Source organism: Streptomyces sp. NPDC026515 (assembly GCF_055567595.1).
Map to the genome: position 1 here is coordinate 1 of NZ_JBVHQD010000033.1, position 56343 is coordinate 56343.

Genomic DNA, 56343 nt, shown 5'->3' on the forward strand with positions numbered 1-56343 from the left:
GAAGGGCGGTCGCCTACGCGGCGAAAGGCTCCATGAGCCATCAGCCGAACGATCTTCCTCATAGGCAATAGGTGAGGCCCGGGGACACTGTCCCCTCCACAACCACGTCCGTCACAACACGGGCAGGGGGCCGGGCATTCCCGCTGCGGCGGCCGCCGATGTGGTCTTGCGTGCCATGTCTCTCGGGAGGGAGACGGTGTTCGTCCACCCGCGCGGCCACTGAGTAAAGCCGCGGCCCGGTGGTTGGTTAGTTGCTCAGTGCGTCGACGTAGAAAGGAGCGAGAGCACGGATTCGGCGTTCTGGAACGTCTTGAGCAAGGGCTTGGACGGCGAGTTCTGTGCCTGGGGTGGTGGCTCCGCCGAACAGCTTTCGCAGACGGAGCAGACCGTTGGCGGCAACGTCACCGACGCGGGTGTTGGACTGAAGCGCGCGAAAGATCTCGGCTGTCTCTTCGTGGGGAACGACGGCCATGATGCGGTAGACGCACCGGCATCCTTGTTGGACAGCCGGTCGGTTCGGTTTTTCGCCTCGGCTTCGGTGATCCGCTCATCGAGCTTGAAGGCCTTCGCGACAAGGAGGGCGGCCGGTCCGGCGACGTAGGCGTCGACCTCGCGGTTGTCCCCCGGCGTGAGGCTGCGGAGAGTCATCACGGAACGGTCGACGGCAGCGACCTCGAGACCGGGCACCTTCTTGGTGGCCCATTCATTGTGGGGCCGCAGCTCGGTACGGCGTTTGTTGTTCGGCACCGGTGCCAGCTGGTGGGGGACGAGAAGGTCGACCTCGACAGGCACGGTGGCATCGCCGATCTTCTCAGGGCGCTCCCACAGGCCGGACTGGTTTTCGCGAAGTGAGAAGCCCGCCTCGCGCATGGCCTGCTCCAGCAGGGGCTGGTCGCCGAGCTGAGGGGTCGATGCTGATGTCCCCGTCGGAGGTGTAGGCAGCGCTACGGATCTCTGCCTCCTGGGTACGCAGATAGACCGCCTGCGCTCCCACCACCGTCAACGCGTCCCGATGGTCTTTGAGCGCGGTGAGAGCGTCCAGCAGGACCTTGCGGGCCGCCACATTGAGTTCATCCAGGTCCGCACCTGCAGGTGCTTGCGACATCGCGCCCCCTTGATCGGTGGCGAGATCCTAGAACAGTCCGTGCGGTTCGTCCCGGGAAAGGAGAGAAAGACCGTCTACCCGCCACAAGCGCTCTTCCTCCATGAACTCGAGGACCTTCTCCCCTTCTGCCGGCATACGGCCCGGACCGGAGAGACAGTCCAGTACAAGCTGACTCAAACCGACCTGGAAGTAGCGGTCGTACCGCCTCGGGCGCTGCAGCACGCCGGGATCCGGAGCCTGGAGCAGCAGAACATCGGCGGCCTCTGGTACCGGGAGCAGATGGAGCTCTCTGACCACAGTGCGGATGGAATCCGGTCCGGGCGTCACGTAGAGCATGAGCTGACCGCCGACAGCGACGGGAGCGACAGGGCGGGCGGCGTAGGAGCCGGTGACCAGCACCCTGCCTCCTGCGATGAAGCCTTGTCGCTCCACCAGCTGCTCCAGGACTGGTTGCAGCCCGTTGGGCGCCAGCATGGCGTGCGGGCTGGTCTGCTTCATGAGGTCGAGGTGGCTTGCTCTGGTGCGCAGAAGCTCCTGCCAGTTGACCGAGGTGACAGTCCTGCCGTCGCGTCCGATCAGCAGCTGGTCTTCGAGGGCGTCGAGAAGACGTGACACGTACGGGAGACTCAGAAGCCGTATCTCAACCGAACGTGATCGCTTGATTTTCGCTGGTCAGGCATGGTCTAGCTCGGAGTGAGGGAGGCATGCGGCGTCTTGTTTCGGCTCCGTGATCGAGGGGTGCACGATGGCGTCGGTGCTGGGAATGCTGGAGGAGCGGGAGACAGCGGCCCGGGTGCGGGTGGAAGGACTGCGGGAGGAAGTCGCGCGGCTGGCTGGGGCGTTGGAGGCCGCGGAGATCGAGCTGGACCGGCGGGTGATCGCACGGGAGGAACTGGTCGAGGCCCTGGCAGCCTCGGCTGCCGAGACCACCGCCGTGACCGGGGCGGAGGCGGAAACCGCGCCCGCGCCGGTGCCGGGTTCGATTGTGCCGCCTTGGCGTGAAGGCTTGCCGGTGACGGTGCTGGCGCCGGACTACCAGCGGATTCTGGGCGTGTTCGACGAGCGGCAGCCTGCGGGCCAGGGACCGCTCAAGGCCAGGGAGATCACGGCTCGGCTGGGCTTGGAGACGACGTCGGCGAAGGTCGAGGGGGTGCGCTCGAAGGCCAGGCGTCTGGCGGAGCGCGGGTGGCTCCTCCTGGAGACGTCGGGGGCGTTCAGCGTCGGCCGGCGGCCCGTGGCCGCGTCAGACGCCGGCTCATCCGCGTGACCATCGACCACCGGATCATCGCCTCGCTGCTGGCCGGCAGCGTCTCGTAGTCCCGGGCCAGCCGGCGCGAATGCATCAGCCACGCGAACGTGCGCTCTGCCACCCACCGCCTGGGCAGCACCACGAACCCTGTCATGTCGTCGGTTCGCTTGACGATCTCCAAGGTCAGGGCGAGTTTGTCCCGGCACCAGTCGACGAGGGAGCCGGTGTAGCCGCCGTCGGCCCACATGAGAGTGATGTCGCGGTGCAGGCGGCGCAGCCGCTGCAGCAGGCCCGTGGCGGCGTCCCGGTCGCCGATGTTCGCGGCGGTGACCGCGACGACCAGCAGCAGGCCGAGGCAGTCGGTCACGATATGCCGCTTGCGGCCGCCCACTTTCTTCCCGCCGTCGTAGCCGCGTGAGACGGACGGCACCGAGGCCGCGGCCTTCACCGACTGCGCGTCGATGATCCCGGCCGTCGGCTCGGCCTCACGGCCCTCCCGCTCACGCACCCGACCGCGCAGCCGGTCGTGGAACTCCGTGATGAGCCCGTGCTCGCGCCAACGGCGGAAGAAGGCGTAAACCCGGCCCCAGCCGGGGAAGTCCGCGGGCATCGCCCGCCACGAGATCCCGCCCGCGACCAGGTAGCGGATCGCGTCCAGCAGTTGGCGGTGGCAGTAGCCCTCGGGCTGCCCGCCCCGGCCCTTCAGCCAGGCCGGCACCGGCAGCAAGGGCCGGACGGCCGCCCACTCCGCGTCCGTCATGTCCGAGGGATACCGGCGTTCCCGGTCAGGATGGTCGGCCGCGTTGCCGTACACGTGCGCGAGGCAATCACACGATGGAGCAGCCGAGTTGAACTGAACGGGTTCGGACGCGTACAACAACGACACCAGGGCCTCCCGGCACTGCTCGGTCAGATTCGCATCCCCGAGCTACCGAGAGGCCCTGTCTTCATGCGCGCACAACGGGAAGATCACCCCGACGGGAAACCTGTTCGACACGCACGTTCCATGATCGGTTGAGATACGGCTTCTAAGTGAGCAGGGCAGGCTGTCTGCGCCAGGTAGTACGGGATAACGTCGCGCTGTTGGGCAGGACGGACCCTGCGGCGGGTGAGCCTCCTGGTCATCAGGGCGATGACGCCCAGGGGATCAACGACTCGTTCCGTGGGCCCTGGCTCAGACACCGGCCGCAAAGTAGCGGGGGTGGGTATGCGTTGCTCACGTGCGCTGTGACGCTGTCTTCCGGCGGCGCAGCATCATGGTGAGGGGCAGGATCGCACCACCGAGGAGCAGCCCTGCCGCGCCTACGTAGAGGGCCGTGGAACTACCGCTGTCAGCCACGGCCTGCGCGCGGGCTGGTCGGCCTTGGCCGGACTGGTGGGGGAAGGTGATGCGGGCTCTGTAGGTTTCCTCGTACAGGCCGCTCGTGAGGTGGAGTGTCGCTTTCCAGGGGCCGTTGGCGACTTGGTCAGTCACCAGGACTGTGACGGGTTCTGACTGGCCGGGTGCAAGGGTGGTGCCAAGCGCTACGGGGTAGGGGCCGGCGCTGATGCTCCCTTGTACCTTGGTCAGGTGGAGGGTGCCGTCAAGGTCCAGGGCGCGGCCGCCGGTGTTGTGGACCTGTGCCTTGACGATCGCGTGGCCTGCCGGGTCACGTTCGGCGGTCATTGTGTCGACGCTGAATCTGGTCGGTGGTGGATTGTGGCCGCCGACGGAGAGATACAGCCGGATGCCGGCGCGGTTGACCAGGGTGACACCGGGGCCGTGGCCTCCGGACATCTGTGCCCAGACGACGCCGTATCTCTCGCCGGGGGCCGCGTCCCTGGGCACGTGGATGGTCACGGACGTGCGGGCTGTGGAGTGGGGCGGCACCGTGAGCCGCGGTCTGTCCAGCGAAGTCCAGGAGGTCAGTTCGTTCCGGTGTCTTCCGAACGTTCCGATGAACGACCCGTGCTTGATCTTCGCGGAGCTGGGATACAGCGTCACGCGCGCCGGTTCGGCGGAGGTATTCGCCACCTCCACGCGTCGGCGGATGGTGGTGCCGGGGCGCAGGTTGTCGATGACGTACTGCCGTGCGCGTGTGTCGTTGACCAAGTCTGCGGGAACATCGAGAAGCCGCACGGAGAAGCTGCCGTAGCCGTCGGCGCCCCCCGCCGCCACGGCACGGGGGGCCGCGATCGCGGACGGAGGGCCGCTGATGGCCCCGGCCAGCGCCAGCAGGCACAGCACTCCAGCCGGAATGTACTTGTGCACCAGAAGAATCCTCGGCTCGTGCTACGTCACGCCACGGAATGCGTGATGGTCGAGGTGTAGGTACCCGCGAGCGCGTTCGCGGGTACCGTGATCGAGATCGTCGGGTTCCAGCTGGCCGAGTTGCTACCCGCGACCTGGGTGGCGACCTGCACGGGGCCCGGCGGGTACAGGGGGCGCAGGTCGCTCGGGGTCACGGTGGCGGTCCCGATCACGCTCGCCTGGGGAGCGTGATACGTGCTGGAGTTCGGTGCGGAGACCGAGATGGTCGTGTTGTTGGGACCGATGAAGTCCACGGCCTGTGCCGTGACGGTCCAGCCGGCGGTGCCGCTGCGCTGGTCCGTCACAGTGACGTTGCCCAGCTGGTTGGTGACCGTCTGCGGGCTGGAGCTCACACTGGTTGAACCCAGGTCGACCGGTCCCGCCGGCACCGTGATGCCAAGTCCGCCGCCGGTCACTTCCAGCGTCACCGGAGTGTCTTCGGCGGAGGCTGACGTGGGGCAGGCCAGAACTGCCAGGGTGGACAGCATCACCGACAAGGGAACGCTACGACGCATTCTCTTCTTCCTCTCAGAGGGAGACGCACCAGCGCCTCGCTTCATGATCACTGGCATGGTGACGGCATGCGCCGCCACCCCGAAGCGGTCCCCGATCCGACACGATCACAGCTAACCGACCGGATCAATAGGCACACCGCAGCCCGCGCACCCTCGAATCAGTGCCCGAGGCACGGCAGTTTCGACCAGGCGTTGACTTGACCCCCCAAAGCGAGCCGTCCGTTCCTGATCCGCGCATGCCAAGCGGCCTCTCGGTCCTTGCGTCGCGTCTCGAGCGGGCGGTTTCACCGCTTGCGGTTGGTCGCGGGCAGGGAGGGAAGCTGATTCGTCTCGTTCTGGCTTCGGAATGATCGCGTCTCTAGACTGAACTCGGCTGCAATGGCGAACGGCTGTTCTCAGTGGGAGCGTTCATGAACAGGCCGGGCATCGACTTCAGAGCTGTGTTCGCGGCAGTCCCCAGCCCGTGCCTGGTGCTGACCACGGACTTGGTGATCGTCGAGGCGAACCCGGCGTATCTGGAGGCCACCGGGCGGATGCGCGCGGACCTGATCGGCCAGTATCTGTTCGACGCGTTCCCCGACAATCCCGGTGATCCTCACGCGGACGGGACGCGTAACCTTGGTGCTTCCCTGAGCCGGGTTCTGGCCACCGGGGAGCGGGACACGATGGCGGTGCAGAAGTACGACATCCCGGTGGCAGGTCCGCCGGGGGCGTTCGAGGAACGCTACTGGAGCCCGGTCAATTTGCCTGTCCTGGATGCCGATGGGCAGGTTGTGCTGGTGCTCCACCGAGTGGAGGAGATCACTGCGTTCGTCCGCGCCCGCGATGCAGCGGGCAGCTCGGGCCATACCGAGGAGCTGGAAGCCGAGCTCTACACGCGCGCCCAGGAACTGCAGCGACTCAACGAGCAGTTGAGGTCCGCCCGCGACGAGCAGAGCCGACTGCATGAGCAGGCTGAGCGGCGCCATGCCTGGGAGCAGGCGCACGCGGAGATCACCACGGCACTGCTGCAGGGACAGGATCCGGATCAGGTGCTGCGTCTGGTCGCCGAGCGGGCCTGCCGGGTAGCGCAAGCGGACGTCGCCGCGCTCGCGCTGCCCCTTCCCGGCGGATCCGAGCTCACGGTGAGCGAGCTGACCGGACCTCACTCGGCTGGTCTGGCTGGCGTGCGGCTGTCCGTCGAGGGCTCGCTGTGCGGCCGGGTCTACCGTGAAGGGGCGCCCCTGATCAGTGACAACATGGCCGCCGGTCTGCCCGGAGGCGTACCCGGCGAGACCGGGCAGGTCCAGATGGGTCCGGTGATGATCGCACCGCTGGCCGAGGGCCGCCTCACCACAGGCGCTCTCTTCGTGGCCCGCGCACAGGGCGGCCCACATTTCGACCAGGACGAGCTTTCCATGCTGACCCTGTTCGCGGGTCAGGCTGCTCTCGCCCTGCAACTCGCCGCTCAGCGGACCGATCAGGAAGAGATGCACCGGATCGCGGACCGCGAACGCATCGGCGCCGAGTTGCGCGGCCGCACCATCAAAGAGATCTTCTCCATCACCATGACACTCAACGGTCTGGCCACCGCGCTTCGGGCCGATCACCAGACAGCGGTGATGGACGTAACCTCGCGCCTGGACGCGGTAATCGGCGACATCAAGTCCACCGTCTTCAGCACGCCCCCGGCACCACGCAGCCCGCGAGCCCGCAGGTGAAAGAGGACGGCAGCTGATCGTGCCGGAGCCGTCATGGTTGGGGGAGACGCAGCCACTCCGACCGTCGAGGAAGACGTCCGCTCGGGTCTCACCAGGGTTCAGGGCAGAGGAGCAGGCACAGAGGGGACGTCAGCCCCCCGACCACGAATGCCGCCAGCGATCCACGCGGACGTCCAGTTCCCGGGCGACCGTCTGCGACATCGGCCGTCCCAGCGGCCAGTCCACGACCTCCGCCGCCACAGTATGCAGCTTGATGTTCAGCGACTGGGACACCTCCAGCAGCATCCCCCAGCCGTCGGGGGGCGGCACCTGCCACACCGCAGCCAGCACGCCGAGTGCCTGATCTATCACCGCGTGCGAGGCGACCGCCTGCTGCATCTGCGCGTTCTCCTCGCTGAGCCGGGCGATCTTGTCAGCCGCGGCCTGATCAGCGGGAGAGAAGCGATCACCCACAGACGCCATGAATTCTCCTGGAAGTCGGGGGCAGCACTAACTCCATCGTGCCCCGGTTCCTCGCCCCCATGGCACACCATCCCCGGCCGGCCCGCTCAGGCCCTCCGCCGCTTGGATCTTAGCCGCGGTCCTCTTCGCGGGCATCTCATAGACCTGCGTCTCATTACCGATGCCCTCGCCACGCGAGGCCTTCGCCTTGGCTTGCAGGCGGCGCACACCGGCCGGGAGTGGCGCAGGCGCCCAGGCGGGTGATGCACGGGCGGGCGGGCGCGGCAAGTGGAACCTTGGGTTGAAAGGCCAAGTGGCACGAGCGGTAGCGGTACGAGGAGCGGCGAGATGGCAGCGAAGGTTGATCACGCGGTGCTCTTCGCTGCCACGCCCAGCCCGTATCTGGTGCTGGGCCCGGATCTGATGATCGTGGAAGTCAACCGCGCCTACGCGGAGGCGACGGGGCGTACGCGGGAGGACCTGGTGGGCCAGCACATCTTCCAGGTGTTCCCCGACAACCCCGATGATCCGGATGCTGACGGAGTATGGAACCTGAACGCCTCGCTGCACCGGGTACTGGCCACGCGCAGGGGCGACACGATGGCGCTGCAGAAGTACGACATTCCTGTCCCTCACCGGCCCGGGGTGTTCGAGGAACGCTGGTGGTCCCCGGTGAACACGCCGGTTCTGGGGCCGGACGGGCGGGTGGTGTGGATCATCCACCGGGTGGAGGACGTCACCGCGTTCGTCAAAGCCCACCAGGCCGCTCACCCCACCGGGATCCGCGTCGGTGAAAGCCTGGAAACGACCCAGTCGCTGGAGGCGGAGCTGTATGCGCGAGCGCGGGAGCTGCAGCGGCTGAACGAGGAGCTGCGTCAGGCCCACACCCGGGAACGCGAGGTCGCCGTCACGCTGCAGGAGGCCATGCTGCACGCACCCGACCTGGCCCACCACCGCGATGTCGTGGTGCGCTACCTGCCGGCGGTCGGCTCGCTGAACGTGTCCGGCGACTGGTACGACGTCGTTGACATCCCCCCAGACCGGCTGGCGCTGGCCGTCGGCGATGTCATCGGCCACGGCCTTGAGGCCGCCGCGGTCACTGGCGAGCCGGGCAGGGCCGGCTGCCATCAGGGCCGGGGGACTTGCACCCACAGGCTGCGGGTCCGAAACCGTACCCCCGCAGCGAGGAACCACAGGATCGAGAACATGCGCGGGTACTCGCCCCGGACAGACGGAGGGCGAGGAGGTACGGCGGCTCATGAACAGGCATCCCCACCATCCCTGACAAGCACCGGCTGGAACTGCCGCCGACCGTGGGCAACGAGCAGCTGGACCGGCTCCAGGAGAGCCTGCATCAGGTTGCACGCGCCCACGGCCGGATGCGCTCCCTGCTGGATGCGGTGCTGACCATCAGCAGCTCCCTGGACCTTGATGTGGTGCTGCACACCATCGTGGACTCGGCCCGCAAACTCATCGACGCCCGCTACGCCGCCATCGGAGTGCTGGACGAGGCCGGCGAGTTCACCGAACTGATCACCTCCGGGGATACGGCATCGAGGCCGCCACCCTCATGAGTCAGATCAGCAACGTCCTGCGCGTGATCGCCTTCGACGAGCAGGAACCCCCCAGCCGGATCCTCAGCCGTCTCGACGACGTCCTGCGCCGTCTCCCACGGCGGCCCCATGGCCACCGTACTGGCCGCCCGCCTGAGCCCCCGGCCGATGACGGCAGCCGCCCGATGCGGTGGGCCAGCGCCGGGTACCTGCCACCCCTTGTAGCCACCGGCAATCACCAGGCCCGCTACCTGCACACCGGCTCCGTCGGCCATCCCCTCGGGGTCGACACCGCCCTGCCCCGCCCCGACCACCAGCACACGCTCCCGCCTGGGTCGACCCTGCTGCTGCACACCGACGGCCTCATCGAGAGCCGCGACCACGGCCTCGACGACGGCATGAACCGGACCCAACGGATCGCCGCCCGCCATGCGACGCAGCCGCTCGACGAACTGTGCAACGCCCTGCTTTCCGAGCCCGACGGCACCTTCTACGACGACGTGGCCCTGCTGGCCGCCCGCCTCGCCGGCTGAGAAACCGCTCCGCATCTGAGTAACGAGTGGTGTGCATCGTGAAGTTGCAGGTCATGGGTCTGGTGTGCGCGGGGCACGAGATGCTCGTGCTGGTCGTGGACGGATGACTTCAGTGAAGATCATCGGCTCTGAACTGCTGATGGCCGAGTGCGAGGACCGCGATCGCCGCCGGGCCGAACGCCGCATCCGGGCCGCGCACTTCCCCGGGAGAAGTCCCAGAGGTTACCTGGGGTTGGAGTTCAACGACTGGCGTATGCCCTGGTGGGAACGTTCTGACGCGTCGGTGACGTGCTGGGCGAGGGCAGCTTGAGGGCCAGGCGGAAACCTCGTGGCTGCGCGAGATCGAGCCTGCTTGGATCACTGTATGAGCAACGAAGACGTGCGGCAGATCGGGATCCTGTTGTTCCCCGATGTCGAGGAGTTGGATGCGGTCGGCCCCTGGGAGGTCCTGGCCTACTGGACGCGGGTCTTCCCCGAGGACAAGTGGGCGGCGTTCTGCTTCTCCGCCGACGGCAAGCCCGTGAGCTGCTCGAAGGGACTCACGGTCGGATCGCACTACTCGATGGACGACCTGCCCGCGCTGGACGTCCTGCTGCATCCCGGCGGCCGGGGAACCCGGCCTCAGCTCAACGACAGCCAGCACCTGGAGTGGGTACGCCGCCAGCGCCGGTCGGTTCCGCTCATGACGAGCGTGTGCACCGGCTCGCTGGTCTTCGCCGCAGCCGGCCTGCTGACCGGGCGTCCGGCCACCACCCATTGGGGCGCCTTGGACCGACTCAAGGAACTCGACCCGACCATCGACGTGCGGGCCGACGAGAGGTTCGTCGATGACGGTGACGTGGTCACCTCCGCAGGGGTCTCGGCCGGCATCGACATGGCTCTCCACCTCGTCGCCCGGCTGTCCTCTCCGGAACGCGCGCGCCAGGTGCGCCGCGGTATTCAGTACGATCCGCAGCCACCGGTGTGACCTGACCCCGTTCAGCCCGCGGTAGGGCCGGAGAATGCTTCGGTCGTGAGCTCCTGGAGTTCGGCGAGCGGGACGTCGCGGAGATGCTGCGTGAGCCCCCACCGATGACCGAAGGGGTCGAGCAGCTGGCCTTCTCGCTCGCCCCAGAAGGTGTCGCTCAACGGGCGAATCACGGTGGCCCCGGCATCGACGGCCCGCTGCCAGGTGCCATCGACATCGTCGACATGCAGGTAGATGGCACCGTAGGTGCCACCGAAGTGCTGCGGCCCGAAAGACTCCATCTCGGGGAACTCGTCGGCCAGCATCAGGGTGAGCGTCCCGATGCGGACCTGGACGTGGATCAGCCGGCCGCCGGGTACCACCAGCCTGGTGAGCTCCGTGGCTCCGAAGGCTTGTTGGTACCAGGCGGATGCCTCGTCCGTGCCGCGAGCGGTCAGGTGCAGGGTGTGGGAGTTGAACGACATCGGTGCTTCCTTTCTGAGATCTGGGCGCGGCCGGTTCGAGCACGGCATCAAAGCGCGCCGACGGCCCGACCAGTCGATCGACGGCCTTGCAGCGGGAGTTGTCAGGCTCGAGGCCGACGCGCGCCTCAGCTGCCCCATGACTGCAGCTTGTCCGGGTTTCGAATCGCCCAGATACGTCGGATGTGGGACTCGTCGATGTCGAACGCGTACACGGTAAGCACCTCACTGCCGTTCACCGCGACGAGGCCCGGTTGGCCATTGACGGTCCGCTCAAGGAGGTCGAGTCGGCCCGCGAGACCCGCCAGGTGTACCAGCAACTCCGCAACCCGAAGGTGGCCCTGGACCGGCACCGGCGAGGCCATCGCGCGACCACCACCGTCGGCGATGGCGACGACCGACGGGTCGAGGAGTCGTACCAGGGCATCAACGTCCTTGGCCTGCCACGCCTGCCGGAACTCACCGACGATGGCAGAACGCCGCCGCGCCCGTGCACCGCGGGTACGGGCAGCAGCCACTCGTCGACGACCCGACGAGGCGAGCTCGCGGCAGGCACCCGGCGTGCGGCCGACGATCTCTGCGACCTCGTGGAACGGCACCCGGAACACATCGTGCAGCATGAAGGCGACACGCTCGGCCGGCGTCATCGAGTCGAGCACGACCAGGAACGCCATCTCAACGGACTCGTCCAACGTGATGTCGTCGGCGGGATCTCTCGCCGTCGATCCGTGGGAGAGCGCGCTCCACTCGGCCCGCGCCGGCAGTGGCTCTGGAATCCACTCGCCAACGTACCGCTCGCGGCGCATCCGCGCCGAACGGAGCTGGTCCATGCAGATCCGGCTCACGACAGTGGTCAGCCAGGCTGCGGGATTCGCGATAGCGGCCCGGCGCTCGACAGGTTGCGCGAACCAACGGGTGTACGCCTCCTGGACGGCATCCTCCGCCTCGGTCAGCGAGCCGAGCAGCCGGTAGGCGATATTGGCGAGGTTGCGCCGCTCCGCCGTGGGCGGCTCGTCTGCAAGGCGCGCCGGAGCGTCTTCGTTTCCGCCTGTGATGTCCATTCGGTCAGTGCCTTTCGCTCGCCACGTATGAATCCTCCTGCGAGATACGACGGATCAGGACCCGCAAACGTCAGCGGGCGACCACGGCGGCCCGTCTCCTGACGATCGAGGCCACTACCGCGTCGGTGTGGGCGTTGGCACAGCGGTCGACCACAGCGGCGACCGCGTGCCCATGGTTCGCTCCGATTCGCGACAGGAGAACGCATCATGACCAAGATCGGCATCATCATCGGCAGTACGCGTCCGGGACGGCTCGGCACGCAGGTCGCCGGGTGGGTCCACGAAGTCGCTGCGCGAAGGTCCGACGCCGAGTTCGAGCTCGTCGATCTCGCCGAGTTCCGGCTTCCGCTCTTCGACCAGCCGGTTCCACCCGCCATGGGCGGAACCGGAGGCCCCGAGGCGCAAGCCTGGGTGCGCACGATCGATAGGCTCGACGGATTCGTGTTCGTCACGCCGGAGTACAACACCCAGCTCCCCGGCGCACTCAAGAACGCCATCGACTTCGTCTACGCCGGCTGGGCGAACAAGGCCGCCGGGATCGTCGCTTACGGCGTCGTGGGCGGCGCCGGGTCCGCGGCCCAGTTGCGGCAGATCTGCGGTCTGCTCGGGCTCGCGGACGTGCCGTCCCAGGTCTCCCTTCACCTGGCCACGGACTTCGAGAACTTCACAGTGTTCACTCCGAGTGAGTCCAGGGCGCGTTCGCTGGAGGAACTGCTCGACCGTGTCGTCGCCTGGACCGCGGCACTCGAGCCCGTGCGAAGTGCCCACGCGGCGTCCATCGCCTGAGCTGCCTCCCCTGAGGGACAACCGATTGAGACCAGAAAGGAGAGGATCGATCATGCCTCATCTCACCGTCCACGCTCTCGAGCCTCAGATCACCGGGCACGAGAACGACCTCATCGCCCGACTCACGGACGCGGTCACCTCCGTCTACGGAGAGTGGGCTCGCAACCTCGTGGTCGTACAGCTCGCGGGACTCGCGGTCGGCCGCTGGGCCGTCGGCGGGGTCGCGGGCCATGAGTTAGCGCCGACCGTGACGCTCGCCATCCGAGAAAAGGCGCTCACGCGGGCCGACGGGCCGCAGATCGCGGCCCGGCTCGTCGCCGCAGTGACAGACGCAGTCGCCATGGCGCTCGGCGAGCAACATCGCGGCAGGATCGTCGTCGACATGGTCGCCACACGCGACGATCGCACCGCCGTCGGCTGCCGTCTCGTGAGTGAGGCGGTGATGAGTGAACCGGACGAACTGAGGGACCGCGTCGAAATCGAGGCGCTCCGCGCGGAGTTCACGGACGCGGCGATGATGAATGACCACGATCGACTTGCCTCACTCTTCATGCCAGATGGCGTTGTCCGAATTCCGGACGCCGGCATCGAAGCCGCCGGACGCGACGGCATTCGGGGTCTCGGGCAGCAACGTGAGGCCAGCTTCGAGGTCTTCGCCCAGACGACCCACCCCGGGGTCATCTCGCTCTCAGGAGACACCGCGACCGGCCGCGCCTATCTCTCCGAAGTCATCCGGATTCGTGGTGGCGCCTCGCACCTCAATCACGCGATCTACCACGATCGCTACCAGCGCACCCCAGACGGCTGGCGCTTCGCTGAACGCGCGTATGAGATTCGTTATCTGGACTCGACGCCACTCGCCGGGAGTCCTGGTGGATCCGTCGCGGATCACGGATAGTCGCATTCCGCGCAGGACTCGTCACCGAGAGGTTGAGCGGCGAGGACCGGCTCCAGGTCCACTCGTCGGGATCGGCTGCGCCGTGGGTTACGTCCTCTGGCGACTTCCGATCACCCGAAATGCCACGGCAGGGCAGTTGCAGCAACTACCACCGCCACCGGGAGACCTGGCCGGAGGTATCACGGCGGCGCTCGCCCCTATCTTGATCTTGGACAGTCGCCACCTGCGGCGACCGTGCAGGCACCGACACCGACGCCGCTCCCTACCGCACTCGGGACGCGGTCCCGACCACCTCCGGGTCACCGACCCCGGCGACGACCCCGGCGACGATTCCGGCCAGTCCCGGCTGACGGCAGATCACGGAGTCCCGGCCGCACTGAAGCAGACGGCGACACTGGCGGGGTAGAGCTGCCCTGACCGAGCCATCCGGGACCGTGGATCCCGGAGTTCACGTGATCCACGGAAGTGAAGCAGTCTCTCGGCTACTGAACTTGAAAGCGCAATGTCGGTTGCTGGGATCAGGTGGTCACCGTTTGCGCTTGGGGCTCCACTCGTAAGCTCCTGGTGCCGTCTCGATGACTTCGCGGGGCCAGGTCAGTCGGACGTGTTCCAGGCGCCCGCGATGCTCGGCGATCCAGTCTTCCTGGGGGCGGGTTCCCAGGGCTGCCGTAAGGCGGTCCGGGTCGCTGACCTGGACCGACAGCCAGCCGTCTTCGTGCACGTGGATGTCGAGGCTCAGGCCGCGGACCCCGCCGATGCTGACCGTTTTGCCTGGTCCCAGGTCGGACAGCTCCTGCTCCCAGGAGTCCAGGTCATGCTGGAAGAGGTAAAGGTCGAGCCGGGCATCGACGAAACTCGCAGAGACGAGCACGCCCGCGTGCAGAATGTCGTGGCCGGTCAGCACGCCCGGCTGGGACCGTCCTGTGACGCGCACAATACAGCGGTTCCCATCCGGATCGGCAAGGTGGATCAGATCGATCGGAGCAGGTTCCGTCATTGAGTTACTCGCTTTCGTGCGCCGGCGTGGACTGCATCGTTTCCTATCGCCGGACGAACGAAACAGTCAGGCCCAGGCTTGGGAGTCACGTGTCCAGGGGCGGTGTGCAGCAGGGTCTCGGCGATCCGAGCTGGTACTGCCCCGGCGCACGATCTGCTGCAGCTTCTGCCCCTCCTGGTCGGTCAGTCCGCGCACCCGCACAGGCTCGGCCACTCACGCCTCCAGCGGTCGGAACGGACGTCACCGCCCATCCAACTGCCCCAATCGCCAACCCTTCCCGGTCAGAGCACTAGCGAGTACGGGTCTGGCCCGTCACCCCCACTGAAATCGGGTGACGGGCCATACAGGGGAAGGCGGCCAGAGGACGGCGGCCGGCTGCACGCCGAGGACAGGCGCACCGCCGGCCGCCAGGTACCGGTCCGGGGCGGCCGGCACCCGCTTGCGCGGTCAGTGCCGGTGGCCGCTGCGGTGGTAGCCCTACGAGACCTCGTCGATGAAGCGGCCGTGGTCGTTGCGCAGGGTCGCGGTGTCGGAGGGACGAGCAGGATCGCACAGGCTGCTTGCCGGTTCGGGCCGGCCCCTGAACCCGCGAGCAGTGGCCGCGCTCGTGAGACTGAGCGGCCGGTCACTGCCTCTCGCTCAAGATCGCTCGCGCGGAGGGCGCCGGGCGGCATGTTCACCAGGCGCCGACGGGTGACTCCTCGACGAGCGGGCCGAACGCACCAGATGCCTGCCGGGGACTTGATCTCGAGGGCCGGATCAGGGGCAGAACGTTCATGGGACAGCCAAGGCAGTCACGAGACTGGTGGCCAACCGCTCGAACGTCTCCCGGTCGGTCTCGGTGAACACGTTCAAGGCGTCGACGATGATGCATTCGACGGTCACGTTTGCCTGCTTGAGTGCCTCTTGACCCGCTTCTGTCAGGTGGTTTTCGATGATCCGGCCGCGCCCTGTGGTACGCGTCACCAATCCCAGCGATTCGAGTCTGTGCAGCAACGATCCCAGGGTCTGAGGCGCATGGAACGAAGCCCTGGCCAGCTCGGATGCCGAGGCTCCCGGCATGCGGTACATCTCGCGCAGCACAGACCACAGGCCGAGGTTGAGGTCGATTGGCTTCAGTGCTTCATCGGCCCGCATCGTGAACAGGTGCATGGCCCGCTTCAACGTGAGACCGAACTCCACCGGCTGGGGCAGCTTATTGATCATTCCCCTGTCATCATCATCCACATTTGACACTATAGCAGCCAGCTTCTATATTGAAGGTGGCTTCAATGCTGCCGGAACCACGGGACAGGGCGGTGTACTCCTGCGTGCTGCCGGCCGCCTCACCCTGCTGCGGCCCCTCGCAAGACTGCGCATGCGAGCCCGCACTGTCGCTTGCAACGCGGCTCGACCTGCGCCGGCAGAGGTTTTCCGCGTCCGCCCGAGAATCGTCCCCCCCTTTTTTGCCTTCTCGACGGACATATTTCCGCAACGAGAAAATTGCGAACTTGGAAAGGTGTACTCGATGAGCGGATCCAGTCCGCCGCGCCCGGCACGGGTGATCGTACTGGCAGACGACTCACTGACCGAGGAAGGTGTCACTGCCCATCTGACGGCTGATGCCGGCGTGGACGTGCTCACACCAGATACGATAGAGCGTCCGGATATTCTGCTCATCATCGCCACAGAGATCACGGACAAAATGTTCACCCGAGTGGGGTGCTACGCCCGGCAATCGGCTGGTCAGCTTCCCCGACTAGTGCTGGTCGCAAACAGTCCCACTCCGAGTCAGCTCTCCCGCGCCGTCGAACTCGGTCTTGCCGCTTTCGTACCTCGACAACAGGTCAGGCTTGCGGACATCGCGACCGTGGTCAACGCGGTAGCCCAAGGTGGAGCTTCGATGCCGCAGCCCCTGGTGGGCCGTCTGCTCGAACAAATCCGGGATCGGCAGGGGGTGGACCAAGAGACCGACGAAGACGTCACGCCCACCACTCTTACGGTTCGGGAAGCCGCAGTACTTCGACAGCTCGCATCCGGATTCAATACCTCGGAAATTGCGGCAGCGCTGCACTATTCGGAAAGGACCGTCAAATACATTATCCATCAGGTGATAACGAGATGCGATCTACGCAACAGGGTGCATGCCGTGGCCTACGCCATACAGAACGGTCTCCTGTGATGAGAACATGACGTCCACCCAGCCGGCACCAACTCGTGCGACTTCATGCGAACAAGGCGTACGACATCGTCCGCAAGAGGCGGCTGACCGGCTCCGTCGCCTCGGCCACCGCCACGAACGGAAACCGGGCAGCTAACTCTCCACCGTTATCAGGCCGCGAATCCGATGTTCGTGACGTACTCGTACTGGCCCCACTGGGAGCCGAGGTCGGCGACCTGGTCGATCCAGGCACTGTCGAGTTCCTGGTCGTCGGCGGCGGCCCACGCGGCCACGATCCGGTCCCAGTGCCGGACGTTCAACGTCCGGAATTCCACGGGCCGCTGGCGCGGCCGAGAGACCTGTGACTGGTTGAGCGGGTGGAACTCCACACGGGTGCCGCGTCCGTCGCGGTTGAGCCGGGCGAGCAGGTGGCGTGCGACGTTCGCCCGCCGCACGGTGCGGTAAGCCCGCTCGATTCGCTCCAGGTTCTGCCGGGAGGGCTGGCGGGTGCCGACGAGCCAGGCCCGGATGGTGCGGTCTGTGACGGTGAGGCCGGCGGCCCGGGCAGCCTTGCGGGCGTGGTCGGTGCGGGTGAGGTAGTGCAGGCGGGCGAGCAGTCCCCGGCGTGCGGTGACCGGGGTGGCGATGTACCCCGCGAGGGCATCGAGTTGGCGCGCGACGGCTTCGTGTCCCTTGATGCCTCGTGCGCCGTACTTGCCGAAGTCGATGTTGCGCTCAGGCATGTCAGGCCTCTTCCGGAGTCATGGGGGCGGCGTCGCCGACGGTGTAGACATCCTTGACCTTCACCTCGGTCACACCGCGCCCTTCAGGGAAGATAGCGCGCCAGTCGCCGATGATGTGGAGTTCGTCGGTGCCCATGGCTCGGACGACCATGAGGCCTTCGTCGTAGGCGCGGTGCGCCTTCCACCACAGGTTCGCGAACGCCTGGGAGCGGATCAAGTGCATCCAGTCGGTGCGGTACAGCTCACGGTTGTAGTTCGACTCCCCCATGGTCGAGATCAGCTTGGAGTACATGGCCTTGATGTACTCCAGGGTCACTTCGTCGTCGGCGGCGATGGCCCGGTCACGGGCGTCTTTCAGCGTGACCCGGAACTTTTCCAGCAGGCCCTCGGTGGCCCCTGACGTCCACGATTCGTGGATTACAGGCGGGTCGCACAATCCGTACTTCGGGCCCGAGATCCGCAGCAGCAGGCGCAGGGTCGGTTCGGTCACCCACAGCGGGCCGGGCTCGTCCCTGCTGCCGATCGGGTTGGGCAGCACCTCGTCGTGGTTCCAGTCGGACGGCGTGACCAGGTGGATGCCGGCGCGGCGCCGGTCGTGCCGACCGTCGGTGGAGTGCTCCAGTTGTCCGAGCGGCAGGTGTGTCTTGAGCGCCGACAGATATGCGCCGTTGACGTCGAGCGCGGTCACCTCGTGGGCGCCGGCCGGGAGTTCGGGGCGGGTCCACTTCGGGCGGGCCTCCCACACCTGGTCCGCGCCCCGCGCCGACTGCTTTCGCAGCACGTCCGGCAGCCACGGGTGCGCGACCACGTCGTAGCGGCCGCCCTTGCGGGACTGGTCGAGCAGGGCCATCGCGTCCGGGATCGCGCGCTTCACCAGGGCCGCCGTCGCCGCCGTGAAGTCCCCGCCGTGCTCGGCGAGCGCGGCCGCGACCGCCGACGAGATACGTGCCGCGAGCGGATCTGGAGCGTCGGCGGGTCCCACCCGACGCCCGACCGCGACGACCTTCATACCGCGCGGTTCCTGGCGGGCCCTGCCGGTACGGCCCCCACCGGGCTCTACAACTGCCGGAACGGCCACAGGCCCGGGCGGCGTCTGCACGGTGGTGGGCGCGGACGGCGGCACGGTGGTGCACTCGGTGGGGTCCAGGTGTTGAGGAAACCCCTCGATCTGGTGGCGAGCCGGCTGCCCGCACAGCACACACGGCTGCGGCACCGCGAGCACGTCCGAGCCCACGTCCAGAGCCGCCACCGGCTCGGTATCCGCGGTCAGCGCAGCTCCGGACTCGCTGGCAGGGCTCTGCCCGGCTGCTTCGGCAGCCAGCTTGGCCGCGGCTCCCTCAAGAAAGTACGCGTACTTCACCCTCGTATCGCCACTCGGATCCCGCCCCGCCTCCCAACCCCCCACGGTGGAAGGACTCACCCCCAAGGCTTGAGCAAGCTGAGCACGCGAGAGGCTCAGCTCCTCACGCAGGGCGCGCCGTTGTCCTGCCGGCGGCAAGGCCACCTCTTTTCCCGCACCGGCAAGAAGCGCGTCGATCGCATCGAAGTCCGTCATCACACGCCTCCCCCGGCAGCCGCAGAACGTCGGATGCCGGCCTGACGGCTCATGGCGCGGCGGCGTGGGGTCGGCAGCGCCTCGGTAGCCTGGCTGGGTCCCGCCATAAGGTCCAGGACGTCGATGCCGTAATGCGCGGCGACCGCCTCGCAATCCGCGAGAGTCCACGCCGCGGCGCCACGCTGCCGACGACTCACCTGAGCCTGACTCACCCCCAGCACAGCACCGAGCACGGACTGCGACTCACCCGTCGCAAACAAAAGCGCGGCCACCGCCGACCTGACCCGCTCCTCAACACCCACTCCCATAACACGGAATCTATCACGCATAACCCATCTACTATTCTTATTTCGCATTTCTGATGCGGAACAAGCCCTCATAGTCACCCTCGCCCGAACCCGCACAGACGGCCAGGCGCAGCCCGAGAGAGCCGACGTGCGGCACGAGCGCCGCGCCTGGTCCCGGTCGGAGGGCGCGGTGCTGCCGTGAAACCGCCCTCAGTGACCCTCAAGGCCGCCGATTCCCCCTCGGAATGCACCCGCGGGACAATTCGGGACTGGACTCCTGTTTGACCGGGGACGGTGCCGGCTCCGCCTCAGGACTCCCCCGAGGGCCCCTGGGCGGCGTCATCGAGCAGTCGGCCTCATCCTCGAATGGAACCCGGCCAATGACATCCGACCAATGCCGGTCGACGGCTGTCGCCAGCTCCTGGTGAGGATTCAGACAACCCGTGAAGTCGAGACTCAGAAGCGGACGCGTGCGACCGCGGTGGTTGGTGTGCTCGCAGGCGTTCTGAGCGTGGGTCTGGCCGGTTCGGCCTCCGCGTCATCGGTGCCCGTCTGGCGGCTGGAAGTGTGCTCCTGCGGCACCTACCAGACCAACGTGTACTGGGGCAACGGCGGTTTCATGGGAGTCCCGCCCGGGCAGTGCGGAACCCGATGGTTCCAGCGACGTGAAGTCACCTTCGGTCGAGTCGAAGCAGACGTGGTCGAAGCCGGGCAACCCAGTGATCTGGGACTTGAACCGGTGTATCAGTGGTCAGGTCTCGCCGGAAGCGGCCGGGTCACGTCCACTGGAGTGGTGTATCGACGGCCACTCGGTGATCTCGTTTTGAGGCTATGCGGTGAGTTCGGTGGGCAGGTCGGTCTTGTCGGTTTCTGACTCGATCGGGTGGAGGCGGGCCTTGGCGAGGAGTTCGCGGCCCATGTAGCGGCGGGCTTCGGTCCATTCGTCGTTCTGCTCGGCCAGGACCGCGCCGACCAGGCGGATCAGGGCGGTGCGGTCGGGGAAGATGCCGACCACGTCGGTGCGGCGGCGGATCTCCTTGTTCAGTCGTTCCTGTGGATTGTTCGACCAGATCTGCCGCCAGATCTCACGCGGGAAGGCGGTGAAGGCCAGCAGGTCGTGCTGGGCGGCGTCCAAGTGGGCTGCTGCCTTGGGGAACTTGGCCTCCAGTGCGTCCAGCACGTGCCGCATCTGGGCTTGGACGGCGTCGGTGTCGGGCTGTTCGAAGACCGTGCGCAGCAGGGTGGCCACCCACGGCTGGGCCGATTTCGGGACCTGGCTCAGCAAATTTCGGGCGTAATGCGTGCGGCATCGCTGCCAGGAGGCGCCGGGAAGGACCGCGCCGATCGCGTTCACCAGGCCCGTGTGGGCGTCGGAGATGACCAGTTGGACGCCGGACAGGCCGCGGGCGGTCAGCGAGCGCAGGAAGGCGAGCCAGCCGGCGCCGTCCTCGGCGGTGGCGACGTCGATGCCGAGGATCTCACGGTGTCCGTCGGCGTTGACGCCGACCGCGACCAGGGCGTGGACGTTGATGATGCGGCCGCCCTCGCGGACCTTCTGGGTCAGCGCGTCGACCCAGACGAAGGCGTACGGCCCGGCGTCCAACGGCCGGTTGCGGAACGCGGTGACCTGCTCGTCCAGGTGCTTGGCCATCGCGCTGACCTGGGACTTCGACAGCTGGGTGACCCCGAGGGACTCGGCGAGTTTCTCGACCCTGCGGGTGGAGACGCCCAGCAGGTAGGCGGTGGCCACCACCGAGATGAGGGCCTGCTCGGCCCGCCGGCGCCGTTCGAGGAGCCAGTGTGGGAAGTAACTGCCCTGGCGCAGCTTGGGGACGGCGAGCTCGACGGTGCCGGCCCTCGTGTCCCACTCGCGTGGGCGGTAGCCGTTGCGGTAGTTGACGCGTTCGTCGCTGACCTGCCCGTACTCTGCGTTGCAGAGGGCGTCGGCCTCCGCGGACATGAGCGCGTCGGCGAACGTCTTGACCATCGCGCGCAGCAGATCGGGACTCGCCGCGGCGAGATTGTCCTCCGCGAGGGCGTGCAGGGGCAGACTGTCTGGTGCGGTCATCGTGCTGATCTCCTTCGAGGCTTCGACACTTCGAAGATCAGCCGGTGGCCGTTCGTCTATGCGGGCCTCATCCCGATGCCGGAGCAAACCCCCGGATCAGGTCGAACCCGTACACCACTTCCCTGGACGCAACCAGCGGCCGTGCCGGGGTGTCCGGGGGCACACACCGTCCAGGCGTAGCGGGGGGAGCGTGCGAGGACCGTCTGCCATGAGCCATGGCGTTCAGTCAGGTCACGCCAGGGAATCCCGGCTTTGAAAACGGACCCTAGTACTGGCCCTGTTCCAGCTGCGGCTTCTCCCACTCGCGGTCCGTGTCTCCTTGCACGACGGCCTCCTGGTACTCACGAGCCCTGTCCTCCTGCTGGATCTCCTCCTCCTGCTTCTTCTGCAGGAAGTCCGCTGTCAGGTACAGCTCTCGCACACGGGCGTCATGGTAGGCGTCGGAGATGCAGATGTGCTTGGACGCGCCGAGCCTCGCGATGGTCTGCCTGCTCTTGCAGAGCCGGTCGACGTGCGAGGCGAGACGGTGCGGTTTCATGGTCCGCACGGCGTGGTCCGCCTCGGCGTTGTATGCCCTGAGCACCAACTTCGAGAAGTTCCGAGCCGTCTTGCGCGCTTCGTGCTCCGGCCCGTTGACCGTCCAGTCTTGTGCGGATGACACGGCAAGGCCGGCGCGGGCCAGGTCCTCGATCTCGATTCGCAGGGAGTCCAGGCGCGTACGGTAGGCGGCGGCGTCCTCCAGTTGATACCGGAAGGCGTAGATCCCGAGCTGTTCCCACGTCGCCTGCGCTTCCTCGCGCGTACGGCGCAAGGCGTCGACAACCCCAACCGCGTCCAGACCCTGCGTGCTGGCGATCCAGGCCCGCAGCTGATCGATCCCGTCGGCTTGCGAGCGCCACCGCCCGCCGAACAGACCGAGACGGGCGGCGGGAACAGCCGACCGTCCGAGGCCCCATCCTCTTGTGGTTGACAACCTGGCCTCTCTCACGCGGTTCGGCGGTGATCCTGGGGACTACGTAGCTGCCGTCCGAGCCCAGACTCCCCAACACCGGCTATCGGGGCAGCCGTTGAGCTTCCGCGCGGATCAACCCACCCATCACACAGGGGAATCCGGCCCAAATTCGGCAGCCGCCCCCGACCCTAAACACCGCCCACGACAACAGCCACCAACCACATCCAACCCTGCCCCCCAGGGCACACAACCATGACCAAACAGACAGACAGCCACCCTGAAGACATCGCACGGAGTCAAGGCGTCAGGGACCTGCGGTCAGAGAGGAGGGACACACGCGGGGAGCACGCGCGTGCCAATCCCCATGTTCGCGTCGCCGACGGTGGTGGGTGCTTGCACCCGGAGAAGCATTGATCGCGGCGAATGACCAGAGACAGCCGACATTGTTGAGTCGGTCGTTCTCGTCCGCCCGGCGTCCAATCCTCCAGGCCCTCGGCCTTCGCGAGTGTGCGCGTCCCCCACTTGCCCCGCCCGTTCGCGTGCCGTCTCGATGAGGGTCAGGTTCTGGGTGTCGTCGTTGATCACCTTCGTAGAGAACACCGGCGATCCGTGCGTGCGCCGTACTCAACCCCGTGGCTCCGCTCCGCCATGACCAGCACCTAGGTCCGAGGAACACTCCGCCGGAAGGTCCGCGAAAAACTCACGGGTGCGGTGCGGCACCGCGGCACCCCGCGGTGTCCGTGGTGCTGGGCCTCGGCGGGCGAACGTGACCCAGCCAAGGCGCATCGGATCACACGTCAGGCTGTGGTCTGCCGATTGTGATGCCTGATGAGCGCGTCCAGCATCGTGTTGAACTCCTCGGGCGGCATCTTGTGGATGAGGAAGTGCGCCGCTTGCAACCCGTCGTTGTAGGGGAACTTCTTCGGTTGCTGTCCCGGGGACCGGTCGTCCCTGGCTGCATCGTCGGCGCGCGGTTCAGGAAGCGTGGTGGTCCGGTCCGGCTGTGGCCGGTTGTCCTGCGCGGGCAGCCCCGTGCCGGGATTATCACGGCGTGATACATACCCTGCCTCCGCGCTGTCACCGGTTGATGGGTCAGCCGCTTTCTGAGGCTCCGGTGTCTCGCGGACGGGCGTGCGGCGGTCGGCGGCGGCACGCTCGTCCGCCTTCGCCCTTTGTTCTTCGGGGGAGAGCTTGCCGAGGTTGCGTACGTGCTCGACTGTCCGCTCGCCAGTGACGAGGTCTTTCTGAAGTTCTGGTGACAGCTTCAGCAGAGACAGCTTGCTGGAGATGGTGTTCTGTGGAATGCCCAGTCGCCGGGCAGCTTTGGTCTGGGTCCCGTAGTACGTCACCAGTTGCTGGAGCGCGTGGGCCTCCTCCAGTTCGGTCATGTCGTCGCGGTGGTAGTTCGCGATGAACGCGGCCTCGAGGAGGGATTGGTCGGTGCTGACGCGGGCGTTGTCGACGCGGACGGGGATGGTGGCCAGGCCTACGCGGCGGGCGGCTTCGAGGCGCCGGTGACCGTCTACCACGATGTAATGGGCGTCGTCGTCCAGGTCGTCGGTGCGGTCGGGCCGGTCACGAAGGTAGGCGTCGGTCGTCGCGACGACGATGGGGAGGATGACACCGACTTCACGGACGGACGCCACGGTGTCGTCCAGGCTGCGCAGGTGGTTGCGCGGGTTGTCGGGGTTGTCGCTGATCTGCGTGACCGGCAGGTCGGTGACGGCTGTGGCGGCCGTGTCGCCGTCCCCGATGGCATGGCCGATGACATCCCGCCGGGAGCTGCGAGCGCCTGCGGCCGCACCGAACGCGGTTCCACGGCCGAGCTGGTCTGCTTTGCTCACAGGGTTGCCTCCATTGCGATCATCCGCATGGTGTTGGCCTGCTTCGAGTGCGGCGCGTACGAGAGGAGCGGTCGTTTGACGCGGACTGCTTCGCGCTGTTCCTTCAGGTCGTCCAGGACAGCCAGGACACGCTGGTCTTCCAGGCTGGCCCACTGGTCCAGGGACGAGGTGGCGACGAAGCCGCGCCGTGCGTCGTACTGGTTGACCACCAGGCCGAGGTAGTCGATGTCCAGGCCGAGGTCCTTGCGGAGGTCCTCGATCTGGTCGACGAGCATGCGGTAGGCAGTCGCTGAACTGTCTTCGGCCTGGACGGGAATCAGGACGCCGGAGCGAGCCGGCCGTTCGTTGCGACGCCGGCGCGCGTAGTACAGGGCTGCGTCCATGGCGAGACCGAGGCTGGGAGGGCAGTCGATGATGATGACATCGTAGTCGTCCTCGATCGGCCGCAGCGCCCGTTCCAGGGCCACTTCCTTCTGGAAGCCTCGGGACTGGGCGGCGGTCAGGGCGAGTCGGGAGTCGAGGACGAACCCGTCGAACGCGCCGGGCAGGACGTCCAGTCGACGTCCGAACCGTGGGTCGACCACGGTGACGATCAGGTCGCGCAGGTCGCCCTCTGCCTCACCGATCATGTGGGAGACGAGGCTTTCCCGGCCTGGTTCGATCTGCGCGATCCCGAGCTGGTCGGACAGGTGGCTCTGGGGGTCGTAGTCGACGACCAGGACCCGTCGTCCGCCGACCGCCACCCGGTCGAGCCGGTCCTGGACGTCGGTCTTGGTCTTCCCCATGCGCTTGAGGTCGCCGTAGGCGAGGGAGTCGATGAACCGGGTGAGTGCTTCCCGGCCGACATCAGGGTCTTCGGCGTAGGCCTCGCCCAGTCCGAGGGACACCGTGGTCTTGCCGACGCCGCCCTTCTGGTTGGCGTTGATGATCCGCACCGGATCGGCGCTCTGCGCAGCGTTCTCCGGAGAGGGATGTTCGTCCAGCCAGAGCCGGATGCTCTGCGCGAGACCCTGCGTGTAGGAGACCGAGCGGTCGCCGCAGGTGCTCCTGAAGTCGTCGTACAGGCCGGGCGGGAGCCACGGGGAGAACGACTTCGCACCCGCCGTGTCGATCTCAGGCGAGGGGCGGCTGCTGGTCCGCCAGGCGATGATGCCGGCTTCGACGGCATCTTGGATGTCCAGGCCGAGTTCGGCACATCGGATCTTCAGTTCGCGTTGGAGCGCCGGGGGGAGCTTGGACGCCACCTTTTCCCGGTCTCCCTCAGGGTATGGAGAGGCCACGACGTCACCTTACTGACTCCTGCTGCTTCTATGACACCCGGTTCACGTGATCTGACATGGTTTCACCCCACAAGCGAGCACTGAACTATCACGCCGTGATAATCCGTGACTGGAGTCTCCGGTCCGGCGTGGATTATCACGGCGTGATAATCCGGCAAGGATCAAAGGCCGTAGCCCAGCCGCTGCTGGAACTATGGGTTGGCTCCCCCCGCGACCCTTCGGCCCGGGCCCAAGGCAGCCGGTCTACGGCTCCTACGGCCAGACGGGCCGCGGCCATCGGTGGAACCGAACGGAATCGCTGCGGGGAGCATGACGAATGGGGCATGTCGACTTTTCCGGGTCTCCAGTCCGGCGCGAAGCACGGGGCGTTGCCGTGGACGCGAAGGGCACGTTGACGTAAGCGTTGTGGAACTGCGGCGTGAGCTGTATGCCGCGCAGGACGTCGGGGCAGCCCAACAGCTGCGGTTCGCGATGGAACGGGCAAGGCTGACGTTGGATGTAGAGTTCCGCCGCGGCAGTGGCGGCAAGATGAAGCCCGAGGTCGGCTTTCCCGGTGGCAAGGCCGGTGCGGCGGCGGGCGGCGAGTTGGAGGCCACGCATCGTCAGCGTGACGCCGAGCCTGCCGGTTTATGACGAGACCCTGGGCGGCAACTGCCGAGATCCACCGTCCGTATTGTCCGTCCGCGGAGCGGAATGCCGGCGCGACCGTCGTACGGTCCACCGGTCCTGAGCGTCAGAACAGTCCACGGGTGCTGAAGCACCGGGCGGGGCGGCCGGTTCTCGAAGCGGGTCGACGGCGCCGTGGGAGCGGTGAGATGGACGTGCGGCACCTTGTGCGGGTCGGCACCGGAAATCCGAGAGTTCCGGCCCCGGCATTCGATCGGGTCCCAGCCACATCCCCTCCTCAGCGGTGTTGTGGACCGACGGGCCGAGGTGTGCCGGCCAGATCCTCGTGAAGGTTTTCCGTCGGAGAACTCAGAGGACATGGCGCTGTTGTGGCTGGAGGAGCCCGTCCCTTGTGGACGGTGGTCTGGTGCAGTGCGGTACGCCGTCGACGTACACGCGCAGACCGTCCAACCCCTTGCCGGTCAGAGTGAAGGAGCCGCCCGAGCCGAAGTCGCGCGTCACGCTCCGGCGGACGCCATAGTTGTCCGACGGCAGTCCCGGGGCGGGGCACCCGTGCCCCAGTTCTGGTCGATGGCCGAGTCGCAGTCGGTCCTCTTCGGCGTGCCCGTAAACGCGGCGTTCAGGAAGACTGGCGGTTGTAGACCGGCGACGTGCAGGAGATCGCGGCGGACGCCGGGACGGGAAAGGCGACGAGCACGCCGCTGGCGGTGGCACCAAGAGCGACGGCCGTCGCGCACCGGAGCCGGGTACGCGTCTTCATCAGGCGAGATAGCCCCAAGGCCTCACGCCCGGCTCTCGACGAAGGCCGTCACGGCGCACGGGCGTGGTCGTGGCGTGAAGTTCGTGGCGTGCAGAGGAAAGCTCCCGCCACCCCGGAATTGCCGTCGGGGCGCGGCAGCGACATGGCCGGACCGTACAAGATCGCCCACGGTGACGGCATCGGCTCCAGGTCGCTGAAACGCGGTACCGCCGCCGTACGACCATTCGCCCGCCTCGGCTGTCTTGGGCACACCCGGACGAAGATCCGGGTCCAGATCGTGCGGGAGAGACATGCACATCCGTACGGCCGCGGCCGCCACCGCGGGCACCCTTGCAGTGCTCGCCCTGCCCGCCCCCGCCGCGCCGACGGACACCCGCAAAGCCGACTCCTCCTTCTCCAAGTCCGACAGCTACACCCGGCCGACGTCGACAACGATGAAGCGCACGTTCACGTGCTCCCTGCACACTGACGGTACCGACTACGCCAACCTCACCAACGCCGGCACCTGGCACCTGGAGGCCGAGGCCGTCTCCAACGACCAGGACTTCTGACTCCCTGGGCACCGGCCGGAGCGTCAAGGTCAAGCGCATCGCCGAGCTCACCGCCGGCGAGTCCCGAGCCCGTGGCCAAAGGACACACCCTCACCGTGACCGGGACCCTGACCCGCGCCCACTGGAACACCAACGCCTACGTCGGCTTCGGCGTCCAGCACGTCGCCCCGCAGTTCAAGAAGGCCGGCTCGACGTCGTGCAGCACCGTCAAGACGGTGACCACCACCAACTCCGGCAAGCTGAAGATGACCGTCACCGCCAACTCGGCCGGCACCTGGCGATGGAGCTTCGTCGGCACCAGCACCGCAGGTGCCGTCACCGCGCCCGGCGACAGCGTCGCCCTCAAGTGGCCGACGCCGGACCGGCTCCCGAATCCTTGCGGCAGCCGGGACCCGACACCGTCGTCTCCTCACCCCGGGCCACCAGCGGTGACCAGATCGTGGATGCAGGTCTGCTGTCATGCGGCGAATCCGATGTCGATGACGTACTGCGACGGCCGCCTCGCCAGCAGCGGCTTCCGGTGCCAACCGGTATACCGACATCACGTCGTCGAGGTCGGCAAACGGTCCGGTTCAGGAAATCCGTCAGAGGTACACCCAGCCTGTGGACAGCGTGCCCCCATCGCCGGTGTCGGTGAGGTTGTAGATGTCTATGGCCTGAACATCCTCAGGCAAATCACGGGACAGTGCCTCGCCCGGGTGGATGTCGGTCAAGAGGCCGGTGTGGGTGGTCGAGTACAAGATGTCCACCTTGATTCCGGTAACGCCCTGCTCAGTGGATCCGTACACCCAGATCCAGCTGGACGCTCCGTCGCCCGGCTCGTTGTCGACGCAGACCTGCGTTCCGCGGAACGCGGTGCACCGCTGCGCGGCGGAAGCCGGATGAATGGCGGCTGCGCCTGCTAGAGCAACGCTGGCCGCGACGACAGACAGTCGCTCGGCAAGTCGCATGTGTCTCACGGCTGTCGGCCTCCAGGCACCTCGGGGCGCCGCTCGCTTGCGGGATGCGGGAGATCTCGTGTTCGGGATCAACAGGAACTGCCGTATACGGTGCTGACGACCTTTCAGGAGCGTCAGAGTGCGATCAGGCGCCCGGGGGGGGCAGACAGTACGTCTGCCCTGGTGTCTCCCCTTTCAGCAGTCGTGTATGGATCCGGGGCCGGAGCAGCCGGGACGATCCGGGCGATACCTCGGTACGCGCCCCAGGCGGCTACCTTCTGCGGGGTTCGCAGGAGACCGCGCGGGTGACCGCGGTCGACATGGCGTTCTCGCCCTGGACGTTGGGATGGGCCGGGGCGACGGGAGGCGCGGTGACCAAGGGCTCGATCCAGCGGACTCCCTCGGGGCGGCACATGTCGTGTCCGATGGTCGGCGTGTACGTGTCCACGTACCGCGCGCCGCCGCGGTGGGCCACGTGGGCCAGCATCGCGTTGAGTTTCTTCTCGGTGTCGCGCAGGTACGCGAAGTCTCCTGCGGCCAGTGGCACGGTGCTGCTGGTGCAACCCACGCCGTCCTCCGGGAAGAGGTCCGGATACCCGACCACCATTACCCGGGCGTGTGGGGCTCGTCGGTGGATGCCGCGGAGTACCGCAGCGACCTTGGGTCCGGTCTGGTTGATGCGGACGGCGAGCTGGTCGGTGCCGTCTGCGGTGAAGTACGTGCGGCAGGGTGCACCCGCCGGGTTCGACGAGGTGAGGCCGGCGCAGGTGGCCAGGTCGCTGCTGAAGCCGATGTCGTTGCCGCCGATGGTCACGCTCACCACGTCCGCGGTGCGGGTGACCGCGGTGAGTTGCGGAGACAAGCTGCCCTGGGGGCGCGCCATGTCTGCGGTCGTCGCACCGGAACAGCTGACGTCGGTCAGCCGCCAGTGTCTCTGCCGGGCCGTCAGCGACGGATAGTTGTGGTCCGACCGAGCGCACGTGGGGTCCACCTGTTCGACGACCCCAGGGGCCGACGCGTACGAGTCGCCCAGGGCGGTGTAGCTCACGGTTCGGGCGCCACCGCCAGCCGCTTCCACCTGGCCCACGCCGGCCAGGCTCAGGGCCAGTGCCCCGGATCCTGCCGCCACGGCCATCGCCATACGGCGGCGCGTGAGCCGCCTCGACACCATCTGCACTTCTACCCCTTGTTCAGACACCGGCACCGAGGTCGCGGGCCGGAAACGATCCGTCGGGCGTGCGGTCGGACCGACTCGCCGACGGGCGCACTGCTGATACACGCCACCGAGCCTCGAATTGGTTCACCGCACAAGGAGGTCCGACGGAGCGCGCCGGGCTCCTGGACCCGCTCGGCTTCGCCGTGCCGCCGTCGCCCGGCGTGCCTCGTCTCCGGCTCGCGCGTCGCGGGAATGCCGAGTCCGCCTTCGGTGCTCAGCCCTCGGGAGTGCGCTGTCGCTCTCTCGCGGCACTGGCGCGGGCGTCGCCCCTCGACCGACTGGTGACGGCGCGGGCATCACCCATCGGACCCATCACACACTTGACAATGCCGGACGGGGGAATGCCCGTCGCCGTGGCAGTGCAAGGGAAAGTCCGCTTCCCGTGCACCGTCGGCGTCCGTGTGCGGCTGTATGCGGTCAGCTGACCTGTGTGCGGTTGAGACGCCGTCTGTGGTGTGCTGCCCTGTGTACGTGTCCCAGGCGGACTCCTGGTAAGCCACCGCCATCAACACCTCGCGGGGTACGTGGAATTCGGCGGCGGCCGAGGTGAAGTCCCCTTCCAAGGTGGTGGGGGTCGCACCGGTGTCACCGCTCGCCTGGGCGGTCACGGGTGCGGCCGTCGTCTCCGCGACGGCCAAGACGGCGCCTGCGGCCGACAGGGCCGTTCGACCACGTCGCGACGCTGAGCCGCAGGCGGAATCTCTGGTGGTCATGGAAGGAAGCCCCGATTGTGGTGAGAGATCAACTGGGCGGCTGGGGTGGCCGGTTCACTCGCTCCGCGTTCGGGGGCCGCGTCCGCGCCTTGGTCGGGGTTGGCTGATCCTCTTCCGGGCGAACGGGAGGCAACTCAAACGTGATTTGAGGGCTCACAGGAACCCTGACCGTAGACACAGGTCGATCGAACCGCCGTCGGACGGTCGTGACGGTGGAAGCGGGGCCTGCGGCAACGCGTCCGGCCCGGACGCACCGGGACGGCGCGAGCGGCCGGCTGCCGCATCTCCCTCGCAGCTCGCCCCTTTACAGACGTTGCGCCTAATTTGCACCGCCTATCAATTATCCGGTCAGAAATCAGTAACAAAGCCGTAACGAGAAACGGAATTCTTCGCACTATGATCTAGGAACGCTGGGCCACCGACCCTAGTCATAAAAGTCCCGGGAGACACTGCGTAGGAGCTGTGAACCAGCCTCCTCATGCTCAGTTCTCAGCGGTCAGCAGGTTGGCAACTGTTCCATCCTGTCGCTTAGGAGGAAATCCGCCGTGGGTAATGATTTCACCGTGCACACCGAGAATCTGGACAGGCTCGCGAAGTCTTTCCACTCCGGAGCGGTCGATCTGCATGCGACGGGAAGTCGCTTCAATTCCGGTGTCTCCGCGGGAAGTTCCCCGTTCGGCAACGGGCAGGCCGCCGCGTCGGCGACCGAGGCATACGCTGCCGCGAGAGCGCAGATGGCCGAGTCGTGCCGACGGCTCGCCGCCCTTTCGGGACAGACACGCGACATGCTGAGGGTCGGCTCCACGCTGTACGCGTCGGTGGAGGACTCCAACGCCAGAGCGGCACGCAGCTTTTCGCCCGGGGACTGAATGTGAGTGTGGACATCAATGGAGCCATCGCCGAGTGGCTCACCAATGTCCTGCGGGAGATAGGCGATCCGGACGGGCTTCGCGAACACGCCGAGGAGCTCCAGAAGCAGGCGGACCACGTCCGCGCCGTGCACGCCCAGCTCGCCGCCGAGGTGGGGTCCTCCTCGTGGTCGGGAGCCGACTACGACTCTTTCTCGTCCGCGTGGCATGAGCACGCTAAATTGGCCGAGGACACGGCCAACAGCCTGCAGGCGACGGCGAATCAGGTGGACGATCACGCGGATCGCACCTGGGAGATCGTCAAGGAAGTCATCGGCATCGCCCTCGAGATCCTCGAGATACTCGCCATCGGTCTGCTTCTGAGTTGGCTCATGGCGGGTATCGCGAACCTCATCTGGGCCCGTATAGCACCGTTGATCGAACGGATCGTCGAGCTTCTGGCACGGTTCCGGGCGATGCTTGGCGACTTCGCCGAGTGGGCCAAGGAGGTGGGCAGCACCGCCGGGAAGGTCGGCGAGAAGATCGGCACGATGATCGGCCGGGGAGCCGAGAAGTTCATCACCGAATTGCCCGACTACACGCTCGCCTATGCGAAGTTCTATCTGGCCGAGGCCATAACGCCGGCGTTGAGCGGCCGCGATGTCGCCTGGGCTGACAACGCGTGGCAGACCGCGTTGTTCTTCGGTATGGACATCGGCAACAACCTGATCGAGTCCGGGCTGGAATCCATATTCGGAAAAGCATTCAGGGGTGCTGTCGACGAGGCGTCGGTGACGGGCAGGAGCGCGAGGGCAGAGGGCGCAGAGGGCTCGGTGTCCGTGGACGGCGCCGCTGCCAGAACTGAGGGTGGCGCCTCCCCGGATCCGGTCCACGTCGACCGTGACGTCCGGGGTGACGCCGGAAGCGAGACCTCTTCCGTCGCAGAGTCGGATCACGCTGCGGCCCGGTCCGTCCGCGGCGATGCGGGATCGGCGGACACGCATGGGGCCTCCGGCGATCGCACGGCCGGTGGCGACCTGGAAGCGGGACTTCGTGATGTGCGCCTGGAGTCGGAGCCTGTCGTCGGCGAACAAGGTGTGCCCGCTTGGGCCGAAGCGGAGGGCTCTGCCGGGTCGACCTCTCGTCTCGCCGACAGCGCCGCTGTGCGCAAGACTGCCGCACCGAGTCTGCGGGAGGCTCCCGGCTCGGGGGAGAACAGAGTCCGTTCGGCGTCCCGCTCCAGCCGGCCGCAGGAGTTTTCGATGTCCAGCGACGGCGACTCCGTCAGGTCGGTCCGCATGGTCCGGCCGGGTGACGAACCGCTGCCGTACCGGGGTGGGCCTGAGATCGCCCGCCCCGTCGGGCCCGGTGGCGCCTCGAAGGTGTCGCTTCCCGAGGGGTCCGCCGTGAAGACGGCACCCTCCGAACCACCTCTCGGTGCAGCGGCCCACGACGCCGATGCGCCCACGGCGGACGCTGCCCGAAGCGCCCGGCCGGAACACGCCTCGGACGGGCCCATCCCCCAACGGCCCCAGGGCGAGACACCTCACGCCGCGGAGCCCCACCCCGGCGATCCGGCCCACGAGGCCGTGCCCGAAGCAGATCCCGCCCGGGTCGCCCGGCCGGAAGGCACGTCTGAAACACCCCGCCCCGGAACGCCGGTCGCGGAGGCACCGCCCCCCGAAGCACCCCTCGGCGCTCCAGCCCGCGAGGCCATAGCCGAAACAGGCCCGGCCCGGGCCCTCCGGCCTGAGGGCACCGCCCGGGAGACTCCCGTCCCGGAGCCCCGGGTCAAGGTCGACCCGGCCGCAGAAGTCCGCCCCGGGGCGGCTTCCCACGATGCCGATGCGCTCACGGCGGACGCCGCCCGAGGTGCCCGGCCGGAGCACGCCCCCGAAGGCCCCCTCCCGGAGCGGCCCCAGGTGGAGACGCCTCACTCGGCGGAGACACGCCCCGGCTCGCCGGTCCACGACACCGTGCCGGAGACGGGGCCTGCCCCGGCCGTACGCCCGGAAGCGGCGCCTGCTCCGGCCGTACGAGCGGAAGCGCCGCACGCCGAAGCACCCGTCCGGGAGGGACTTCCGGGCGCGCACTCGCCTGATCCCGCGTCCCCGTCCCTGCCCAGGACGACCGAGTCCCCTGCCGCCGTGCACGGGACGCCGGTCGATGGCACCTCGTTTCCGGACGTGGAGGCGGACGCTTTGCGTATGGGGGACATCCTGTCTCCGCGCAGCAGTATCAGGACGGACGAGTTCAGAGTCCCCGACTCCTCGAAGCTGCCGGACACGCACAAGCCGTTCGAGCCGAAGACCCTGGCCGACTCCGTGCTCGCGGGAGCGAAGGAAGGCTTCAACATCCTCATCGGAAATCTCCAGACCAACGCGGTGATCAATTACATCCACCACGCCGATCAGCACGTGAGCGGGGAGCAGTTCGGTCTTCAGGTCCTCGGTGGGTTCCTCGGAGGCTTCCGGCAGTCCTTGTACCACTCGCTGCCGGTGGGCGAACGGTTCGGCTATCGCAGTGAACAGCCCGGACAGGCTTCGATCATGCACTGGCTGTTCTCGTCGCAACCGGTGTCCTGGGCCTACTACTCGATGTATTTGACCGCCAAGGAAGCCATCATCAACGGCGCCTCGGGGCAGACCACGCCGACGGAACTCACTCGTCCGAACGGCCAGTAGGGATCGGGTGGGGCGGCTCCGGGCAGGCGGAAGCGCGGGTGGGCTGCTTCATCGGCCGCCCACCCACACCGGTGGTGCCTCACTTCACCGACCCCGCCATGACTCCCTGCACGAAGTGCCGCTGGAAGGCGAAGAACACCACCAACGGAACCACCAGCGACACGAACGCGCCGGGTGCCAGGACGTCGATGTTGCTGCCGAACTGCCGTATCTGTGACTGGAGTTGCACGGTCAGCGGCTGGGAGGAGCTGTCCGCGAAGAGAAGGGCCACCAGCATGTCGTTCCACACCCACAGGAACTGGAAGATGGCGAGGCTGGCGATGGCCGGGCGGCCCACCGGCAGGACCAGCTGGACGAAGATGCGCCACTCGGTGCCGCCGTCCATGCGGGCCGCCTCCAGCATCTCCTTCGGCATCTCGGCGAAGTAGTTGCGCAGGAGGAACACCGCGAACGGCAGGCCGTAGGCGACGTGGAACAGCACGACGCCGGGGATGGTGCCGAACAGGCCCAGTTCGCCGAAGAGCTTCGCGACCGGCAGGAGGCCGATCTGGACGGGGACCACCAGAAGGGCGACGACGACGAGGAAGATGCCGTCGCGGCCGGGGAAGTCGAGCCAGGCGAAGGCGTAACCGGCAAGGGCCGCGATGACCACGACCAGGAACGTCGCCGGTACCGAGATGAGCACCGTGTTCCACAGCGACTGCATCATGCCGGAGTTCTTCAGCAGCGCCGTGTAGTTGTCGACGGACAGCTGGCCGGGGCTGGCGAGGGCGGTCCACCAGCCGCCCTTGGCCGTGTCCTGGGCCGAGCGCAGCGACGACACCAGGAGTCCCGCGAGTGGGGTGAGCCAGACCAGGCCGGTCACCACGAGGAAGGCCTGGACCAGGCTGTTGCCCAGGCCGCGCCGGATCGCGTTCATCGCTGGCTCCTTCGGAAGCGGCGGACGTTGAAGGCCATGGCCGGGATGACCAGGAGCAGCAGGAGCACACCCAGTGCGCTGCCGAGGCCCTGGTTGTTGCCGCCGCCGAACGACACCAGCCACATCTGCGTGGCGAGGACGGTCGCGTCCTCCTGCACCGGGCCGGGCGCGATGATGTAGACGAGGTCGAAGACCTTCATCACGTTGATGACGAGGGTCACGAAGACGACGGTGAGGACGGGGGCCAGCAGGGGCACGGTGATGCGCCGGAAGATCTGCCACTCGTTGGCCCCGTCCATGCGTGCCGCCTCCAGGGCGTCTCGTGGCAGGGCCGCGAGTCCGGCGCCTATGAGGACCATGGCGAAGCCGGTCCAGATCCACAGGTAGGCGCCGATGATGGCCGGGGTGACGAGGGCCGGGCCGAGCCAGGACACGCCCTGGTAGGGCTGGGCGAAGTTGGAGGCGGGCAGTTTCACCGCGTAGGTGCCGGATTTGAGGCCGGTGAAGCTGTAGGAGCCGTCCGCGGCGGTGGTCGTGCTCGCGGCGGTCCGCCCGTCGGTGTCGACGGCCTCGACGCGCATGCCGGGCAGTCCGTTCTCCTTGCGGTCGACGACGCCCTGCTTGCCTCCGCCGCCGGGGGTGAAGTCGAGGTACACGACTCCGGTGACCTCGCCGGCCGCGGCCGTGCGCTGGGCGGCGGGGTAGGCGGGCCGTGCGCCGCCGGGGATGTCGGCGGGGGCGATGCCGACCATCCCGAAGTCCACGGCCGTGCCCGCCGACACGCGGTCGCTGGTGAGGTAGGAGCCGTCGGGGCTCGCGGTCAGGCCGTGTCCGTCGCGGGCCCTCGCGGTGGGGTAGGCGGAGGTGTGCTTGAAGGCGTCGTGGACGCTGACGACGGCCGCGTTGAGCACGCCCTTGGACGGGTCCTCGTCGTAGGCGAGCCGGAAGATGATGCCGGCGGCCAGGAACGAGACGGCCATGGGCATGAACAGCAGCAGCTTGAACGCGGTCGCCCAGCGGACCTTCTCCACCAGGACGGCCAGGACTAGGCCGAGGCCGGTCAGCAGGGTGGGCGCGACCACGACCCAGATGGCCGTGTTCCGTACGGCCTTGAGGGTGGCCGGGTCGCGGAACATCTCGGTGTAGTTGTCGGCGCCGACGAAGCGGGTGCCCGAAGCGTCGAAGAAGCTGCGGCCGACGGAAAAGAGCACGGGGTAGACGACGAGGGCGCCGAGCAGGAGCAGCGCGGGGAAAACGAACAGGACGGCGCCGAGGCGTGCCCGCCGCCGCGAGCGGCGGGCACGTTCGGCGGGTCCGGTGGACGGTGGGCTCACCGTCTCCTCGACCAGGGTGGATGTCATGGTCCGTCAGCCCTTGTAGGCCTTGGCCGCGGCGGCTTCCAGCTTGGCCGCGGTGCCCTTGGCGTCGGAGGGGTCGCGCAGGAAGTCCTGGAGGAGCTTCCACTCGCCGGCACCCTTGGTGCCGCCGAAGGCGGCGGGGGCCTGGTCGGACATGTCGAAGCGGACGGAGTCACCGGCGTCGACGAGGGACTTGGCGGTGGCGCGGGTGACGTCGTCGCTGTAGGAGCTGAGAGGGAGGTTCTTGTTCGGGGACAGGTAGCCGCCCGCCTTGGCCCAGACGGCCGACGCCTCGGGGGTGGCCAGGTACTCGAGGAGCTTCATGCCGGCCTTGGCGTTCTTGCCGTCCTTGAGGACGACGGCGGCGTCGCCGCCGCTGACGACCGGGGCGGTGCCGCCGTCGACCGCGGGGAAGGGGAAGAAGTCGGCATCCTTGCCGATGGTCTTCTTGAACTGGTCGTGGGCGACGCCGGCGACGAAGTCGCCCTCGTAGACCATGCCGGCGTCGGGCTTGGGGCCGAAGACCTTCTCCACCGAGCTCGGGAAGTCGGTGTTGAGAGCCTCCTTCTCGCCGCCGGCGACGAGCTCCTTGTCCTTGAAGAGCTTGCCGAGGGTGTCGAGGGCCTTGACCACGGAGGCGTCGGTCCACTTGAGCTGGTGGGTGGCGAGGGCGTCGTACTTCTCTGGGCCGGCCTGGGAGAGGTAGATGTTCTCGAACCAGTCGGTGAGAGTCCAGCCGTCCTGTCCGGCGACCGAGAAGGCCGACAGGCCGGAGTCGGAGATCGTGTGACCGACCTTGAGCATGTCGTCGTACGAGGTCGGAGGCTTGACGCCCGCCTGCTGGAAGGCATCGGGGCTGTACCAGACCGTCGACTTGTGGGCGGCCTTGAAGTAGAGGCCGTAGAGGGTGCCGTCGACGCTGCCGTACTTCTTCCACACGGGGGCGTAGCCGGAGTCGACGGACTTCTGGGTGGTGGCCGACAGGGGGGTGAGCCAGCCCTGCTTCGCGAACTGCTGGAGGACGCCGACCTGCGGGACCATGACGACGTCGGGCGCGTTGCCGCCTTCGATCTTGCTGCCGACGACGGTGGAGACGTTGTCGCCGGTGGACACGAACTGCGTCTTGGCGCCGGTCTTGGCGCTGAACGCGTCGAGCACCTTCTGGAAGTTCTCCTGCTCGGTGCCGGACCAGACACCGGCCACAGTGACGGTCTGGCCGCTGAGCCCCTTGTCACCGCCGCCCGCGGAGACGGGGTCGCTGTTGCCGCAGGCGGTCGCGCCGAGCGCGAGGATGAGGGCGGTACAGCCTGTGAGCAGGGTCGTACGTCGTCGCATCATCGTTGATGTCCCTTCGAGTGCTGGTAACTGCCGAATGTTCAGAGGTCGTTGATCCACCAGGCGGCGGTCGATCCGGGGAGGACGCCGGTCGGACAGGGGCCGCTGGCGAGAAGAGGGGTGCCGGGGATCGGTGCGGGCACGGGTGCGGTGCCGAAGTTGACGGCGCAGACGAGGCCGTCGCCGCGGACGAAGGCGAGGACGCCTGGGTCGGTGTCCAGCCAGCGCAGTGAGCCTTCGCCCAGCTGCGGCAGGGTGGCCCGCAGTTGGAGGCCGTCGCGGTAGAGGTGCCAGAAGGAGCGGGTGTCGGCGAGGGCCCGGTCGGTGGCGTACTGGGCGAAGTAGTCGGGCTGTGGCAGCCAGGGTCGGGCGCTTTCGGTTCCGGAGGTGAAGCCGAAGGGGGAGGCCTGGCCGGACCAGGGCAGTGGGACTCGGCAGCCGTCGCGGACGCGGTCCCGGCTGCCGGTGCGCCGGAAGATCGGGTCGGTGAGCACGTCGTCGGGCAGATCGATGACTTCGGGGAGGCCGAGCTCCTCGCCCTGGTAGATGTACGCGGCGCCGGGCAGCGCGAGCATGAGCAGGGCGGCGGCGCGGGCGCGGGCGGGGCCGAGGCCGCTGCCCTCCGGTGTGGGTTCGCCGTAGCGGGTGACGGTGCGGACCTGGTCGTGGTTGTTGAGGACCCAGGTGACCGTGGAGCCGGTGCCGGCGATGTCCTGCATGGCGTCGGAGATGACCTTGTGGAAGGCGTCGTCGCTCCATGGCGCGCTGAGCAGGTCGAAGAAGAACGCCTGGTGGAGTTCGTCGCCGCGGACGTAGCGGGCGTGCTCGCGGGCGGTGGGAACGGAGACCTCGCCGACCAGGAGGCGTTCGGAGCCGTCGCGGGCGGTGTACTCCTCGCAGACCGCTCGCCAGTGGCGCCACACGTCGTGCACCTCGGGCTGGTTCCAGGCGAGGGGGTTGACCGAGTCGCGGGTGCGGGCGTCGGCTTCGGGGTCCGGGGAGTCGGGCAGCTCGGGGTGCTTGAAGAGGCCGGCGGCGACGTCGATGCGGAAGCCGTCGACGCCCCGGTCGAGCCAGAAGCGGAGCACGCGGTCGAACTCGGCGCCGGTCTCGGGGTTGCGCCAGTTCCAGTCGGGCTGGTCCGGCGTGAACATGTGCAGGTACCACTGGCCGGGGCGGCCGTCCGCCTCGGTGATGCGGGTCCAGGCCGGGCCGCCGAACATGGCGTGCCAGTTGTTGGGCGGTTCGGAGCCGTCGGGACCGCGGCCGTCGGCGAAGTGGAAGCGGGCGCGGGCCGGGCTGCCGGACCGCGCGGCGAGGGCCTCTTTGAACCACGGGTGCTCGGAGGAGCAGTGGTTGGGGACGATGTCGAGGAGGACCCGGATACCGAGCCGTCCGGCCGCGGCCATCAGCCGGTCGAATTCCGCGAGGTCGCCGAAGGTCGGGTCGACGTCGCAGTAGTCGGCGACGTCGTAGCCGTGGTCATGCTGCGGCGAGGGGTAGAAGGGGCTCAGCCAGATCCCGTCGACGCCGAGCTTCTTCAGGTACGGCAGGCCGGCCCGGACTCCGGCGAGGTCGCCGATGCCGTCTCCGGTGCTGTCGAGGAAGCTGCGGACGTACACCTGATAGATGACTGCGTCGCGCCACCAGCGGTGCATGTTCAACCCAGTGCCTGTCTCTATGTGCTCAGTGGTTATGCATGCATGTTAAGTAGGCGTGTCCGAAGCGTGTCAATGGAAAGTGCACGAACTACGGAACAGCGGCTCTTTTTATGCTGATATTTCAGACCGCAGGCGGCGAGTCGAGACCGTGGCGTTACCTAACAAGTAACTAAAAGAAGAGAGTCAGTGCCCTGAGATGGCGGCGAGTTCCTTCGCCAGCCGCCGGACGGCCGCGTCGGACGACTCGTGTCCGGTCATCGCGTCGTGCACCACCGCCTGCACCACGAGGCTGACCTGCTCGTAGCGCGGGCTCTTGGGGCGCGGAGCGGCACTGAGCACGCTCGCGCGCAGGGTGGGCAGATAGGGGAACCGCTCCACCAGGTCCGGGTCCGTGTAGAGCGCGGCCCGGACCGGCGGCAGCGCGCCGAGCGTGAGCACCTGGCGCTGGACCCGCTCACTGGTCAGGTACGCGATCAGCCGGGCGGCCGATTCCGGGTGCCGGGCATGGGTGTTGACCGCGAGATCGGAGCCGCCGAGCACGCTGGTTCCCGGTCCCTCGGGACCGGGCAGCCGTACGGCGCCGACCTTTCCGGCCACCGGAGAACCCGGCGCCGACGCGACGGCGTACACATAGGACCAGTTGCGCAGGAAGAGCAGCCGGCCGTCCTGGAAGGCCTGCTTGGACTCCTCTTCCTTGTAGGAGAGAGCCGCCTTGGGTATCCACCCCTCGCGCACGCCGCGTGCGAGGAAGTCGATGCCCTCGCGGGCCGCCGAAGAGTTCACCGTGACCCGGTCACCCTCGTCGCCCAGGATGGTGCCGCCCGCCGAGTACACCGCCTCGGCGGCGTTCACCGTCAGGCCCTCGTAGGGGAGGAACTGGCCGGCGTAGCCGTCCAGGCCGTACTTCGGGGCGATGGTCTTCGCGTCGTGCTCCAGCTCCGCCCAGGTCGTCGGCGGCGGCACACCCTCCTTGGCGAGGATGTCCTTGCGGTACAGCAGCAGCCCGGCGTTGGTGACGTAGGGAACGGCGTACAGCCGCCCACCGTACTCGCCCGTCTCCACGACCGGCTTGAGGAACGATGTGAGCGGGAAGCGGTTCTCGGCCAGCGGGCGTATCCATCCCGCGGCCGCGAACTCGGAGGTCCAGTTGACGTCGATGTTCAGGACGTCGAACCGGCTCCGGCCGCCGCCACGCAGATCGGTGACCATCTGGGCGTGCGTCTCGTCCGCCGAGTCCGGCAGCTCGACGAGCGTGACCCGCTCCCCGGGATGCGTACGGTTCCAGCCGTCGAGCACCGTGCCCAGATACCCGGTGAGGTCCCCCGCGGTGGCCAGCGTCAGCGGGCCGCGGCCGCCACCGGCGCCATCCCTGTCCCCCTCGTTCGAGGAGACGCATCCGGTCAGCACCACGCCGAGAACGAGGAGGCACCTACCCGCGGCCCTGATCCACCGCATAGGTTCCTCCCTGGACATGTTCCCGCCTGCGGCATCGCCACAGCCGAAGGCCATGTATACCCGTTAGGTATGGGCGATACTAGGGCCCGGGAACACATTACGAGGACAGGGAGAGTGCGGTAGTGCGTCAGCCTCTCCTTGCCCTTCTTGCCCGCGGCCCTGCCCACGGATACGAGCTGAAGCAGGGCCTTGAGCAACTGCTGGGCTCCGCGTACCCTCAGCCGAACGTCGGCCAGATCTACGTGACCCTCGGACGCCTCGAGAAGCAGGGACTCATCGAGGGCGAGGACATCGAACAGTCGAGCCGGCCCAACAAGAAGGTCTACCGCCTCACCGAGTCCGGGCAGGAAGAGCTGCGTGCCTGGTTCGAGCGGCCCGAGGACGAGCCGAGGGTGCGGGACGATTTCTTCATGAAGTTGGCGCTGGCCCCGGGGACCGGTCTCGCCGACCGGATCGCCCTCATCAACAAACAACGGCGCCAGTACCTCAACTCCATGCGCAACCTGTCCAAGCTGGCCGCCGTCGAAGACCGCGACAACCGCGTCGCCCACCTCCTGATCGAGGGCGCGATGCTGCACCTCCAGGCCGACCTCGACTGGCTGGAACGGTGCCAGGAAGAGCTGGAGGAGCTGGAGTGAGCGACAGCCCCGCTCCCGTGCTGCGCGCAGAGAACCTGATACGGACGCACTACGGCGAGAGCGGCCCGGCCCATGCCGTCCGCGGCGTCGACCTGAGCGTCCGCCGCGGCGAGTTCGTCGCCGTCACCGGCCCGTCCGGGGCGGGGAAGTCCACCCTGCTGCACCTGCTCGGCGGACTCCAGCAGCCCGACAGCGGCTCCCTCTGGCTGGACGGTGAGTGCACCGACACCTGGCGGGAGGCCCGCTGGGCGGTCGAGCGCCGCAAGCGTATCGGCATCGTCTTCCAGTTCTTCAACCTCGTCTCCAACCTCTCGGTCGCCGACAACGTGGAACTCCCCGCCCTCCTCGCCGGCGTCTCCCCCAAGCGGGCCCGAGCCGAACGAGAGGAACTGCTCGCCGAGTTGGGTATCGCAGGCAAGGAACGCAGCCTGCCGGGTGAGCTGTCCGGCGGCGAACAGCAACGTGTCGCGCTGGCCCGGGCCCTGGTCAACCATCCCCCGCTGCTGCTGGCCGACGAACTCGCCGGCAGCCTCGACAGCAAGGGCACCCGCGAGGTGATGCGGCTGCTGTCCCGCTTCCACCAGCGAGGGCAGACCATCGTCCTGGTCACCCACGACGCCCGGCTCGCCAGCGCTGCGGACCGGGTGATCAGCTTCTTCGACGGCCGGATCGCCGACGACGCCGAACTCGACAGCACGCCGTCACGCCGGCCCGGGGCCTCCGGAGTCCTCAACCTCTCCGACTGACGCGCCGACCCGTGGACGTACGACGACCCCGAAAGGGATGGATCTCATGCGCGCCACCTTGCGCTGGGCACACTCCGATCTGCGCACCCACCGCGGGGAAGCACTCTTCCTGGTGCTCGCCACCGCCGGCATCGTCATGTCCCTGCTGCTGGCCACCGCGCTGTTCGGCTACGCCACCAATCCCTGGCAGCGCACGTTCACCCAGGCCCGCGGGGCACACGTCTGGCTCCACACCGGTTCCGCCACCGACCTCGGCAAGCTGACCGGCGTGGACGGGATCGAAGCAGTCGCCGGCCCCTACGCCACGAGCGAGACGAGCCTCGTCACCCGCAGCACCCCCGCGGCCGTGGAACTGCGGGCCACCTCCGAGCTCCCCCGCGTGGGGCGTCCCCTCCTGACCGCGGGACACTGGCTCGACCCGGGCACCCCCCACGGCGTGGTCCTGGAGAGCAGCCTGGCCCGGGCTCTGCTCGCCGGCGCCGGTGACACCCTGACCCTGCCCGGCGGCGGAAGGCTCACGGTCGTCGGGGTCGCCGACAGCCCTGAGGACCGCTACCGCCCCGGCGAGCAGCCCGGCCTCGTCTGGGCCCTGCCCGCCGCCGTGACACACCCCACCGGCCAGGTCATCGGCCTGCGCCTGGTCGACCCCGCGGACACCGACTATGCCGTCCAGCGCGCCGTCACCCTGCTGGGCGCCGGTGCCATCGGCGAGGTCTCCACCTGGCAGCAGGCACGCGCCGAGGCACAGGGTGACAACCGGCTGCTCGGCCAGGTGCTCGGCCTGTTCGGTCTGGGCGCGCTGATCGCGGCGGGCTTCGCCGTGCACGGGGCGATCGCCACCCGCATCCGCGGCCATCTGCGGGACATATCCGTCCTCAAGGCGATCGGATTCACACCCAGCCAGGTCGTCCGTGTCTTCCTCTGCCAGCACATCGCCTACGCCCTGTTCGGCGCGCTGGCCGCGGCGGCCGTGACCGAGACCGTGGGCGGTCACGTCCCAGGCCGTCTGGGTGACGCCGTCCGCATGTGGCGCATCCTGCCGGGCCATGCGGTGGCCCAGTTCGCCATCCCGGCGGGAGCCGTGCTGTTCATCGCGGCGACGACCGGACTGGCCGCGTGGCGGGCGGGCCGGGTGCCGCCGGTACCGGGTGTCAGGCCCACACCTCCGGCGCGGTCGGGCCCCGCGCGGGCGGCGGGCCCGGTTCCCCGCCGGGGCGCGCGGGCGGCCGCCCGCCGGGCCCTGCAGCCGCTGGTCGCCTCCGCCCGGTCCGGGGGACCGCTGTCCGCGGTGATGCGGCGCGCGATCGGCATCGGTGTGCCGGCCGGCCTGGTGCTCGGCTGGCACGCGGCCGTCGCGCGGCCAGTGCGGTCCTTGACCACGGTGGCACGCCTCGCGCTGCCCCTGCTGCTGATCGTCGTGGCCATGAGCGCGTGGACCACCCTCGACCGCTTCCACAGCGAGCCGCAGAAGATCGGTGTCCCGGCCGGCCTGACCGTCCACCCACGCCAGGGGTCCGGCGACGCGGATGTGCGCGGCCTGCTGCGCCGCGATCCGCAGGTCGCCGCCGTCTACCCGGGCGTGGAGGTGGCCGCGCTGGTCCCGGGCCAGACGGCCACCATCGCCCTGCGTGGCCTGGGCACCGCCCGCTCCCCCTACCCCTACGCCGTCGCCGAGGGCCGCTCCCCCAGCGCCAGTGACGAGGCCGTCGTCGGCCAGGGCCTGCTCGACCTGCTGAACGTGCGGATCGGCGACTGGGTGCGCATGACCGTCGGCGACCAGCCGCAGATCCTGCACATCGTGGGCCGCAGCATCGAACCCGAGAACGCCGGCCGCGTCATCTCCACCTCGCTCGACACCCTGCGTGAGAACGACCCGCGCATCACCCCGGCGCTCTACCAGCTGCGCCTGCGGCCCGGCGCGAACCCGCACACTGTGGCCGAGCGACTGACCGCGGCGGGCCGCGACGACCTCGACGTGGTCGCGGCGACCAACCCGGCCGACGAGCTCTCGCCGCTGCGCGGGGTCGTGCCCGGACTCGTTCTCGTTCTTGCGCTGATCGGCCTGATCGAGCTGCTCACGGCCATCGGCGGCTCGGTCCGCGAGAGCGAGCGCGACCTGTTGGCGCTGAAGGCCATCGGCCTGTCCCCGCGCCAGATCACCGCGGTCACGATGACGGCCACGGGGTGCACGGCGCTCGCCGCCTTCCTCGCAGCGGCCGCCGTCGGCGTGCCGCTGGCGCGGTGGCTGATCGACCAGCAGGGCGTGTCCAGCGGTATCGGGGCGGGCATCGCCCAGGGTCCCCCGGCAACGCTGCTGGTGCTGCTCGGGGCCGCCACCGTGCTGGGCGCGGCCGCTCTCGCGGCGCTGCCGGCGGCACGCGCGGCACGGCGGCGGCTGGCGGACACCCTGGCCGCGGTCGCCTGAACCGGGCGGGTGAGGGCCGGGGCCGACCGGACGCAGGGCTCAGGGCTCAGGGCTCAGGGCTCAGGGCTCAGGGCAGATCCTGCTCCGACCAGATCGATTTTCCCGATCCGGTGTACCGGTAGCCCCACCGCTGAGATGCCTGGGCCACGAGGAACAGGCCGCGCCCGCCTTCGTCCGTGGTCCTCGCATGGCGTAGACGCGGCGAGGTGCTGCTGCCGTCGATCACTTCGCAGATGAGCGCGCTGTGCCGGATCATGCGGAGCCGGATCGGCGGGGAGCCGTAGCGCATGGCGTTGGTGACGAGTTCACTGACGATGAGTTCCGTGGTGAACTGCAGCTCGCTCAGGTTCCACTCCTTGAGCCGGCGATTGGCGAGGGAGCGGGCCTGGCGCACCTCCGCCGGATCATCCGGGATGTCCCAGACGGCGACGTCGGAGGCCGGGAATGATGTCGACCGGACGAGTAGAAGGGCGACATCGTCCTCCAGGGGGCGGGAGAGCAGGGCGTCGACCGCTGCGTCGCACAGTTCCTCCAGGGACGCCTCCACGTCGCGCAGGACCGAGTGCAGCCGGGCCACGCCCGCGTCCATGTCCTTGTCACGGTCCTCGACGAGACCGTCGGTGAAGAAGGCCAGCAGGGTGCCGTCGGGACAGGGGATCTCGGCGGCCTCGAAGGGGGTGTCGCCCACTCCCAGCGCGGAACCCATCGGAAGACCGGGCGCGGAGATGGTGCCGTCAGGCCGCATGATCACCGGTGCGGGATGGCCCGCGCGGGCGATCGTGCAGGTCTGGGCGACAGGGTCGTAGACGGCGTACAGGCAGGTCGCACCGTGGGTTCCCCCGGGACTCGGGTCGCCATCGGCGGTGGCCCCGCAGGCCGGCTGCTCCCGGCACAGGCTCGTGACGAAGTCGTCCAGATGCGCCAGGAGTTCGTCCGGAGGCAGGTCCATGGCGGCGAGCGTGTGGACGGCGGCCCGCAGGCGGCCCATGTCCGCGGCCGCGTTGACGCCGTGTCCCACCACATCGCCGACGACCAGGGCGACCCGCGCCCCGGAAAGCGGGATCACGTCCACCCAGTCACCGCCGACACCCGCTTCCGGGGAGGCTGGGATGTAACGCCAGGCGACCTCGACGGTCTCGTCCGGGCCAAGCCGGCCGGGCAGCAGGCTCCGCTGCAGGGACAGGGAGATCCGCCGCTCCTGCGTGAAGCGGTAGGCGGCGGCCAGTGAGGAACTCCCGTGAAAGGCGAACTCTTCGGCGAACTTGAGGTCCTCGCCGCTGAAGGGTTCGCCGTTCGCGGCCCTGATGAACGTGGCGAGGCCGAGCCTCGTACCGCCTGAGCAGAGCGGGACCGTGATCGAGGAGTGGAAGCCGTGGTCGTCGATCATCTTGGCGCGTCCGGGGGCCCCTTGCGCCCATGCGCCCGCCATGGGGTCCAGCGGGGATTCCAAGATTCCCTCGCCGGTGGTGAGACTGTGCGTGACACGGGGAGAAGACCGGTACACCACGGGGCTGCCGGTACCACCCAGAGTGGTCGCGCACACCTCGCTGCCGGCCCTGTGTCCGGCATGCTGCAGGAAGAGGGTGTCCTCCGCGGAGGGGGCAGGAGCCTCCCTGCCCCGGACCACGGAGTCCAGGAGGTCGATGGTCACCAGGTCCGCGAAGTCGGGTACGCAGATCTCCGCCATTTCCTGGGCGGTCTGCATGAGATCCAGCTGTTTGCCGCAGGCGCGGGCCCGGCTCAGCATCTGCTCTCGCTGGCGGCTCCGCCAGCGCTCGGTGACGTCGATCACCAGATAGCACAGCCCGGTGGCTTCGCCCAGTTGATTCTCCAGACGGAAGAACGAGGCGGAGTACACGTGCTCGCCGGCCGGGTCCGACAGGGTGGGGCCGTGGTACTCGAAGTCGATCAGCGGTTCGCCGGTCTCCAGGACCCGCCGCATCTTCGGCTCGCCGGTGGCCACTTTCTCGGCCGGGAAGACCGCGCTGACGGTGCGTCCGATCCGGTCCGGCGCACCCGAGGTGCGTATCAGGGCCTCGTTCACCCACACGTATCTCAGGCTGGTGTCCATCACGGCCATGCCGACGGGCGAGTGCGAGAGCAGGCCGTCCAGCAGTGAGCGGTTCACGCCACGGAGCGCGTCGAGGCCGGGATCGGTGGCCGTCATCAGCCACTGCGCGCGGCCGGAGGCGTCCGGCATCGCGCACATGCGGACGCGCATCTCCAGATCGTGCCCGCAGGCGTGGCGGAGCAGTACGATCCCCTTCCACTCGCCACCCTGCGGGCGTGGCGGGCCATCGGCGGCAGGGGTGAGTACGGCGGCGGGGCGGCCCATTATGTCGCTCGCCCGGTAACCGAGCAGCGCCTCGGCCGCCTCTGACCAGCCGATGACGTTGCCCGATCCGTCCAGGAGGGCCACTGCCAGGTGTCCGGTGGGGTCCGCCGGCTGCTGGGGAGGAGGCACTTCTGTCATTCGGAGACGCCGCCGTCGCTTTCCGTCGAGTGGGCGTAATATCCGTCATCTGTATAAATAGTCCACCTCTGCGTCAGTCTGCATCATCAGGACCACGATCGCCACAGAGGCACCCCTGGCTCCGTACGTTCGGGGCGCTCCCGTTCGGGCGCCGAACATCGCGACCGCATCGGCCGGGGCCCGGGGCCGCGGCTCGAGCTTTCGAGGCGAGCTCGCCGATTTTCCCCAAAGGGCAGTAGTGCTGACCCTGTCGCCATTCTCCGACAGGGTTCTTCCGGTCAGAATGGACGTGGCCCGGGCGGATTACGAAAGCTCCGGATCGGATCTGCGGCCGGGCCGATACAGGAAACGCCCACCCTGGCCCTGCGGGCCCCTCTGCGCCATCGCGCGGAGGGATGGTAACGCGTCATCGATCTGATGCGTTTTTCGTTCGGAGTGGGAGTCCGGCCGTGGGCCATCAACACGTCTTTTCAGACGCCATTTTCCCCGTTCTCGCATACGTGACCGCGGGTGTGGGCTCTTTTCAAGGGTGGGCCTGCATGGCCCGCTTCCGGGCGCGCCGGACGAGGCCGGAGTGGAAGTGGCTGGCCTGCGGCTCCGTCGCGTTGGGCGCCGGCCTGTGGGGAATGCACCTGATCGCGTGGATCGGTTTCGAAGCCGGGGGAACGCCGATCGACTGCGACCGACCCCTGGCCGTGGTCTCAGGTCTGATCTGTGTCGGCTCGACGGCACTCGGTCTGCGCCTGGCGGACGTCCGGCGCACTCCGCGGGGGCTGATCGCGGCCGGCGCTGTCATGGCGGTCGGTCTCCTCGGCGCTCACGCGCTGGGCATGGCCGCCCTGGACACTCGGGCCGGGGTCCGTTCGTCCGTGGGTGCCGCCCTGGCTTCGGCTCTCCTGACCACGGTCGGCACGACGGCCGTACTGTGGCTGACGGCGACCGTCGGCTCCAGGGCAACAGCCGCCGGCGCCTCCCTGCTGGTCGGGGCGGAGCTCTGCTGTGCCCAGTACACCGATCTCGCGGCCGTGTCCGTGACCCCCGGTGTGTCGGCCGGCCGGGGTGGAGGCGTGAGCGGACCCGCCTTCATCGTCCCGCTGGCCGCCGTAATGATCCTGGTGGTCCTCACCGTGGCGTTCAACCTCCACATCACACCGGTCCGGGACGTGTACGACGAACCGGCTCGACTCATCCCGCGGGGGATGCCGTGGTGTCCGTTGCCGGACCCCGTCCACCGTGTGGGACCCGCCCCCGCCCTGCCCCTTGTCGTTCCGGTCAGTGACGAGCGACCGGCCATCGAGGCGGGTCCGGTGGTGCATGTCGGCAGGTGACACGTGGGTCCCGGCCGGTGGTGAAGGCCCGTCATGTCCCAGTCGCCGGACGCGCCGTCGCCCGACGGCCACCAGAGGAGCAGAGGCCGCCGGTCACGGCAGCGACGTCGGTGTCTGCTTCGGCCGCCCACCGCAGTGAGGAAAAAGGTTTCCCCTTTTTCATCCGGCAAGGCGGAGACGAAATGAACCCGGAGCGGCACTTGCCGACCGGCCCGGTCACGGTGGAGCGACACGTCACAAGGCACCTATACGCATGGCGTAGGCCACCGCATGGGTCCGGTTCCGCAGATTCAGACGCCTGGTCACCGCGAAGATGATGTTCTTGATGGTACGTTCGGAATAGTTGAGCTTGGCTGCGATCTCCGTGGTGTCCAAGCCCTCCGCCAATAGACGGAGAACTTCGACTTCACGTCCTTCGAACCCGCCGGGGAGAATCGACCCCGTCGGATCGCGCAACAGTGTGCGCAGTTCCTCGACCAGTGATCTCAGTAGGTCCCCGGGCATCTGCGCGCTGCCGGCCCGGCTGCTGAGCACGGCCTGCGCGATCTCCGGGAAGCCCGTCTGTGCCCGGGGCAGCACGCTGACCAGGCCGTGCCGCACGGCCCGGGCCAGTCGAGGTCTGCTGATGCGGTCGGCGACCAGCACGATACGCATCTCAGGATTGGAGGAGAGGGTCGATGCCTCTTCCATCCAGGACATGGCCTCCTCCGTCACCTCGTTCGCCAGGACCAGGACGACATCGGCGCGCCCCACTTGGTCCGGGGGCAGCAGCACCGTCCCGTCCGACCTGCGCAGGAGTACTTCCGCCCCCTGCAAGGACACCGGATCGGCCGCCCTGACGACGATCGATATCGGGGCAGGAGATTTCTCCTTGTGAGTCAACGCAGGGTCCTCCAGGATCGGCACGACGTGGTCTCGACGCACGGTCGCGATGATGTGGGGGGTGGTTCCGGGAAAAGTGCTTCACCGTGGAACCGCCGGCCGGATGGAGTCCGAGGGCCGGTGTTGGGCGCACATGTCAATGGTCGTACAACGGCGCCCGCGTGGGACGCCATTGAGGCTCTTCGTTCCGAGTGTCCGTTCCGCCGCCTTGCAGAGTCGGCTCCGTCATGTCAGTTCCGGGGGAAAATGGCCCCCGTGGCAGCCGAGTATGTTCCGGATGCCAGGAAATCGACGTCCGGGGAGGCACCCTTGCCGCCCTCGGGGCACAGGAGGGATCGCATACCCGCAGGCACGCGCGCACCGCCGTCATGACGAGCACGGATGTCTCCGCCGAGAGTGACCGAAGTGGCTACCACGGCACGTAGAGAGCCATTGGTCTGTTTCCACGACCCGCAGCGAGGTGCGCCCACCACAATCCGGCGTCCCCCGAGGTCGCCTCGGCATCTGTCGCGATGCGACGGCCGTGTGTGAACCCTTGTGCGTCGGCGCGCAGTTGCACTACCGCATCAGGCGCATTCCCGTACATGCCCACCGTCGTTCCACGCGACAATCCTTGCTCGTTCCGAGGGACCATACAACCGCTCTTGGCCGCTGCCACGCACAAGGCGACCCCCGATAATGAGAGTTGCCCTTTGAGGCGTCTTCGTTGCGCGATCGACCAAACAGTATGGTTACCCGAAAGTACGATTGAACTGATCCGGACAGCGTACGGCCAGGGCCGATCGGAAAATGATCAACGATCATCCGTTGTCCATTCCGGGCGGCGCTGGAGCACTCGCGTTTCTGTCGGTGACAATGCCTCCGTGACGCACCGGTTCCATAGGGGCCGGCCTGCGACCGACTCATGGTTGCATTCCAAAATCGGCAGGGGAGGCCGACTCGACGCGTACGAGGCCCGCGCCGACGCGTGGACGTGCCTTCCACGCACGCGTACAACATCGCGTGTCATCCACCGGACGCAGGGCAGGCCCTTAGTTCCTGTGGCCATCGTGACCGCGACCGGTCCCGAGCCTGTGCCGCTCGCGGAGCTCGTGCAGCTGGGCGCGGTCCTTCGCCGTAAGGTTCCCGTGGGTGTGGAACACGACCCGCTCGCGCAGGCCGGGCCCCAGCCGCTCCAGCACCAGGGCCAGGCTCTGGCACAGGCCCTCGTCCAACGCACGCTCTGGGGAAACGAGTTCGATGGCCAGCGTGTCACGGGAGGGTGCCCGCACCGCGGCGGCGTACGGCGGTGGGCTGCCGCACGGTCCGACCCACAGGCCTGCCGCGGTCACGACCACTCTCCCGGCTGCGGTGGGTCCCGGCGCGATCCGATCGGTCGTAGCCCCGAGGGCGGGCGGCATCCGGCACTCCGTCACGCGTACGGCGTCTTCGAGGCCCGCTCCGGCCGGTGAGCAGACGCCCGTACGCGCGAACGGGCGCCAGAATTCGCCGGCGGCGTCGGCCATGCCGAGTTCCGCCGCGGCGTCCGCCGACGCCGCCTCCCGCGACCTGACGCCGTCGATCGGGGGTGCCCCCACGGCCAGTCTACGGCGGCAGGGGTGCCCGACGGTCCGCCGGTGGGCGGGGAGGGTGGTCTTCCCATCGGCGGGGAGGGAGTTGCGCGGGTGGGTGCTGGCCGGGCACTGGTTCGGATACGGCGTGACAGCCACCCCCGATGGCCCGCGCCGCGTCGTGATCCTTGCCCGGCACGTGTTCACCCGCCCGCCCGGTGTCGGGTGGGCGGCGTTGCTGCGGGAGGCCACCGGGTGGACGGAGCCCGATCGGTGCGGCGTCGACTGGGCCGCGACGGAGGCAGCGCTGGGCACCGCGCTGCCCGGTGACTGCAAGGACATCGTCGACGCCTTCGGCGCGGGCAGTTTCGACGAGTACCTGGACCTGCTGGTGCCTGGTGCGCTGGGCACGGATCTGGTCTCCTGGAGTCAGGGCATGGCACGGTACGCCGACCTGTACCGGCCATACCCGGTCCACCCCGCGCCTGGCGGCGTGCTCATATGGGGGACCTCCGAGCAGGAGCTGACCTTCCACTGGCTGACCGGACCGGCCGATCCCGACGACTGGCCGGTTCTGGTGCAGTACCTGGACGGTGAGTGGCAGCGCTTCGACTGCGGAACCGGCGAATTCGTGCTGCGCCTGCTCACCGACCGCACCTCGCCGTTCGCGTTCCCGCCCTCCGCCGGGCCGTTCCCCCACTGGTTCGCCTCATGGGAGCTGCCGGAGGGCCAAACCCTTGCTAACCCGGCTGTCAGCGCCGCTGACCATGCTCGGCGAAGTGTCTGGGCCGCCGGGACAGACTGCGGATCTACTGGTCACGACCCCGCTACAGATCGGTTCAGTCGTCAGCAGGCCGAGGAGCAGCACAGGGATGCGGTTGGAAAAGGCTCCATGTCGACATCACGGTGCTGTCGGCAGGTTCGCCGCCCATGTCACATCCGCCCCATGTCCGATCAGGATTTGAGGAGTTCCCAGAACCGGAAGACAGTCGAGGCGTCGAGACAGTACGTATAGCCGCTGACGTCGCTGCGGATGACCGCGTACTGCTTCGCCTGCCACAGCGGCAGCATCGGCACTCGGGCGGCCACGATGTCCTGTATCTGCTCGAAATCGGGTGCAGTGGCGGAGCGGTGACTCTCGGACGCCGTTCGCGGAAGGAGTTTCTGAGTGATGGTCGGGTTCTCGAAGTGGTTGTCCAGCACGTTGCCCGTTCCGAAGAACGGCGTCGTGAAATTGTCGGGGTCCGGATAGTCCGGAAGCCATCCCTTGACGTAGACGCCGTACTTTCCGGCGGCGATTTCCTTCTCGTACTGGCCGAACGAGACGGACTTCATCTGAGCGGCGAAGAGGCCACTGGCATTCAACTGGGCTGCGATCTGCTTGAGTTCGTCGTCCGTCGCCGGACCGTAACGGTCCGGAGTCGACCACAGGGTCAGCTTCACCTTCTCGGTGATGCCCTCCGCCCGCAGAGCGGCGGCCGCCTTCGAACGGGAGGGGTCCTCACCGTACTGGTCGAAGAAGGCGGTGTTGTGGCCGGCGATGCCGGCCGGGATGATGGAGTACAGCGGTATGGCCGTGCCCTTGTACACACGGTCGACCAGTGCGTTCCGGTCGATCAGGTAGGCGATCGCCTGACGGACGCCGAGTCGGCCCACCACCGGATCGTCCATGTTGAACACGAGATCCTGGACCTCGGCGCTGTCACCCTCGACGACGTCGATGTCATCTCGCTTGCTCCGCGAGAGACCGACGATGTCCTGCGCGCTGAGGCCGCGGTAGGCGATGTCGACGTCGCCGTCGACCAGTGCGTCCTTGAGCGTCGTGCGCTCGCCGTGGAAGAACTTCAGCGTGATGTCGGAGTTCTTGAGGTGAGCGGTTCCCTTGTACCTGCCGTTGGCCGAGAAGGTCGCCTGGTCCCTGTCGAACGAGTCCAACGTGTACGGCCCCGAACCGATCACCGAGTGGTCCTGTCGCAGCGCGTTCGACGGGTACTCGTGCCGGTCGACGATGGATCCGGCGCCTGAGGCAATCTTGCTCGGGAAGGTGGCGTCAGGCGTGTTGAGCCGGAAAACCACCGTCCTGTCGTCCGGCGCTTCGACCCGCTGAAGTGATTGGAACATCACAGCCGGCCCCGCCGGATCGTCGATCTTGCGCAGCCGGTCGAAGGAGAACTTCACATCCTGCGCGGTCAGCGAATCACCGTTGCTGAAGTGAAGTCCGTCCTTGAGCGTACAGCGATAGACCTGGCTTCGGTCGTCGGTGAAGGAACACTTGTCCGCGGCATCGGGCTCCGGCTCCGTAATCCCGTTGGGAAAGCTGAGCAGCGACTGGAACACGTTGTTGAAAAGCAGCCATGAACCTGGGTCGTAACCGGAGGCCGGATCGGTCGCCAGAATATCGTCGGACATTCCCACGACCATGTGCGGACCGTCAGAGGGACCGACCCCTGGACCGCATCCGGTCAAAAAGGAGAACGCCACTCCAAGGAGGGCAGGCAAAATCATCCACCTGCTGCGCTTGCTCACTCGAGATGCCTTCTTCATGTTCAATTTCCATGTGCTGCTTGCCGGGGGAGCGACATGAAGCCGAATACGAGGCCCGGTGGCTCTGACGCAGCCGCAGATAGCACGGGGTTTCTACCAGCTGTGAGCACGGAAAAATGAAGCGGAAAGACCGATCAGGATCGTTTGGGCAGCAAGTGGTGACGCGCAGGCAGCCTACGGGGCCGAACGGCTACGACACAGAACAATCGTGGTAGGCATGAGTTTCGACGGAGCCTGCAGGACGGCAGCGCGATACGCTGCGCCGCGGACATGGCCAACCGCCGCATCGCGACCCACAGCGGTGCGACGGACACGAACCACAGCCCCCGGGTGCCTGCGTCAGCGCACCGCCTTCTGCCCTGTGGGGCCGACCGCGAACCACTTGCCGTCGACTCCCTGGCCGTTCAGGTCACCGGCCCCGGAATCGCCGGAGAAGCGGTAGACGGGCCAGCCCCCCACGGTGACCTGGACCTTGCCGTCGGCCCGGCGGACGGCTCCGACATCCTTCGGGTTCACGCCCGCCAGGTAGACGTTGCCGCCGTCCTTGATGATGACCGGGGGCCACTTCGTGGCGCAGGCGTCGTTGCAGTTGGACTCGCCCGAACCGGCGCTGTCGCCGTCGAAGCGGTAGAGCGCCGCCTGGTTGATGTTGATCAGGTGGGGTGCCGCAAGGTCGGGTGAGGTCACCGCCGACAGCTGGACCCACTTGGGCGGCGTCTCCTGGACCGCCGTGCCCACCACCGTGCCACCGGTTCCGTTGAGGCCGGCGTCCCTGGCGGTGGAGTCGACCACCTGGAGTGCCGAGTTGCCCGCACCGCCCTGCGCGGGCGCCGCGGTCGCGGGAGCCGCGGACGACGTGGCCGGAGCGGGAGTGGACGGCGCCGAGCTGTCACCGATCTGGATCACCTTGCCGCATGCACTCAGGCTCACCAGCCCGCAGACAGCGAGAACGGTGGCGGCGGAGGCACGGCGGGTTGCGGTGCCGTGGGACAGCAGGCCGCTGAAGAACGAGGTCATGCCCGAGACACGACACAGGCCCCGGGAAAGGTTCAACGCCCGGCCCCGCCCACCACCGCTGTGCTCCCCGGTGAACATTCCACCGCCCCCGCGTCGTGGGTCTCGTACAGAGCAGCCCTTACGCGCAGGATCGGGAGCCCGCAGTGTCGTCGAACGTGAACGTCCCCGGGGACGAGCTCAAAGAGGCCCAGGAGAGGCTGGACTTCGTACACAACAACATCGACATCGGACACCACACGTTCGACTTCGATGCGGCTTTCGGCCCTGAGCTGTCCCGCGGTGCCGCGCAGAATTTCGAGGACCGCTGGGAGGACGGCAAGCACCAGTTGCAGAAGCAGGTGGAGGGCATCCGGGACGCCATCCAGCAGATCCTGGACGCCTTCGAGAAGACCGACCGGGACGCGGCCGCTCATCTCGACGGCGGGTCCGGCACGTGAGACCCCCGACGGACACGGTGAAGGACGGACGATGAGTACGGCACAGCGTTTTCTGCTGGACATCCCCGATCAGTGGGACCAGTTCGATCTGAGCGGTGAGGAGTTGGCACAGGTCCGCGCGCGGGCGCTGGCCTCGACCGACGATCCTCGCGCGAAGGCCGAGATCAACGACATGTTCCGGCAGGGCCGGGAGGTGACCCGGGCGGCCCGGCGTTACGGAGCGCTGCTGGCGTCGGGCACGGCGACCATGTATCCCGAGGGTCTGTTCATGGCGTACGGCATGGTCTTCGCCGTCACCACGCCCGCCGGGCACGAGCTGACGCTGCCCGTCCTGTCGGCGCAGCTGGGTGTCTCCTCGGCCAACGGCGAGGTACCCAAGGACCGTGTCATCACCTCGGTGAAGGTCCCCCATGTCGGCCCCGCGGCACGCGTCACCGGCACCGAGGTGACCCGGCTGACCGGGGACATCGGCGTCAAGCTGCTGACGATGCACACGATGATGCCGGTGCCCGGCACCACGCAGGACTTCCTCGTGGTCACCCTCGCCAGCCCCAACCTGCCGCTGAAGAACGAGGTGTACGACCTCTTCGACGCCATCACCGGCACGTTCCGCTTTCTGACCGCCGAAGGGAAGCAGGTCCCCGCACAAGTGGGTTCCGATGCCTGACCACCGGCCGCCGTGGTGACCCGGCGGACCCGCCTCTTGACGTCACCGCGGGGCGGCCGCCTTCGTTCGGCCGCCCCGCGGCAGAGGCCGTAGCCCCTCCCCCGAGAAGGTGAGGGGGACACGAGGAGGGGCTCCCCCACGGGGCACGACGGAGCCCCTCCGGCTTTTCTCACATGCCGGCTCCCAGGTACGGCACCTGGACGCTTCTGAGGGTTCCGTCGCCGAGGTGGATCAGGCCGCGGCCCGGCTGCGGGGCCTGCCCGACCAGACCCCGGGTCAGCTTCACGCCGATGACCTCGCCGTCGCTCAGGCCCTGCGGGGACAGGAGCATGCCGCTGCGGTTGCGCTTGACCTGCCCCATCCACCCGGCCAGGGACAGCGAAAGCGACTCGGCGTTGCCCGCCACGAGCACGCCCCAGCCAGTGCCGGCGCCACCGCGCGCGAGCAGCGCGAGATCGGAGTCGATCTCGGCTCCCATGAACAGTTCGGCGTCGTCGACGACGATGACGCCGTACTCCTGCGAGACGTTGTTCAGCGCCTGCCGGAAGTCGCCCACCGGCACGTCGGCGTCGGTGAACACGGACACCACTCCGGGCCTGCCCTGGAGGGTACGCAGCGGTGAACGCCTCGGGGCCAGCACGATGAGCCCGGTGCCGGCCGCGAGCAGCGACTCGGACGCGGTGAGCAGGGCGGTGCTGCGGCCGGTGCGCGGCGGTCCGGCGATCACGAAGGTGGGGACGTCCGTGAGGTCGGGGCCCAGCGAGGTGAGGGTGTCGCCGCCGACGGCGACCAGGGGCCGCATCGGTCCGGCCTGCGGGTGCAGGGGGAGGGCGTCGGCGTACGAGATCCGCTCGGGCAGCACGTCGAGCCTGATCGGCCGGCGGGCAGCCGGCACCGCGCTCTCCCGCGAGGCCAGTTCCTGGCCGAGCGCCGCGAGGACCTGGGCCTGGGCGGTACCCGCCAGGTCTTCGCCGAGGACCGCGATCTGCGCCTCACTCAGATCCTGGGTGCGGATGCCGCGTCCGGGCTCCGGATCAGTCGGAGCGGACTTGGTGGGGATGCCGACGCTGGAGTAGTCCTGCCGGTCGTTGAGCCTGAGGACGATCTTGTCCTCGGTGGTGCCGGAGAAGCGGCTGCCGCCGAGCA

The 56343-nt window shown here is 68.1% G+C and carries 52 protein-coding genes and 1 pseudogene (1 of these 53 only partly in view); 20 read left to right on the forward strand and 33 right to left on the reverse strand.

What is annotated here, in order from left to right; all coding sequences use genetic code 11:
- Positions 1 to 255: 255 nt before the first annotated feature.
- Both ACZ4O3_RS40900 and ACZ4O3_RS40905 read right to left on the reverse strand, forming a co-directional pair.
- Entirely contained in the window at positions 256 to 870 is a 615-nt protein-coding gene (locus ACZ4O3_RS40900; RefSeq protein ID WP_467727387.1) for a hypothetical protein, read from the reverse strand.
- Between the two features lie 262 nt (positions 871 to 1132).
- Positions 1133 to 1720: a hypothetical protein gene (locus ACZ4O3_RS40905; protein ID WP_467727389.1), complete on the reverse strand. Its 588-nt coding sequence runs from the start codon at positions 1718 to 1720 to the stop codon at positions 1133 to 1135.
- A 130-nt stretch (positions 1721 to 1850) separates the two neighbouring features.
- On the opposite strand from ACZ4O3_RS40905, the gene ACZ4O3_RS40910 reads away from it, so the two are divergent.
- Positions 1851 to 2372, forward strand: a complete 522-nt coding sequence (locus ACZ4O3_RS40910; RefSeq protein ID WP_362720247.1) for a hypothetical protein — start codon at positions 1851 to 1853, stop codon at positions 2370 to 2372.
- Here the strand turns inward: ACZ4O3_RS40910 and ACZ4O3_RS40915 are convergent.
- The 3 genes from ACZ4O3_RS40915 to ACZ4O3_RS40925 form a co-directional block, all read right to left on the reverse strand.
- Positions 2320 to 3114, reverse strand: a complete 795-nt coding sequence (locus ACZ4O3_RS40915) for an IS5 family transposase (protein ID WP_467727391.1) — start codon at positions 3112 to 3114, stop codon at positions 2320 to 2322. The two genes, ACZ4O3_RS40910 and ACZ4O3_RS40915, sit on opposite strands and share 53 nt — an antisense overlap.
- Before the next feature lie 456 nt (positions 3115 to 3570).
- Positions 3571 to 4581 carry a COG1470 family protein gene (locus tag ACZ4O3_RS40920; protein ID WP_467727393.1) on the reverse strand — a complete coding sequence of 337 codons (1011 nt, stop codon included), beginning with the start codon at positions 4579 to 4581 and terminating at the stop codon, positions 3571 to 3573.
- A gap of 50 nt (positions 4582 to 4631) precedes the next feature.
- A complete protein-coding gene (locus ACZ4O3_RS40925; protein ID WP_467727395.1) occupies positions 4632 to 5159 on the reverse strand; it encodes a WxL domain-containing protein in 528 nt (175 codons plus the stop codon).
- Positions 5160 to 5569: 410 nt separating this feature from the next.
- Here ACZ4O3_RS40925 and ACZ4O3_RS40930 point away from each other — a divergent pair, with 410 nt between their 5' ends.
- Positions 5570 to 6859, forward strand: a complete 1290-nt coding sequence (locus ACZ4O3_RS40930; protein ID WP_467727397.1) for a GAF domain-containing protein — start codon at positions 5570 to 5572, stop codon at positions 6857 to 6859.
- Between the two features lie 129 nt (positions 6860 to 6988).
- Here the strand turns inward: ACZ4O3_RS40930 and ACZ4O3_RS40935 are convergent, their stop codons facing one another.
- A complete protein-coding gene (locus tag ACZ4O3_RS40935; protein ID WP_467727399.1) occupies positions 6989 to 7321 on the reverse strand; it encodes an ANTAR domain-containing protein in 333 nt (110 codons plus the stop codon).
- Between the two features lie 327 nt (positions 7322 to 7648).
- On the opposite strand from ACZ4O3_RS40935, the gene ACZ4O3_RS40940 reads away from it, so the two are divergent.
- The 4 genes from ACZ4O3_RS40940 to ACZ4O3_RS40955 all read left to right on the forward strand — a co-directional run bounded on the left by ACZ4O3_RS40940 (position 7649) and on the right by ACZ4O3_RS40955 (position 10353).
- Positions 7649 to 8707, forward strand: coding sequence for a PP2C family protein-serine/threonine phosphatase (locus ACZ4O3_RS40940; protein WP_467727401.1), 1059 nt, complete (start codon positions 7649 to 7651; stop codon positions 8705 to 8707).
- Entirely contained in the window at positions 8701 to 8874 is a 174-nt protein-coding gene (locus ACZ4O3_RS40945) for a hypothetical protein (protein ID WP_467727403.1), read from the forward strand. The genes ACZ4O3_RS40940 and ACZ4O3_RS40945 overlap by 7 nt, the downstream gene beginning before the upstream one ends.
- Complete coding sequence (locus tag ACZ4O3_RS40950; RefSeq protein ID WP_467727404.1) at positions 8871 to 9386, forward strand: PP2C family protein-serine/threonine phosphatase; 516 nt, start codon at positions 8871 to 8873, stop codon at positions 9384 to 9386. Before ACZ4O3_RS40945 ends, ACZ4O3_RS40950 begins: the two co-directional genes overlap by 4 nt.
- Positions 9387 to 9750: 364 nt before the next feature.
- A complete protein-coding gene (locus tag ACZ4O3_RS40955; protein ID WP_467727405.1) occupies positions 9751 to 10353 on the forward strand; it encodes a DJ-1/PfpI family protein in 603 nt (200 codons plus the stop codon).
- Positions 10354 to 10364: 11 nt separating this feature from the next.
- Here ACZ4O3_RS40955 and ACZ4O3_RS40960 read toward each other — a convergent pair whose 3' ends face one another.
- Positions 10365 to 10817 carry a VOC family protein gene (locus ACZ4O3_RS40960; protein ID WP_467727407.1) on the reverse strand — a complete coding sequence of 151 codons (453 nt, stop codon included), beginning with the start codon at positions 10815 to 10817 and terminating at the stop codon, positions 10365 to 10367.
- Positions 10818 to 10942: 125 nt separating this feature from the next.
- On the reverse strand, positions 10943 to 11875 hold the full coding sequence (gene sigJ, locus ACZ4O3_RS40965; protein ID WP_467727408.1) for an RNA polymerase sigma factor SigJ: 933 nt from the start codon (positions 11873 to 11875) through the stop codon (positions 10943 to 10945).
- A gap of 207 nt (positions 11876 to 12082) precedes the next feature.
- On the opposite strand from sigJ, the gene ACZ4O3_RS40970 reads away from it, so the two are divergent.
- The gene (locus tag ACZ4O3_RS40970; protein ID WP_467727410.1) at positions 12083 to 12661 is read left to right on the forward strand and encodes an NADPH-dependent FMN reductase; all 579 of its coding nucleotides are present in this window, start codon (positions 12083 to 12085) and stop codon (positions 12659 to 12661) included.
- A gap of 52 nt (positions 12662 to 12713) precedes the next feature.
- Positions 12714 to 13559 (forward strand): nuclear transport factor 2 family protein, encoded by an 846-nt coding sequence (locus tag ACZ4O3_RS40975; RefSeq protein WP_467727412.1) that lies wholly within the window; start codon positions 12714 to 12716, stop codon positions 13557 to 13559.
- 526 nt (positions 13560 to 14085) lie between these two features.
- Here ACZ4O3_RS40975 and ACZ4O3_RS40980 read toward each other — a convergent pair.
- Both ACZ4O3_RS40980 and ACZ4O3_RS40985 read right to left on the reverse strand, forming a co-directional pair.
- A complete protein-coding gene (locus ACZ4O3_RS40980) occupies positions 14086 to 14556 on the reverse strand; it encodes a DUF5959 family protein (protein WP_467727414.1) in 471 nt (156 codons plus the stop codon).
- Positions 14557 to 15330: 774 nt separating this feature from the next.
- Complete coding sequence (locus ACZ4O3_RS40985; protein ID WP_467727415.1) at positions 15331 to 15783, reverse strand: MarR family winged helix-turn-helix transcriptional regulator; 453 nt, start codon at positions 15781 to 15783, stop codon at positions 15331 to 15333.
- A 280-nt stretch (positions 15784 to 16063) separates the two neighbouring features.
- Between ACZ4O3_RS40985 and ACZ4O3_RS40990 the strand changes: the two genes are divergently transcribed.
- On the forward strand, positions 16064 to 16717 hold the full coding sequence (locus ACZ4O3_RS40990; protein WP_467727417.1) for a helix-turn-helix transcriptional regulator: 654 nt from the start codon (positions 16064 to 16066) through the stop codon (positions 16715 to 16717).
- Positions 16718 to 16866: 149 nt separating this feature from the next.
- On the opposite strand, the gene ACZ4O3_RS40995 is transcribed toward ACZ4O3_RS40990, so the two are convergent.
- The 8 genes and pseudogenes from ACZ4O3_RS40995 to ACZ4O3_RS41030 form a co-directional block, all read right to left on the reverse strand.
- Positions 16867 to 17439, reverse strand: coding sequence for a transcriptional regulator (locus tag ACZ4O3_RS40995; RefSeq protein WP_467727419.1), 573 nt, complete (start codon positions 17437 to 17439; stop codon positions 16867 to 16869).
- Position 17440: 1 nt separating this feature from the next.
- Positions 17441 to 18994, reverse strand: a complete 1554-nt coding sequence (locus ACZ4O3_RS41000; protein WP_467727421.1) for a helix-turn-helix transcriptional regulator — start codon at positions 18992 to 18994, stop codon at positions 17441 to 17443.
- Complete coding sequence (locus tag ACZ4O3_RS41005; protein WP_467727423.1) at positions 18994 to 19374, reverse strand: helix-turn-helix domain-containing protein; 381 nt, start codon at positions 19372 to 19374, stop codon at positions 18994 to 18996. The genes ACZ4O3_RS41000 and ACZ4O3_RS41005 overlap by 1 nt, the downstream gene beginning before the upstream one ends.
- Positions 19375 to 20110: 736 nt before the next feature.
- A complete protein-coding gene (locus ACZ4O3_RS41010) occupies positions 20111 to 21349 on the reverse strand; it encodes an IS256 family transposase (RefSeq protein ID WP_467727425.1) in 1239 nt (412 codons plus the stop codon).
- Positions 21350 to 21614: 265 nt separating this feature from the next.
- Positions 21615 to 22337 (reverse strand): SNIPE associated domain-containing protein, encoded by a 723-nt coding sequence (locus tag ACZ4O3_RS41015; RefSeq protein WP_467727426.1) that lies wholly within the window; start codon positions 22335 to 22337, stop codon positions 21615 to 21617.
- 301 nt (positions 22338 to 22638) lie between these two features.
- Positions 22639 to 22782, reverse strand: a pseudogene (locus tag ACZ4O3_RS41020) (IS110 family transposase); the annotation flags it as partial.
- A gap of 316 nt (positions 22783 to 23098) precedes the next feature.
- The gene (locus tag ACZ4O3_RS41025) at positions 23099 to 24145 is read right to left on the reverse strand and encodes a ParB/RepB/Spo0J family partition protein (protein ID WP_467727428.1); all 1047 of its coding nucleotides are present in this window, start codon (positions 24143 to 24145) and stop codon (positions 23099 to 23101) included.
- Positions 24142 to 25425: a ParA family protein gene (locus tag ACZ4O3_RS41030; protein WP_467727430.1), complete on the reverse strand. Its 1284-nt coding sequence runs from the start codon at positions 25423 to 25425 to the stop codon at positions 24142 to 24144. Before ACZ4O3_RS41030 ends, ACZ4O3_RS41025 begins: the two co-directional genes overlap by 4 nt.
- A 405-nt stretch (positions 25426 to 25830) precedes the next feature.
- Here ACZ4O3_RS41030 and ACZ4O3_RS41035 point away from each other — a divergent pair, with 405 nt between their 5' ends.
- Positions 25831 to 26058 (forward strand): trypco2 family protein, encoded by a 228-nt coding sequence (locus ACZ4O3_RS41035; protein ID WP_467727432.1) that lies wholly within the window; start codon positions 25831 to 25833, stop codon positions 26056 to 26058.
- Positions 26059 to 26400: 342 nt separating this feature from the next.
- Here ACZ4O3_RS41035 and ACZ4O3_RS41040 read toward each other — a convergent pair whose 3' ends face one another.
- The gene (locus ACZ4O3_RS41040; RefSeq protein ID WP_467727434.1) at positions 26401 to 26553 is read right to left on the reverse strand and encodes a hypothetical protein; all 153 of its coding nucleotides are present in this window, start codon (positions 26551 to 26553) and stop codon (positions 26401 to 26403) included.
- A 549-nt stretch (positions 26554 to 27102) separates the two neighbouring features.
- On the opposite strand from ACZ4O3_RS41040, the gene ACZ4O3_RS41045 reads away from it, so the two are divergent.
- Complete coding sequence (locus ACZ4O3_RS41045; protein ID WP_467727435.1) at positions 27103 to 27363, forward strand: hypothetical protein; 261 nt, start codon at positions 27103 to 27105, stop codon at positions 27361 to 27363.
- 136 nt (positions 27364 to 27499) lie between these two features.
- Here ACZ4O3_RS41045 and ACZ4O3_RS41050 read toward each other — a convergent pair whose 3' ends face one another.
- The 3 genes from ACZ4O3_RS41050 to ACZ4O3_RS41060 all read right to left on the reverse strand — a co-directional run bounded on the left by ACZ4O3_RS41050 (position 27500) and on the right by ACZ4O3_RS41060 (position 29436).
- Positions 27500 to 27709, reverse strand: coding sequence for a hypothetical protein (locus ACZ4O3_RS41050; protein WP_467727436.1), 210 nt, complete (start codon positions 27707 to 27709; stop codon positions 27500 to 27502).
- A gap of 238 nt (positions 27710 to 27947) precedes the next feature.
- Positions 27948 to 28313, reverse strand: coding sequence for a hypothetical protein (locus ACZ4O3_RS41055; RefSeq protein ID WP_467727437.1), 366 nt, complete (start codon positions 28311 to 28313; stop codon positions 27948 to 27950).
- Positions 28314 to 28572: 259 nt separating this feature from the next.
- Entirely contained in the window at positions 28573 to 29436 is an 864-nt protein-coding gene (locus ACZ4O3_RS41060; RefSeq protein WP_467727466.1) for an SGNH/GDSL hydrolase family protein, read from the reverse strand.
- 1357 nt (positions 29437 to 30793) lie between these two features.
- Here ACZ4O3_RS41060 and ACZ4O3_RS41065 point away from each other — a divergent pair.
- Both ACZ4O3_RS41065 and ACZ4O3_RS41070 read left to right on the forward strand, forming a co-directional pair.
- Positions 30794 to 31099 carry a hypothetical protein gene (locus ACZ4O3_RS41065; protein ID WP_467727438.1) on the forward strand — a complete coding sequence of 102 codons (306 nt, stop codon included), beginning with the start codon at positions 30794 to 30796 and terminating at the stop codon, positions 31097 to 31099.
- A gap of 2 nt (positions 31100 to 31101) precedes the next feature.
- Positions 31102 to 33762, forward strand: a complete 2661-nt coding sequence (locus ACZ4O3_RS41070; RefSeq protein ID WP_467727439.1) for a WXG100 family type VII secretion target — start codon at positions 31102 to 31104, stop codon at positions 33760 to 33762.
- A gap of 79 nt (positions 33763 to 33841) precedes the next feature.
- Here the strand turns inward: ACZ4O3_RS41070 and ACZ4O3_RS41075 are convergent, their stop codons facing one another.
- From ACZ4O3_RS41075 to ACZ4O3_RS41095, 5 genes are all read right to left on the reverse strand, one after another.
- Positions 33842 to 34681, reverse strand: coding sequence for a carbohydrate ABC transporter permease (locus ACZ4O3_RS41075; protein WP_362717734.1), 840 nt, complete (start codon positions 34679 to 34681; stop codon positions 33842 to 33844).
- Positions 34678 to 36042 (reverse strand): ABC transporter permease, encoded by a 1365-nt coding sequence (locus tag ACZ4O3_RS41080; RefSeq protein WP_362717731.1) that lies wholly within the window; start codon positions 36040 to 36042, stop codon positions 34678 to 34680. Before ACZ4O3_RS41080 ends, ACZ4O3_RS41075 begins: the two co-directional genes overlap by 4 nt.
- A gap of 6 nt (positions 36043 to 36048) precedes the next feature.
- Entirely contained in the window at positions 36049 to 37377 is a 1329-nt protein-coding gene (locus tag ACZ4O3_RS41085) for an ABC transporter substrate-binding protein (RefSeq protein ID WP_362717728.1), read from the reverse strand.
- Between the two features lie 38 nt (positions 37378 to 37415).
- A complete protein-coding gene (locus ACZ4O3_RS41090) occupies positions 37416 to 39032 on the reverse strand; it encodes a glycoside hydrolase family 13 protein (protein WP_362717725.1) in 1617 nt (538 codons plus the stop codon).
- A 186-nt stretch (positions 39033 to 39218) separates the two neighbouring features.
- On the reverse strand, positions 39219 to 40490 hold the full coding sequence (locus ACZ4O3_RS41095; RefSeq protein WP_467727441.1) for an ABC transporter substrate-binding protein: 1272 nt from the start codon (positions 40488 to 40490) through the stop codon (positions 39219 to 39221).
- 122 nt (positions 40491 to 40612) lie between these two features.
- Here ACZ4O3_RS41095 and ACZ4O3_RS41100 point away from each other — a divergent pair, with 122 nt between their 5' ends.
- The 3 genes from ACZ4O3_RS41100 to ACZ4O3_RS41110 are packed head-to-tail and all read left to right on the forward strand — an operon-like array spanning position 40613 to position 44299.
- Positions 40613 to 41128: a PadR family transcriptional regulator gene (locus ACZ4O3_RS41100; protein WP_362717719.1), complete on the forward strand. Its 516-nt coding sequence runs from the start codon at positions 40613 to 40615 to the stop codon at positions 41126 to 41128.
- On the forward strand, positions 41125 to 41874 hold the full coding sequence (locus tag ACZ4O3_RS41105; protein ID WP_362717716.1) for an ABC transporter ATP-binding protein: 750 nt from the start codon (positions 41125 to 41127) through the stop codon (positions 41872 to 41874). The genes ACZ4O3_RS41100 and ACZ4O3_RS41105 overlap by 4 nt, the downstream gene beginning before the upstream one ends.
- A 46-nt stretch (positions 41875 to 41920) precedes the next feature.
- The gene (locus ACZ4O3_RS41110; RefSeq protein ID WP_467727444.1) at positions 41921 to 44299 is read left to right on the forward strand and encodes an ABC transporter permease; all 2379 of its coding nucleotides are present in this window, start codon (positions 41921 to 41923) and stop codon (positions 44297 to 44299) included.
- 67 nt (positions 44300 to 44366) lie between these two features.
- Here the strand turns inward: ACZ4O3_RS41110 and ACZ4O3_RS41115 are convergent, their stop codons facing one another.
- Positions 44367 to 46772: a SpoIIE family protein phosphatase gene (locus tag ACZ4O3_RS41115; RefSeq protein WP_467727446.1), complete on the reverse strand. Its 2406-nt coding sequence runs from the start codon at positions 46770 to 46772 to the stop codon at positions 44367 to 44369.
- A 539-nt stretch (positions 46773 to 47311) separates the two neighbouring features.
- Here ACZ4O3_RS41115 and ACZ4O3_RS41120 point away from each other — a divergent pair.
- Positions 47312 to 48100, forward strand: a complete 789-nt coding sequence (locus tag ACZ4O3_RS41120) for an MHYT domain-containing protein (RefSeq protein ID WP_467727447.1) — start codon at positions 47312 to 47314, stop codon at positions 48098 to 48100.
- Between the two features lie 234 nt (positions 48101 to 48334).
- Here the strand turns inward: ACZ4O3_RS41120 and ACZ4O3_RS41125 are convergent, their stop codons facing one another.
- A complete protein-coding gene (locus ACZ4O3_RS41125) occupies positions 48335 to 49024 on the reverse strand; it encodes a response regulator transcription factor (RefSeq protein ID WP_467727449.1) in 690 nt (229 codons plus the stop codon).
- A gap of 989 nt (positions 49025 to 50013) precedes the next feature.
- Positions 50014 to 50559, reverse strand: coding sequence for a hypothetical protein (locus ACZ4O3_RS41130; RefSeq protein ID WP_467727451.1), 546 nt, complete (start codon positions 50557 to 50559; stop codon positions 50014 to 50016).
- Between the two features lie 91 nt (positions 50560 to 50650).
- Here ACZ4O3_RS41130 and ACZ4O3_RS41135 point away from each other — a divergent pair, with 91 nt between their 5' ends.
- On the forward strand, positions 50651 to 51547 hold the full coding sequence (locus tag ACZ4O3_RS41135) for a hypothetical protein (protein ID WP_467727453.1): 897 nt from the start codon (positions 50651 to 50653) through the stop codon (positions 51545 to 51547).
- Here the strand turns inward: ACZ4O3_RS41135 and ACZ4O3_RS41140 are convergent.
- Positions 51487 to 53058 (reverse strand): ABC transporter substrate-binding protein, encoded by a 1572-nt coding sequence (locus tag ACZ4O3_RS41140; protein WP_467727455.1) that lies wholly within the window; start codon positions 53056 to 53058, stop codon positions 51487 to 51489. The two genes, ACZ4O3_RS41135 and ACZ4O3_RS41140, sit on opposite strands and share 61 nt — an antisense overlap.
- 357 nt (positions 53059 to 53415) lie before the next feature.
- Positions 53416 to 54093: a hypothetical protein gene (locus ACZ4O3_RS41145; RefSeq protein WP_467727456.1), complete on the reverse strand. Its 678-nt coding sequence runs from the start codon at positions 54091 to 54093 to the stop codon at positions 53416 to 53418.
- Between the two features lie 143 nt (positions 54094 to 54236).
- On the opposite strand from ACZ4O3_RS41145, the gene ACZ4O3_RS41150 reads away from it, so the two are divergent.
- Both ACZ4O3_RS41150 and ACZ4O3_RS41155 read left to right on the forward strand, forming a co-directional pair.
- The gene (locus tag ACZ4O3_RS41150) at positions 54237 to 54530 is read left to right on the forward strand and encodes a hypothetical protein (RefSeq protein ID WP_467727457.1); all 294 of its coding nucleotides are present in this window, start codon (positions 54237 to 54239) and stop codon (positions 54528 to 54530) included.
- A gap of 31 nt (positions 54531 to 54561) precedes the next feature.
- The gene (locus ACZ4O3_RS41155) at positions 54562 to 55197 is read left to right on the forward strand and encodes a hypothetical protein (protein WP_467727458.1); all 636 of its coding nucleotides are present in this window, start codon (positions 54562 to 54564) and stop codon (positions 55195 to 55197) included.
- Between the two features lie 169 nt (positions 55198 to 55366).
- On the opposite strand, the gene ACZ4O3_RS41160 is transcribed toward ACZ4O3_RS41155, so the two are convergent.
- Positions 55367 to 56343 carry the end of an FtsK/SpoIIIE domain-containing protein gene (locus ACZ4O3_RS41160; RefSeq protein ID WP_467727459.1) on the reverse strand. It continues 3412 nt past the right edge of the window, so the window shows 977 of its 4389 coding nt (coding positions 3413-4389); the start codon falls outside the window, past its right edge — the gene reads right to left on this strand; the stop codon is at positions 55367 to 55369.

What these genes read in the sequence shown, in the direction of transcription:
- ACZ4O3_RS40900 (WP_467727387.1), bottom strand. Translation starts at nt 870, where the DNA reads ATGCGCGAGGCGGGCTTCTCACTTCGCGAAAACCAGTCCGGCCTGTGG.
- ACZ4O3_RS40910 (WP_362720247.1), top strand. Translation starts at nt 1,851, where the DNA reads ATGGCGTCGGTGCTGGGAATGCTGGAGGAGCGGGAGACAGCGGCCCGG.
- ACZ4O3_RS40915 (WP_467727391.1), bottom strand. Translation starts at nt 3,114, where the DNA reads ATGACGGACGCGGAGTGGGCGGCCGTCCGGCCCTTGCTGCCGGTGCCG.
- ACZ4O3_RS40925 (WP_467727395.1), bottom strand. Translation starts at nt 5,159, where the DNA reads ATGCGTCGTAGCGTTCCCTTGTCGGTGATGCTGTCCACCCTGGCAGTT.
- ACZ4O3_RS40930 (WP_467727397.1), top strand. Translation starts at nt 5,570, where the DNA reads ATGAACAGGCCGGGCATCGACTTCAGAGCTGTGTTCGCGGCAGTCCCC.
- ACZ4O3_RS40935 (WP_467727399.1), bottom strand. Translation starts at nt 7,321, where the DNA reads ATGGCGTCTGTGGGTGATCGCTTCTCTCCCGCTGATCAGGCCGCGGCT.
- ACZ4O3_RS40940 (WP_467727401.1), top strand. Translation starts at nt 7,649, where the DNA reads ATGGCAGCGAAGGTTGATCACGCGGTGCTCTTCGCTGCCACGCCCAGC.
- ACZ4O3_RS40950 (WP_467727404.1), top strand. Translation starts at nt 8,871, where the DNA reads ATGAGTCAGATCAGCAACGTCCTGCGCGTGATCGCCTTCGACGAGCAG.
- ACZ4O3_RS40955 (WP_467727405.1), top strand. Translation starts at nt 9,751, where the DNA reads ATGAGCAACGAAGACGTGCGGCAGATCGGGATCCTGTTGTTCCCCGAT.
- ACZ4O3_RS40960 (WP_467727407.1), bottom strand. Translation starts at nt 10,817, where the DNA reads ATGTCGTTCAACTCCCACACCCTGCACCTGACCGCTCGCGGCACGGAC.
- sigJ (WP_467727408.1), bottom strand. Translation starts at nt 11,875, where the DNA reads ATGGACATCACAGGCGGAAACGAAGACGCTCCGGCGCGCCTTGCAGAC.
- ACZ4O3_RS40970 (WP_467727410.1), top strand. Translation starts at nt 12,083, where the DNA reads ATGACCAAGATCGGCATCATCATCGGCAGTACGCGTCCGGGACGGCTC.
- ACZ4O3_RS40975 (WP_467727412.1), top strand. Translation starts at nt 12,714, where the DNA reads ATGCCTCATCTCACCGTCCACGCTCTCGAGCCTCAGATCACCGGGCAC.
- ACZ4O3_RS40980 (WP_467727414.1), bottom strand. Translation starts at nt 14,556, where the DNA reads ATGACGGAACCTGCTCCGATCGATCTGATCCACCTTGCCGATCCGGAT.
- ACZ4O3_RS40990 (WP_467727417.1), top strand. Translation starts at nt 16,064, where the DNA reads ATGAGCGGATCCAGTCCGCCGCGCCCGGCACGGGTGATCGTACTGGCA.
- ACZ4O3_RS40995 (WP_467727419.1), bottom strand. Translation starts at nt 17,439, where the DNA reads ATGCCTGAGCGCAACATCGACTTCGGCAAGTACGGCGCACGAGGCATC.
- ACZ4O3_RS41000 (WP_467727421.1), bottom strand. Translation starts at nt 18,994, where the DNA reads ATGACGGACTTCGATGCGATCGACGCGCTTCTTGCCGGTGCGGGAAAA.
- ACZ4O3_RS41005 (WP_467727423.1), bottom strand. Translation starts at nt 19,374, where the DNA reads ATGAGGGCTTGTTCCGCATCAGAAATGCGAAATAAGAATAGTAGATGG.
- ACZ4O3_RS41010 (WP_467727425.1), bottom strand. Translation starts at nt 21,349, where the DNA reads ATGACCGCACCAGACAGTCTGCCCCTGCACGCCCTCGCGGAGGACAAT.
- ACZ4O3_RS41045 (WP_467727435.1), top strand. Translation starts at nt 27,103, where the DNA reads ATGCACATCCGTACGGCCGCGGCCGCCACCGCGGGCACCCTTGCAGTG.
- ACZ4O3_RS41055 (WP_467727437.1), bottom strand. Translation starts at nt 28,313, where the DNA reads ATGCGACTTGCCGAGCGACTGTCTGTCGTCGCGGCCAGCGTTGCTCTA.
- ACZ4O3_RS41060 (WP_467727466.1), bottom strand. Translation starts at nt 29,436, where the DNA reads ATGGCCGTGGCGGCAGGATCCGGGGCACTGGCCCTGAGCCTGGCCGGC.
- ACZ4O3_RS41075 (WP_362717734.1), bottom strand. Translation starts at nt 34,681, where the DNA reads ATGAACGCGATCCGGCGCGGCCTGGGCAACAGCCTGGTCCAGGCCTTC.
- ACZ4O3_RS41080 (WP_362717731.1), bottom strand. Translation starts at nt 36,042, where the DNA reads ATGACATCCACCCTGGTCGAGGAGACGGTGAGCCCACCGTCCACCGGA.
- ACZ4O3_RS41085 (WP_362717728.1), bottom strand. Translation starts at nt 37,377, where the DNA reads ATGATGCGACGACGTACGACCCTGCTCACAGGCTGTACCGCCCTCATC.
- ACZ4O3_RS41090 (WP_362717725.1), bottom strand. Translation starts at nt 39,032, where the DNA reads ATGCACCGCTGGTGGCGCGACGCAGTCATCTATCAGGTGTACGTCCGC.
- ACZ4O3_RS41095 (WP_467727441.1), bottom strand. Translation starts at nt 40,490, where the DNA reads ATGCGGTGGATCAGGGCCGCGGGTAGGTGCCTCCTCGTTCTCGGCGTG.
- ACZ4O3_RS41110 (WP_467727444.1), top strand. Translation starts at nt 41,921, where the DNA reads ATGCGCGCCACCTTGCGCTGGGCACACTCCGATCTGCGCACCCACCGC.
- ACZ4O3_RS41115 (WP_467727446.1), bottom strand. Translation starts at nt 46,772, where the DNA reads ATGACAGAAGTGCCTCCTCCCCAGCAGCCGGCGGACCCCACCGGACAC.
- ACZ4O3_RS41120 (WP_467727447.1), top strand. Translation starts at nt 47,312, where the DNA reads ATGGCCCGCTTCCGGGCGCGCCGGACGAGGCCGGAGTGGAAGTGGCTG.
- ACZ4O3_RS41145 (WP_467727456.1), bottom strand. Translation starts at nt 54,093, where the DNA reads ATGACCTCGTTCTTCAGCGGCCTGCTGTCCCACGGCACCGCAACCCGC.
- ACZ4O3_RS41155 (WP_467727458.1), top strand. Translation starts at nt 54,562, where the DNA reads ATGAGTACGGCACAGCGTTTTCTGCTGGACATCCCCGATCAGTGGGAC.